Origin of the sequence: Mariniflexile soesokkakense (genome assembly GCF_039650365.1) — a bacterium.
Taxonomy (GTDB): Bacteria; Bacteroidota; Bacteroidia; order Flavobacteriales; family Flavobacteriaceae; genus Mariniflexile; species Mariniflexile soesokkakense.
This window is the reverse complement of sequence record NZ_JAZHYP010000003.1, coordinates 173,014-230,684: the sequence shown is the minus strand read 5'-3', so window position 1 is coordinate 230,684 and position 57,671 is coordinate 173,014. Positions and strand designations below refer to the sequence as shown.

Sequence of the window (57,671 nt, the reverse complement as noted above, 5' to 3'; positions counted from 1 at the left end):
TTTTGGCAGTTAATTGTCCCATTTGTGGTTTGACCAATTACCCAGTTAATAGTAACATTACTTCCTTGAGCCCAAGACACAGGGTTAGAAACTGTAAATGGCGTCACATTTTCAACCGTAATTTTCATGGTATCAAAACTACTTTGTCCACCGCTGGCACTAGCCGTAGCTCTATCCCTAACGGTTAATGCCCAATTTAAGTTTCTTCCAACTGTTGAGACTGTTTCCCAATCACTTCCTAACGTTGGGTTGGATTGAGTAGTGTTTCCTGCTAATACGCTACTTAATTTTGGTATGTATCTGTTAGAAACACTTGAAGGTGGTAATGAGCGATTAGTTGAACCGGAAGCTAACTCAGGACCAAAATTCAAATAATTAACATTGCCACTATCTATTTGTTCCCAACAGTAAGTTAGGTTGTCTCCACCATCGGCATCAGTAGCAGCGCCTTTTAAAACATAGGCTGTTCCTGCAGGGATGCTAAAATCTGCACCTGCATTGGCAATGGGTGGGTTATTGGTAATTACTTCTGTAGTTTGGCAACTTTTAGCTGATAAAGTATTTAGTATTTGTTTAATGCTTTGATAATGAAAATAAGGGTCGCTATTTAAAGTAACATTATTAGAGCCCGTAATACCTGCATAAGCCATAATGGTTGTGCCGCTACCTGGTTCTGAGTTTACACCAGAGCCTTCATTTTCATAAGCAAACGTATGACTGGCTCCCATTTGATGTCCTATTTCATGTGCAACAAAATCAATATCAAACGTATCTCCATTAGGAACACCGTTTGACGGTGACGTAAACCCACTTCCTTTTTTATGGTCTGTACTACTTGGTGTATCGTTGTCGCACACACACCCAATACAACCTGCAATGCCACCGCCTCCAGTAGCACCAAACAAGTGCCCAATATCGTAAGCGCCATTTCCAATAGTATTGGTTAAATTGTTTTGAAGCTGCAGGCTCCAGCCGTTTGTGTTGTCAAAATTATCTTCGTCAGCACCTACATTGGCATCAGAATAGGGGTCAGTTCCAGCATCGGTATAAATTAATTGGGGAGCATTAATAAGTTCAAAAGTAACCGCCATATCGGTTTCAAATACTTCATTTACTCTATTCAAAGTGTTGTTTATGGCTGCTAGGGCATCGGCAACAGCATCACCATTTCCAGGAATACCATCATCATGGTATGCGGTATATTCAGCGGTTGTAGAAATGGCTATTCTAAATTTTTGTAGTGTTTGGTTATTGGCACCTCCCTCATTCACCATGATTTTTGAAGTGATACTATTCTTGTTGAATGTTTTATTTATGTCATCAATGGTTTTACATTCAAATCGGCTATTTGAATTGTCTTTTGAGCTTTTACTATATAATACATATTCGTTAGACCCTTTTGAAGTTGATTGCATAAAAACTGTAGATTTGTCAACATAAGAAATCATAGTTTGAACGCCTTGAGGCGAAACACTCATACGTAATCGAGTTCCAAAATTATTGGTGCTTACGCCCACATACGATTTTATATTGGGATATTTTGCTGCTAAATCTGGGGCAAAAACAGAAGCTTCGTAAATTTTAAAAGTTTCTAATTTGCCTGCTTCAGCAGGAATAGAAATTATAGTTGCCTTTTGCTTTGTTATAGAGCTTCGTGCAATAGTGCCCAAAAGCGATTCTTTTAACGAAACGATATTAAGTTCAAATACATGAATCTTATTTTTATCTAAATTTAAATTTGAAATTATTTTAGAATCTTTAATGGTCTCCATTTTTTTCCAAGAAGAATTTTGAGAAGACACCGAAAAGATAGCTAAAAACATTGCTATTGAAAAAACATAATGTAGTTTTGCTTTCATAAGTAGATATTATTGTTTTTCATCCCGATAGCTATAGGGAGTCATATGCTGTCGCCTTTTATTTAATAGTGTTTTTTTCAAAAAACGTTTTGTTAATGGCGATTTCATAAAAAATATTTGGGGCTGTTTTTATTAAACACAATAAACAAATCTACTTTTTTTTAATCAAATTAGCAATTAACTGCTTGTTATGAGCAAAATAAAAAATATCAACGCATATAAATCTATTGAGCCAACCATAGTTACTATAGGTACTTTTGATGGGGTTCATGTTGGGCATCAAAAAATAGTTAAGCGTTTAATTAATATTGGAAAGCAAACCAATTTAAAGTCTGTAATTCTTACTTTTTTTCCGCACCCACGTATGGTGTTGCAAAAAGATTCTGGTATTAAGTTAATAAACACGATTAAAGAGCGCGGTGCTATTTTAGACGCCTTAGGTCTAGATTACTTACTTATTAAAAAATTTACCAAAGTATTTTCTAGACTTTCGGCGGAAGATTTTGTAAAGAAAGTTTTGGTAGATAAATTAAATGCTAAAAAAATAATTATTGGTTATGACCATAGATTTGGAAGAAACCGAAACGCCGATATTAACGATTTAAAAAAATTTGGTGCTATTTATGGTTTTGAAGTAGAAGAAATTTCAGCACAAGACATTAACGATGTATCGGTAAGTTCTACAAAAATTAGAAAAGCTTTGGAAGAAGGCGATATTGATAAAGCCAATGCTTTTTTGGGCTACCCTTTTATGTTAACGGGTAAAGTGGTTGAAGGCAAAGCTTTAGGTAGGCAGATAGATTTCCCAACAGCAAATATTGAAGTTGCTGAAGATTATAAATTAATTCCGAAGCATGGTGCTTACGTAGTGAGTTCAATTATCAATAAGAAAGTTGTTTACGGCATGATGAATATAGGCTTTAACCCAACTGTTGAAGGGCAGGAAGAGACCATAGAAGTTCATTTTTTCAACTTCAATAAAAACATTTATAATAAAACCATCCAAATAGATTTATTGCATCGTCTTCGCAACGAGCAAAAATTTGAATCGGTCGAGGCTTTAAAAGACCAATTATTAAAAGACAAAGAGGCGTCACTTAGCTATATAAAAACGCATTTTAATTAGGTTTTTCACGTTATGCTGAACTTGTTTCAGCATCCCATAATCATTCAAAATTAAAAATAGATTTTACTTTCAAAAGAAGTCCAATTATATGCGCAATTCATTAAATTTGTCGCTTAAATTTTCAAGACATGTTACAAGTCCCTTTTATTAGAGAAAACAAAGATTTGGTAATAACCCGATTAGCAAAACGAAATATAGATGCTACTCAAATGATAAATGATGTTATTTCCTTTGATGAAGAAAGAAGACGTATTCAAACCGAATTGGATAATACCTTGGCAGAATCGAACGCAATTTCAAAAGAAATAGGCCACTTATACAAATCGGGTGAAGCACAAAAAGCGAATCTTTTAAAAGAGAAAACAAGTCAGTTAAAAGAAGCATCAAAAGAATTAAACGACGCACTTAACAATAAAACAGAGGAATTAAACCAATTGCTTTATAAAATTCCGAATGTACCAAACGAGATTGTACCAAATGGGAAATTAGATACTGATAATGTAGAAGTTTATAAAGAAGGTGATATTCCTGTATTGCACAAAGGTGCTTTACCGCATTGGGAGTTGGCAAAAAAATATGACATTATCGATTTTGAATTAGGTAACAAAATTACTGGTGCAGGTTTTCCTGTTTATAAAGGCAAAGGTGCCAGATTACAACGTGCATTAATTGCTTACTTTTTAGATAAAAATACTGCTGCAGGTTATACTGAATACCAATTACCACATTTAGTAAACGAAGCGTCTGGTTTTGGTACAGGGCAATTGCCAGATAAAGAAGGGCAAATGTATCATGTAACCGAAGATAATTTATATTTAATACCAACGGCAGAAGTTCCAGGAACCAACATTTTTAGAGATGTAGTGTTGAATGAAAGTGAATTACCAATAGGTATTACAGGCTACACACCATGTTTCCGTCGTGAAGCAGGAAGCTATGGTGCTCATGTTCGGGGCTTAAATAGATTACACCAATTTGATAAAGTAGAAATTTTACGTGTTGAGCATCCAACTAAATCACACGAAGCGTTAGATGGCATGGTAGCACATGTAAAAACTATTTTGCAAGAATTAAAATTACCGTACAGAATATTAAGACTTTGTGGTGGCGATTTGGGCTTTACTTCGGCATTAACTTACGATTTTGAAGTGTTTTCAACAGCACAAGATAGGTGGTTGGAAATATCATCAGTTTCAAATTTTGAAACTTTCCAAGCAAACCGTTTAAAATTACGTTTTAAAAACAGCGATGGTAAAAACGAATTAGCCCACACCTTAAACGGAAGCTCTTTAGCGTTACCACGTGTTTTGGCAGGTATTTTAGAAAACTATCAAACAGCAGAAGGTATTGTAATTCCTAAAGTTTTGCAAGCTTATACAGGTTTTAAAATTATTGATTAGAACAAAATACCGTACGCTTTAAAAAGAAATAAAAACCTACAAAAACACATATTTTTATTCTTTATAATCGACAAAGTGTAAATTATTAACGTTTTTTAACGATTTTATTCGCATTTCTTTTGCGTATTTAAAAATATTTTAGAAGTTAGAGGTACCAAATCTATTAAACCTACTAACCATGAAAAATATTAAACGCTTAGTAATTTTAATTACATTAATTTTTTTCGCAGGCAAAGTATTGTTTTCAGATTTTGAAATCTCAAAATCCGAAAGCAGAGTTACTGCTATTGTAAGTAAATAGGGATTCAATTCTTTAAAAAAAGACTGTCCCCAATCAGTATTACATCGTTTTTTAAATTAACGGTAGTTAATGGAACTTTTATTTTGGTTGGTTAGTGCCCGAATTTTTATTCGGGCATTTTTTTATAATTATATTAGCAGAAGCTACTCAGCCTATTCGTTATCTTTACAACATGAGAATCTTATTTATTTTATGTTTTATATTTAGTGCGCATGTGTACTCGCAAGACGATGCATTGGCTATAGATTACTATAAAAACGGGCATTTTGAAAAGGCGTTATTTGAGTATAATAAGTTGTATGAGCAATCCCCTTCAAACATTGATTACATTTCTAAAATAATTAGTTCTCATCAAGAATTAGAGCAATATGATAAAGCAGAATCATTTTTGTTAAAACTCATGGGACGTGTTAACTACCCAGCATTTATGGTTGAGTTAGGTTATAATTACCAACTTAAAGATGATTTAGAAAATGCTAGCACTTATTATAATAAAGCTTTGGCGAGTATTGACGAAAACCCTAGCAGTGTGTATTCCATTGTTAGAAGTTTTCAAAGCCATTCACTTATAAACGAATCGGTTGTTGCTTATGAAAAAGCCATGATACTAAAGCCAGATTACAATTTTAATCTGCAATTGGCACAGTTATATGGCGAACAAGGAAATATTGAAAAAATGTTTACAAGTTATGTTGATTTTGCACAATCAAACCCCATTGCATTAGGGAATATTAAACGCGCTATAAGTGATTTCATAAGTGAAAATAGCGAGAATGAAAACAACATGATATTCCGAAAAATTTTACTTAGAAAAGCACAACAAGAACCAAACATTCTTTGGAACGAGTTGTTGAGTTGGTTGTTTATTCAACAAAACGATTTTAAAAAAGCTTTTGCCCAAGAGAAAGCTATTTTTAGTAGGCAACCCGAAAGTTTGTATCGAATAGAAGAATTAGCAGATATTTCATTTAGTAAAAACGAACCAGAAACCGCTAAAGAAATTTACACATTTTTAACAACTACTGCCCAAGATTTAGATATTTTATTAGTGGCACATTATAATTTACTTCAGTTAGAAACCAAACAAAGCTCAAAAGAAAATTACAATACCATAGATGCTAAATATCAAGAGTTGTTTAATAAATTCGGAAGTTTTTCACAAACTTTAAAACTTCAAATAGCATACGCCCATTTTTTAGCCTTCAATAAAAATGAGACTAAAAAAGCAACCGCATTTTTAGAGAAAACATTGCAGTTACCACTTTCAGAAGTACAGCAAGCAGAAGTAAAATTAGAGTTAGGAGACATTTTAGTGTTACAAGAAAAATTTAACGATGCCTTAATTTACTACACACAAATACAACGGAATTTGAAAAACAGCATCATTTCGCAAGAGGCTCGTTATAAAGTTGCCAAAGCAAGTTATTATAAAGGTGATTTTAAATGGGCAGAATCGCAACTTAAGGTATTAAAAGCATCTACATCGCAACTTATAGCCAATGATGCTTTGGATTTAAAACTGCTTATTTCAGATAACAAGTATGAAGATTCTTTACAAATTGCTTTAAAACAATATGCTAAAGCAGATTTATTATCTTTTCAAAATAGAAATGACGAAGCTGTAACGCTTTTAGATAAAATTTTAAGTGAACATAAAACAGAACCCATTATACCGCAAGCATTATTTAAGCAAGCACAATTATTTGAAGATAAAGCACAATTTGATAAAGCAGAAGCAAATTACAATGCTATTATCACAAATTATGGTGAAGGTGTTTTAATTGATGATGCATATTTTAAGTTAGCAGAAATTTACCAAAATCAGTTAAATCAACCTGAAAAGGCAAAAGCACTATACGAGAAAATCATTTTCAATCATGCCGATAGCATTTATTTTGTAGAAGCCAGAAAACTATACCGCGCTTTACGTGGAGACGCTATTAATTAGATTGTTAGACAAGCTAGATTTAAACAAACATCAAAAACACAATACCCAAAACCAATGATAATATACAACGTAACTTCAAACATAGATGAATCCATTCACAACCAATGGTTAACATGGATGAAACAAGAGCACATTCCACAAGTATTGGCTACCGGTAAGTTTGAAAAAGCAACCTTAGTTAGGGTTTTAGTAGAAGAAGACATGGGTGGTGTTACCTATTCTGTGCAATACAAAACTCCATCACGTGAAGCTTTAGAGGCATATTACAAGGAAGATGCTCCAAAATTACGAGAGGAAGGACTTAAAAAATTTGCCGACAAAGTATTAGCCTTTAGAACCGAACTTGAAATTATAGACGAATATTCTGTTTCTTTTAATTAAAAAAACAAAAGAAAATAGAGAATAGAAAAAAGATAAACAATCTATCTTTGCACTTTCGCAAGAAAATCTTTTTATATTGGTGCATTAGTGGCAACAGCCAACACCTAAAACCCAAAACCCAATGACCGTTAAAGCAAAAAAGCATTTAGGACAACACTTTTTAAACGATGAGCTTATTGCACGAAAAATTGCCGATACGCTTACTTTAAAAGGTTATAAAACGGTTCTGGAAATTGGTCCAGGTATGGGTGTTCTTACCAAATATTTGTTACAAAAGGATGTTGCCACGCATGTTATTGAAATTGACTCCGAATCGGTAGCTTATTTACAGGCCAATTACCTAAATCTAGCATCCAGAATTATTGAAAAAGATTTTTTAAAATACGATTTAAACCAGGTGTTCAACGGTGAGCCTTTCGCTATTATTGGCAATTTCCCTTATAATATTTCAACACAAATTGTATTTAAAACTTTGGAAATGCGCGACCAAATTCCAGAGTTTTCAGGGATGTTTCAAAAAGAAGTTGCCGAACGTATTTGCTCTAGAGAAGGCAGTAAAGTATATGGCATTTTATCGGTATTGGCACAGGCGTATTACGATGCCGAATATTTATTTACCGTACCGCCATCGGTGTTCAATCCGCCACCAAAAGTAGAGTCGGGTGTGTTGCGCCTTACCCGAAAACCAGATTATTCGTTACCATGTGATGATACTTTATTCTTCAAAGTAGTAAAAACAGCCTTTCAGCAACGCAGAAAAACACTTCGTAACAGTTTAAAAACATTCAATTTAAGCGATAATTTAAGAGAAGATAGTATATTTGACAAACGTCCGGAGCAATTAAACGTGCAGCAGTTTGTAGAACTTACGCAGTTAATTGAAAAAGACATGTAAACATCGCATTTTGTCTGAAGAAATAGAAAACATACAATTTGAATTAACCGATGATTTAATCAATCAGGTAGAACGTCTCATTGAACAAAACAATGATAAAGCACTTCAAAAGCTTTTAAAAGACTTTCACTACGCCGATATTGCCGAAATTTTAGACGAGTTAGATTTAGATGAAGCCATCTATATCATCAAGCTTCTAGATTCGGAAACCACTGCCGATATCTTAATGGAGCTCGATGAAGACAATCGAGAAAAAGTATTAAGAAACCTGTCTTCAAAAGAAATAGCCGACGAAATTGGCGAATTAGATACCGATGATGCTGCCGATATCATTTCAGAACTTCCCGAAGAACGTAAGCGCGAAGTAATCTCCCATATTGAAGACGAAGAACATAAAGCAGAAATTGAAGAATTACTGGCTTATGATGAAGACACAGCGGGTGGACTTATGGCAAAAGAGCTGGTTAAAGTTTACGAAACCTGGACCGTTGCCGGTTGTTTACGTCGTATACGTGGGCAAGCTAAAGAAGTAACCCGTGTGCATTCCATATATGTGGTAGATAAAAAGAACAAGCTAGTTGGGCGTCTATCATTAAAAGACCTTATTGTTGCTAAAAGCGACCAAAAAATTGCTGAACTATCCAACTCAAGTGTCGATTATGTAAATGTACACGATGATGCTGAAGACGTTGCCAAAGTCATGCAAAAATATGATTTGGAAGCCATTCCAGTGGTAGATGATAATCACATACTTTTAGGAAGAATCACCATTGACGATATTGTTGACGTCATGAAAGAAGAAGCCGAAAAAGACTATCAGTTAGCCGCAGGTATTACCGCCGATGTTGAGGCAGATGATAGTATTTGGGAACTCACCAAAGCCCGTTTGCCTTGGCTACTTATAGGTATGTTTGGCGGCATTGGGGCGGCAAGCATCATCAATGGGTTTAGCGATGCCATGTTAAAATTCCCAGCATTATTAATGTTCATTCCGCTCATACAAGCAACCGCAGGAAACGTAGGTGTACAATCATCGGCAATCGTCGTGCAAGGTTTGGCAAACGATTCCATAGACGGCAGTATTTTAAACCGGCTCCTTAAAGAATTTTTATTAGGATTGGTAAATGGGCTCGCCATTGCCTGCATCGTATTGCTCATCAGTCATTTTGCCTTCAAAACTACCTATTTAGAGTCGTTAACCATCTGTATAGCCCTGATTTCTGTCATCATTATGGCAGCATTAATAGGCACCTTCATCCCCATATTTTTAGACAAACGCGGTATCGATGCCGCCGTAGCCACAGGGCCATTCATCACCACCAGCAACGATGTATTTGGTATTTTAATGTACTTTTTAATAGCCAAACTTATACTAGGCTTTTAAATAATTTGGGCGTTACCCTATCGGGTCGGGCTATCCATTCCAATCTTTTTAACAGTCATAGCGAGGAGTGAGCGACTTGGCTATCTGCCAATTATTTGCATAAAAGTTAATTTAATGTCAGCCAGTTTTAAAAAGGATTTCCATTTCTATCCCTAACGCAATCAATCAGTAAAATTAAGTTCAACTTTAATTTTCAGTATTGTTTATTTAAAACTTCATAAATTTACAGCCTAATATTTACAAATGAAAATCCTTCACCTAGATACCAATCACGAGCTACTCATCAATCAACTAAACAGTTTAGGATTCACCAATCACGAAGATTACACATCTTCAAAACAAGACCTAGAAGCCAAAATCAAAAATTACGATGGTATCATTTTAAGAAGTCGTTTTTCCATCGACAAACAATTTTTAGACGCTGCAACCAGCTTAAAATTTATCGGTCGTGTAGGTGCAGGTTTAGAAAATATAGATTGTGAGTATGCTACATCAAAAGGCATCGAACTTATTGCAGCACCCGAAGGCAATAGAAATGCTGTTGGCGAGCACGCTTTGGGTATGTTACTTTCACTATTCAACAAACTAAACAAAGCCGACCACGAAGTGAGGAATGGCAAATGGCAACGCGAGGCCAACCGAGGTATAGAACTAGATGGTAGAACTGTTGGTATTATTGGTTACGGGAACATGGGGAAGGCCTTTGCTAAAAAACTCCGCGGGTTTGATGTTGAGGTGCTGTGTTACGATATTAAAGATAATGTGGGCGATACCAATGCAAAACAAGTATCACTAAAAGAATTTCAAGAAAAGGTTGAGGTAGTTAGTTTACATACACCACAAACAGCTTTAACACTAAATATGATGAATACTCATTTTATCAATCAAATTAAAAAACCGTTTTGGTTTATCAATACAGCACGTGGTAAAAGTGTGGTGACTCAAGACTTAGTTTCAGCTTTAAAATCTGGTAAAATACTCGGTGCGGGTTTAGATGTATTGGAATACGAAAAAACTTCGTTTGAAGACATGTTCACTACAACCATGCCCGAGCCATTTCAATATTTAATTTCTGCCCAAAATGTACTTTTAACGCCACACGTTGCTGGTTGGACTGTTGAAAGCAAAGAAAAACTAGCACAAACCATTGTAGATAAAATTGAAGCAAAATTTTGTTAACTTTAGAAGTCTAAAAGTTAGCATTATGCAATACCATGCAAATTCACCTGAGGATTATATAAGTCAGCTTCCTGTAGAGCGGAAAGAGCCTGTTAAAAAATTACGCCAAATCATCAATAAAAATTTACCTAAAGGTTTTCAAGAAACCATAAGCTATGGTATGATTGGTTATGTAGTACCACATTCTATATATCCTGGCGGGTATCATTGTACACCAGAATTACCATTGCCATTTATGAATATTGCATCGCAAAAAAACTCAATAAATGTGTATCATTCTGGTGTATATGCTAAAGAAGAATTACACGATTGGTTTGTTGCCGAATATCCAAAACATTGCAAACGTAAGCTCGATATGGGAAAAAGCTGTATTCGGTTTAAATATATAGATGATATTCCCTACGAACTTATTGGTGAATTAGCATCAAAAATGACGGTTGATGACTGGATTTCTATTTATGAAAAGAATATTAAAAAGTAATTTATAAAAAAACAGATGAAATTAGGAGCCTTTTCAATAAGCCTTAGTGTTAAAGACATTAAAGCATCAAAACAATTTTACGAAACTTTAGGTTTTACGGTATTTGCAGGGGATATAGATAAAAACTATCTCATCTTGAAAAATGGGAATGCATTAATAGGGCTATTTCAAGGAATGTTTGAAAATAACATTCTAACATTTAATCCTGGATGGGACGAAAATGCGAGCAAGCTAGAATCTTTTGATGATGTAAGAACCATTCAAAAACATTTGAAAGCATCAGGAATTAAACTAGAAAATGAAGCAGATGAAAACACATCAGGACCTGCTAGTTTTGTAGTTTTAGACCCAGATGGAAATACGGTGCTTATTGATCAACATGTTTAATTTTTCAGAATTAATAAATTATAAAATGAAAAATAGAGTTACAGGTATTGGCGGTTTGTTTTTTAAAACGAAAGACCCGAAAGCAACTAAAGATTGGTACAAAAATCATTTAGGGTTTAATACTGATGATTATGGATGCACTTTTTGGTGGAAAGATAAAGCAGGGAACAAGTGCTCAACCCAATGGAGCCCTTTTGCTAAAGACACCAAATATTACGAGCCTTCAAAAAAAGACTTTATGTTCAATTATAGGGTTGAAAATTTGGTTGAGTTAATAACCGTTTTAAAAAAAGAAGGTGTTACAGTTGTTGGTAACATTGAAGAATACGAGTACGGAAAATTTGGCTGGATTTTAGATAACGATGGCAATAAAATTGAACTTTGGGAACCTATAGATAGTGCTTTTTTGTAATTTTTAAAACACCAAACACCAATTTGACTTATCTAGAAATTCTACAATCATTTCATTTAACTATATTTCAATGGGCAGCTATTTGTTTTGCCGTTTTTTTATTGGGTTTATCAAAATCAGGGATAAAGGGTATTGGGATTATTATTGTTGTGATACTGGCTTTTGTTTTTGGTGAAAAAACATCTACGGGTATATTACTTCCTATGTTGATTTTTGCTGACATATTCGCAGTTGTTTATTACAACAAACATGCGCAGTGGCAGTATATTAAAAAACTCTTGCCAGCTATGGTTATTGGAGTTTTAGTGGGTGTTTGGGTGGGTAATGATATTTCTGAAGTTATTTTTAAGCGCATCATGGCAGTTATCATTATTGGTTCTGTGCTTATTATGTTTTATATGGAGAACAGAAAATCCAACACCATACCAACCAATAAATGGTTTTCTAATTCAACAGGGTTTATGGCAGGTTTTACCACCATGGTTGGTAATTTAGCAGGCCCTATTTCCGATATTTATTTTCTTGCCATGCGTATGCCTAAAAACGAATTTATAGGTACAGCCGCTTGGTTGTTTTTTATAATTAACGTGTTTAAATTACCATTTCATATATTCGTTTGGAATACCGTAAGTGTTGAAACCTTGGTTTTAAATTCAGTTTTAATACCCATGGTTATTTTGGGGTTTTTCTTGGGAGCTTATATTGTGAAACTTATTTCGAATGTTAATTACAGACGTTTTGTACTTATAGTCACAGCTTTGGGCGGTATCATTATGTTGTTTAGGTAGTGTTTTATAGGGGTTTACAGACAGAACTGTGCATATACTGTTTTAAGAGATGTTTGTTAAAATATCGTAATTTAATCCTCGTTGTTCTCCATTAATTTACGCTCCAATTCTGCTTGAAACTCTTCCATAACGGGGCGCACAGTACTTTCGGGTAAGTCGGCAATTTTAATATACATCAACCCATCAACCGAGTTGTTAAATAAAGGGTCTACATTAAAGGCCAGTAATTTGGCGTTTTGTTTTATGTATTTTTTAAGGAGTACGGGTAGGCGTAAAGCACCTGGTTCAATCTCATCGATAATTTTATCAAATTTGTTTAAATCGGCTTCTGTTTCATCAAAAACAAAGTCTTTATCGGCATCTTTTAGTTTTACTTTAAATTCCTTTTTAGGGCTTACATACTGTGCTAAATAAGGGTCGTAATAATGCGACTTCATAAACTCAATCATCAACGATTTTGAGAAATTTGAAAACTGATTGCTAATACTTACGCCTCCAATTAAAAATTTATGTTCAGGGTAACGCAAAGTAATATGTACAATGCCTTTCCATAGTAAAAATAACGGCATTGGTTTTTGTTGATATTCTTTAATAATGAAAGCGCGCCCCATTTCGATAGACTCACTCATCATTTTATATAACTCAGGCTCAAACCTAAAGAGGTCTTGTAAATAAAAACCATCAATACCGTACCGTTCAAAAATTCTAGAGCCTAAACCCATTCTATAAGCTCCTGCAAGTATTTTACTTTCGTTATCCCATAGAAACATGTGGTGGTAGTAGTTATCAAAAGCATCTAAATCTATGGCTTCATTAGTGCCTTCACCAACTTCTCTAAAAGTAATTTCGCGTAAACGTCCAATTTCACGTAGTATATTAGGAATTTTAGAAGCTTCAGCTAAAAAAACTTCGTAATTTTTACTTTGTAATAACCTAGAATCATCTTTACGTAGCGCTTCTACCTCATTAATCATTAACGCATTATCAACAGGTGTTACAATAATTTTTGGCGCTTTAGGTGTTTTTAAAGTAGATTGAATGTTATCTAATATTTTTGATTTATTTTCAAAAGCATTGGATAGCATATAGGTTTTTCGTCTTAAAAATTCTGAAAAATCTTCAAGAGAGGTATGTTCTTTTTGGTCTTCAACCGAAATAGGTTTTCCTATCCGAACTTTAATAGTACGTCGTTTTTGGGTTAATACTTCCGAAGGTAATTTGGCAGTTCTAAACGTATCGCTAATTTTAGAAAGTTTATAGAATAATCTGCTATTTTTAGCATGAAAATAGATAGGCACAACAGGAACTTCGGCTTTTTTAACCAATTTCATTGCCGATGCTTCCCAAGGTTTATCAACCACCAATTTTCCATCTCTATAAGTTGATACTTCGCCTGCGGGAAAAATCCCTAATGGTTTTCCTTCTCTTAAATGAAGAATGGAATTTTTAAAACCTACAAGACTTGACCTTACATCCTTTCGTTCTTCAAAAGGATTTACAGGCATAATATAAGGCTTCATGGGCTCGATTCGGTGCAACAAAAAGTTAGCAATTATTTTAAAATCGTTACGCTGTTCAAGCATTAGTTTTAAAAGCAAAATCCCATCAATACCTCCAAGTGGGTGGTTTGAAACCGTAATGTAAGCGCCATCTTTTGGTAGCCGTTTCAAATCTTCTTCAGGAATTTCAAATTTTATTTGAAATTCATCTAAAATTTTATCTAAAAAATCGACCCCTTGAAGGTGTTTGTTACGCGTGTAAAATTTATTAAGAGTTGAAATTTTAAGCACTTTCATAAGTAGCCACCCAATAAACGTACCTATAAAGCCATAGTTGTCTACGTTTATTACTTTAGCCACTTCTTTAGCTGTAACTAATCCTGAATCTTGTTGTTTGGTCATGACTGTAAATGTACTAAATTGTTTATTTACTTACTACTTGAACAGTTTCTTGTGTTAATTGTTTTAATAACACGGTTTTACCTTCTTCAATTTGATCAATCGAGTTTTGTGTGTAATGCCTAATGGTGTAAAGTGATACGTTTTCGTGACAAGTTACTTTAAATTTCGCTTTTAAATGATGTAATAGTTTGTCAAGATTGTCGTAAATATTATCGACACAAACCGAAAAACTAATGGCTGAATTTTGAATAACATCCACTTTCATTTTATATAAGTGCAATAAATTAAAAATTTCGCTAATATTTTCTTCAACAATGTATGAAAAATCTAAGGATGATAATGAGATTAAAACTTGATTTTTCTTTACGATAAAACAAGGCACCATGGGGTCTAAAGTAATATTTCTACCTATACGTGTACCAGGAGCTTCTGCGTTAAAAAACGACTTTACATACAAAGGAATTTCTTTGCCCTGTAGCGGTTGTAAGGTTTTTGGGTGAATAACCGATGCCCCGTAAAAAGCTAATTCGATAGCTTCCCTGTAGCTTATTTTGTTAAGCAATTGGGCATTTTCAAAATAACGAGGGTCGGCATTTAAAACCCCAGGCACATCTTTCCAAATAGTTACATTGTTGGCATTTAAACAATAGGCGAAAATAGCAGCGGTATAATCGCTGCCTTCTCTACCTAAAGTGGTTGTGAAATTATTGGGGTCGCTGCCTAAAAACCCTTGGGTAATGTTTAAAACCGTTTTATTGAAATTTGATGAGATACGCTGTTGGGTTTCTTCCCAATTGACGTTTGCACTTCTATAATAATTATCGGTTTTAATGAACTCGCGAACATCTATCCAGTTGTTTTTTAGGCCGATAAAGTTTAAATATTCACTAATAATAGCTGTTGAAACCAATTCGCCATAGCCTATAATTTGGTCGTAAACAAAATTATAGTCGGGTGATTTATTAGAAGCTAAAAATAGATTGAGTTCGTTAAAAAACCCAGTTACTTTTTTAAATACTTGATGATTTTCGTTTTCAAATAAATCTAATAGAATTTCATTATGGTATTTTTTAACCTCTTGCAAAGCACTTTGTAATTCGGCATTATTGTCAAAATAATTTTTAATAACTAGCTCTAGTGCATTGGTTGTTTTACCCATAGCAGAAACAACAATTAAAGTGTTTTTATAGCCTACTTTTTGTAATAAAGCGGCAACATTTTTAACACCATTAGCATTTTTAACCGATGCACCACCAAATTTGAATACCTGCATATTATAAGTTTTCTATATAGTCTTTTATACCTTGTTCGCTTAAATGAACCACATTCCAATCATGCAAAACACGAGCGCCTTTTTTCTCATAAAGAGAAATGGCAGGTTTGTTCCAATTTAATACTTCCCAATTAATACGTTTAACACCTAACTGATGCCCATATTTAATAACTTCGTCTAATAGCGCTGTGCCTAAGCCAGAACCACGCATAGATTCGTTAACAATTAAATCTTCTAAGTGTAAAATCTTGCCTTTCCATGTGGAGTAGCGATGAAAAACTATGGCAGTGCCTTCTACTTTATTGTTTACTTCAGCAACAAAACATCTGAAGGCAGGGTGTTTGCCAAAGCCATCATTTTCTAGGTCACTTAAGGTAATTTCGACGGCATCTGGCTCGTTTTCAAAAATAGCTAGCTGTTTAATTAATGATAACACTTGTATCATATCCTCTTTTTTAGCTTTTCTAATTGTGAAACCCATAAATTTTTTTTAGTTATTTCAAAGATAACTTAAAGTTGACTATTTCAAAGGCTAAACTTGGGCGAAAACGTTGTAGTTCATTAAAAAATAGTAGATATTTGTAGTACTTAAAAAACCAATTTATGTCTCATAAAAAGCAAACCTTAGGAGAATTTATTATTGAAAACCAATCATCTTTTAAATATTCTTCGGGCGAATTATCTAGTCTCATTAATTCTATTAGACTAGCTGCCAAAGTTGTAAATCATGAAGTTAATAAAGCAGGGTTAGTAGATATTATTGGAGCTGCTGGTGATACGAACATACAGGGAGAAGACCAACAAAAGTTAGATGTTTATGCCAATGAAAAATTTATTCAAACACTTACAAATAGAAATATAGTTTGTGGAATTGCCAGTGAAGAGGAAGACGATTTTATTGCTATTAATAGTCAAGATGAAAACCATCAAAACAAGTATGTTGTGTTAATAGATCCGTTGGATGGGTCATCAAATATTGATGTTAATGTGTCTGTAGGAACTATTTTTTCAATTTACAGACGCGTTACACCCGTAGGAAGTCCAGTAACCATTGAAGATTTTTTGCAGAAAGGAAGTCAACAAGTAGCAGCTGGTTATGTGGTTTATGGAACCTCTACGATGCTGGTTTATACAACAGGTGCTGGAGTTAATGGATTTACATTAAATCCTGCTATTGGGTCGTTTTATTTATCGCATCCTAATATGCAGTATCCTGAAGACGGGCATATTTACTCTGTTAACGAAGGAAATTATATTCACTTTCCGCAAGGTGTTAAAAATTATATTAAGTATTGCCAAAAAGAAGAGGGAGATAGACCGTATACCTCTAGGTATATAGGTTCCTTGGTGTCCGATTTTCATAGAAACATGATAAAAGGCGGTATATATTTGTATCCAAAATGTTCTTTAAATTCTAATGGTAAATTACGTTTGTTATATGAATGTAACCCGATGGCCTTTTTAGCAGAACAGGCCAATGGAAAAGCCAGTGACGGTTTTACAAGAATTATGGATATTAAACCAACCGAATTACACGAACGTGTGCCTTTTATTTGTGGTAGTAAAAACATGGTGGAGAAGTGCGAGGAATTTATGCGAGATGCTCAATAAAAAAGATATACTTAAAAAAATGCGAACTTACTTAGTTCGCATTTTTTTTGTTATATGAATTATTATTCTGAACTATTATCCATTTAATACAATCATCAAAAGTTTCAAAGATACGCTCTCTTGGCATTAAATCAGGAATAATGTCAATCCGTTCCATCATATATTTTGGTTGATCGAGTAAATCAACAAATAATGCAGTTATATTGTTTTTGTTAAGTTCTTGTAACACATCTTCCATGGCATATAAGCCAGATTGATCCATATACTGCATGCGGTCTAAACGAATAATTGCCATAGAGGCTGTTTTTGGGATTTGAGCTGCTAAGCTTTGAAATTCATTTGTTGATCCAAAGAACAAAGGGCCTTTAATATGTTTAATAAAAACTTTTTCTTTTAACTGTTCAGGGAAACCAAGTTCATCTTTCCAAACTTCTTCTTTTAAAGATTTAACATCCGAACGTTCAGCAGTTAAATCGCCAATTTTTTTCATAAACATTAAAGATGCAATTACAAGTCCTATCCCTACGGCATACACTAAATTCCAAAAGGAGGAAAGTAGTAATACAACAATCATTATAATAACTTCTGAACTTACTTTAAATGGACCAATTTTAGCGTCTCTTGGTAAACTAGGAATCGCTTTAAGCCCTTTATAGTCCATTACGCCAATACCTACGGTAATTAATATACCTGCAAGTACAGCTGCAGGGATTTTTGATGCAATAGGGCCAAGACCCAATAAAATGATAAGTAGCATGATTCCTGCTATCATACCAGAAAGTTTTGTTTTCCCTCCAGAATTGATGTTTACCACTGTTCTTATGGTTGCACCAGCTCCAGGAATACCACCAAAAAGGGCACCAATACTGTTACCAATACCTTGACCTACGAGTTCTTTATTAGGCCTGTGTTTTGTTTTAGTCATATTATCGGCTACAACACTTGTTAATAATGAATCGATAGCACCTAATAGAGCTAAAGTTAATGCCGTAAATATAAAAGGAGTTAAACCCGCGATGGTAAAATTTGTGAAAATTTCTAGATTAGGGACTGGAATACCACTTGGGATTTTTTCAATTGGCCTGTAATTTAAACCAAAAGCAATGGCACTACCTGATACAACTACCAAGGCAACCAGTGTGCTAGGTATTTTGGTTGTAATGCGTTTAAATCCATAAATAATGAATATGGTTGAAAGTGCTAAAACTAATTCTAACCAGTTAATACTTTTTATGGCACGTGGCAATACTTTTAAGGTGCCTAAAACACCGGAAGCTTCATTTTTTGCTAGGGTTTTAGATTCTTTTAAAATATCGCTAGCGGTTATATTTTCAGCGCGATTTACTGTTTCTTTAAAATTTTCTAAAACTAAAATACCCTCGCCTGCTTCTTCTTTTAAAATGTTTTCCAGAATTAATTCTTCTGCTTGGGGCTTAAATTCTGTTACAAACTCTGTGTCTTCGTTTGGGTAGTATCCTATTGAAGGTAAAATTTGAGTAACTAGAATAATAACACCAATGGCTGTCATGAAACCGGAAACCACTGGATAGGGAATGTATTTTATGTATTTACCAAGCCCTAAAATGCCCAATCCAACTTGCATAAGACCAGCCAATAAAAAAACAGTAAGTATGGTTGGCAGTGCTTTTTCAACATCGCCATCGTTTACAGCAATAATGCTTGCAATAACAACCATACTAACGGCCGTCATGGGAGCTGTTGGTCCTGAAATTTGCGTATTAGTGCCTCCAAAAAGTGCTGCAAAGAAACTTAGAAAAATGGCACCATAAAGTCCTGCACTAGGGCCAAGGCCTGATGAAACCCCGAATGCCAGAGCTAATGGTAATGCAACAATACCAGCGGTAATACCGCCAAAGGCATCTCCTTTTAAATTTGAAAACAGGTTTTTCATATATAGTTTAGTATTAAGATTTCTAAGTTAATTATTTAAAATCAAGAAAGAAACTAATATATATAAAAGTATTGATGTCTTTTTAAAGTTGCTTACTTTTAGAAATTTATAAATGCAATTACATTAAATTGATCTCTGCTAGAGTTTTCGAAAAACTGATTCATATAACCAGTTTCTAGTTTTATGTTTTTATTTAAGTTGTAACCTAAACCGCCAAAAACCCTATTTCTATCAAAAATAGCACTTTTAGTGTTAATAAATAATTCGTTATATGCTGAAAAATAGCATTTACTGGTTTCGGAAAAAGGAATGTTTAAACCTAAAAAATAACGAAAGCGCATTTTAAAATCATCTTCAACAAAGCGTTGTTCAAAACGATATCTATGGTTTAAGCTTACACTGCCTATAGATTGTTTTGATGTAAACTGTTGAAATATTCTATGCTCGTTAATGCTTACCTTGTTATCAGTACCTCCTATATAGTTTTCAGATAGGATATAGCCATATCCTAACAAAATGTTATTTTTACCTTCATTAAAGGTATAACCTAAACCAGTTCTTATAAGTAATTGCTCTAAATCGCCAATAGCATCATAATTTCGGTATTGAATTTCGTTATGGATGTTCCATTTGGAATTTATTTTTTTATTTCCAATGTATATAAGCCAATTTCCAAAATTACTGTCTTGCGCATCAATAAAGTTAGGTAGCACTAACGCGATTGTTAGTGCTAACATACTTATTCTTTTCTTCATAATTTGTTTAATAATGTTGTGTGTTTTTTATTCGAAGAATGTTACTGCACCTGTAGTGATGTCGTACATAGCTCCAACAATATCAATTTCATTTTTATCTTCCATTTCCTTTAAAATAGGACTTTGTTTTCTTATATTCTCAATAGCTATGTAAACATTTTTTTCTGCTACATTGTTTACAAAATCCGAATTTTTAGAATTTCTTAAACTATTGTCTGTAGGTTCTTCAACAGCTTCAACTGCAGGTTTTATTTTGCTTAGCATGGTGGTTAAGTTGCCAAGTTTAGCATCGTCGCAAGCACCTTTAATAGCGCCACAACTGGTGTGCCCTAGTACAACAATTAGTTTCGTGCCAGCTAATTTACTTGCAAACTCCATACTCCCTAAAATATCTTCGTTCACAAAATTTCCAGCTATACGAACGCTAAAAATATCGCCTAGACCTTGGTCGAAAACCAATTCGGCAGAAACTCTAGAATCAATACAGCTTAAAATAGTAGCAAAAGGGAATTGCCCTTCTCTGGTGTCATTAACCTGTTCTAGTAAGTTACGGTTTGCTTTTAAATTGTTTTGAAATCTTTGATTTCCTTCTTTTAAATATTGTAATGACTTTTGAGGCGTCATGGTTGCCTGCGTTTCTTTTGTGTGTGCTTTCATAATGTTTTATTATTTTAATTTTTTCTATTTAACCAATAATATCATTTTTGTAATGAATAATTTTTTTTACCTGTTAACAGGAGTGAGACATTAAGTTTGTCTATAATATACCTAATATCTTTTTGAGCTGATTTTGATTTCTTTTTTGAGCCAGTTTCTGATCTCTCTAGACATAATAGGTTGATATTGTTTTTTGATACATAATTAGAAAGAGTATCAATTGAATTATCATTATGTTCAAAAACATAATCTATGGTGTCGATAGTAGATGAATTAGTTGCTTCATGCAAATTGCTCGTTTTTTTAACTATTTTAAAGGATTTTATTGGTTTATCGGTATGAGCCATTAAACTTTCAGTAATAGTAGTGTTAAGCATGGTATCATTAGCATCTAATACCCCTAATGATAATTTTTCATGGGGTTCTAATACATTATTGGTATCTGCAATTAATATCGTACCGTCAAACTGTTTTAAAATAAACTGCGTAATATTATCGCCAACTAAATTTAATGGGCTGGATTTTTTCTTTCCTAATACAATTATATCAGGTTTTATTTCCTTTATTTGGTTGCTTATTTCGTGCTTTACATTACCAATGGTACACGAATAATTTATGTTTATTTGATGATTTTCAGAAGCGGTTTTTATTAATTTTTTTATTTTATTATCGGTAGCAGTATAATCGTGATTTATGCTACGAATTGCCGATAATTGATTGTCCCTTTCAACAACATCTATAGCCTTTTTTACATAAAAAAAGTCTATTTCACCATGAATCATTTGAGCAAAACTTACAGTGCTTTTAAGCATACTGCTTGTAGATTTTTTTAAATCTGCAAGCAGTAATATCTTATATGGTTTCTTTTTCATAATGTTTTAGCTTAAACTTAAATTGGATTTAGGTCTTTCGTTAAAGAATTTGATAAAACTTGATGGATTTTCAACAATACCACGCTTTGATACAAGTTTAATATCGATATTTCTTTCTTGAGCTTTAAATAGAAAATCCTCTAGAATTTCTATAATATCATAATCTAAATATCTAGTTTTAATAAGATCTAGTTCTAAATAAGTGTCTCTTGGTAAACTATCTAGCTCTTTAAGAATGGCTCCTTTATTGAAAAAGGTAACTTCTTCAGCTAGGGTCATTTTTATTTTGTGTTTGCCGTTGCTCTTATCTTCAATATGAAGGAAATGCGAGTTTTGGTAGCTTTTAAGCAATATAACTACAATTCCTACCATAAGTCCTAAACTTATACCAACTAGTAAATCTGTAAATACAATTCCTACTACTGTTGATATGAATGGCACCCATTGTTTCCAGCCCAATGCATACATTTTTTTGAAGAGGGATGGTTTTGCAAGTTTGTAACCCACAACTAATAGAATAGCAGCTAAAACCGATAAAGGGATTAGGTTAAGCAATCGTGGTATTAATATAACCGAAATTAGAAGAAAAAATCCATGTAGTATGGTTGATAGTTTGGTTTTTCCGCCAGATTGAACATTGGCAGAACTTCTTACAATTACCTGAGTAATTGGAAGGCCTCCAATTAAACCAGAAACAATATTACCAGCACCTTGTGCCAGTAATTCTTTATTGGTTGGCGTAACGTTTTTATCAGGATCAAGATTATCAGAAGCTTCAACACATAGCAAAGTTTCTAAGCTTGCAACCAAAGCAATAGTAAATGCTATCACCCAAACTTCGGTATTAGTAATTGCAGAAAAGTTAGGGAAACTAAATTGACTAAAAAAAGATGTTGCATCTTCTGGAACTGGCACACTAACTAAATGCTTGTTCAAAATAGATAGAGTGTCGTGGTTTCCTGTGATGGTCACATAAATAATACCAACTACAACTGCAACTAAAGGCCCTTGTATAACTTGGAAAAACTTAGCTTTTTTAGAAAGCACTTTATCCCAAAAAATAATAAGAGCTAAGCCTATAATTCCAATAACCATAGAGCCTAGGGTGATATTGCTAAAAACGTTAAAAATGGCGGAAAATGTATTTTCTCCTGAGGCTTCCACGAAACTATCTGCACCTTGCGGTTCTACATCGTAACCAAAGAAGTGTGGTATTTGTTTTAAAATGATGATGATGCCAATACCAGTTAACATGCCTTTAATAACAGATGAAGGAAAATAATAGCCTATAACCCCTGCTTTTAATATCCCAAACACTATTTGGATAATACCAGCAATAACAACGGCTACTAAAAAGTTTTGATAGCCCCCTAGTGTGCCAATAGCTGTTAAAACAATAGCAGCTAAACCCGCCGCAGGACCACTTACACCCACTTTTGAACCACTTAATCCACCAACAACAATCCCTCCAATAATACCTGCGATTACTCCAGAAAATAGAGGTGCACCACTGGCCAAGGCTATACCTAAACATAAAGGTAAAGCAACAAAAAATACAACGATACTTGCAGGCAAGTCGTTTTTAATAGTTTTAAACATATTATAAATTAATTTTTACTTTTGGTTGAATACCAAAAGTAATTAAACATTATTAATTGACTTTTTATAAAGTCTGAACAAAAAAAAATGAAATTAGAATATAACTTGCTCTGGAGGAGGTGAAATTAAATTGAGATGTGGTTTTGGATAATTTTTGAATCGATAACTAAAAAACTGATGCGTTTTTAATTTGAAACTAGCCAAAAAATCATTGTTTTGTAATGAAAACGGAGATATCAAATTTTTAGATTTGCAATTTTCTTCTTCTTCAGTTATTGAATAAAAGATAGAGGTGTCAATAGAATCGTCTAAAGCTACAATTACTGTAGGCGCTACTATGAGTGCCATAAATAATATTGTAAAGAATAAAGCTATTGTTTTTTTGTACATCTAAAAAATTTACTAATCGCAAATATATGATTTAACACTTTTTATTATGTTAAATAAATTTTAAAATGAATAAGAATGGTATGGTTTTGAGTTTTTGTTGATTTTTAAGCGAAATGTTTGAGTATATAATAAAAAAATTCCCTCTATAAGTTTATATAAAGGGAATTTTATAATATAGTTAAGCTTTTATAAAGCTACCAAATCTCCAGCTTCATTTTTAGTAGGTAAATCAGACTTGCCCATTAAGTAAATATCAACTTGACGTGCCGCTTCACGACCTTCAGAAATAGCCCAAACAATTAATGATTGACCACGACGCATATCGCCAGCAGCAAATATGTTAGGAATATTGGTTTGGTATTTGCCATATTCTGCTTTGTAGTTAGATCGGGCATCTCTTTCAATACCTAATTTATCTGCAATAGTGCTTTCTGGACCTGTAAAACCAAGAGCCAATAAGGCTAAATCGCATGGCCATGTTTTTTCAGTTCCTTCAACTTCTATTAATTGAGGGCGCTCACCTGGAACCATTTTCCACTCTACATTTACCGTTTTTAAAGCGATTAATTTACCGTTAGCATCTTTAATAAACTCTTTCGTGTTTATTAACCAGTTCCGTTCTACACCTTCTTCATGTGAAGACGATGTTTTTAATTGTAATGGCCAAAACGGCCAAGGCGTTGTAGGTGAACGGTGACCAGGAGGTTTTGGCATAATTTCAAAATTTACTACCGATTTTGCACCATGACGGTTAGAAGTTCCAACACAATCGGAACCTGTATCTCCACCACCAATTACTATCACATGTTTATCGGTTGCTAAAACTTGGTCTTTAACTTCTTGACCAAATAAAACTTTGGTTTGTTGGGTTAGAAAATCCATAGCTTGTACGACACCGTCGGCATCGGCACCAGGAGTTGGTAAACTTCTTCTTTCGGTGGCTCCGCCACAAAGTACTACAGCATCAAACTTTTTAAGTTCTTCAACATCGTAATTTACTCCAACATTTACGTTGGTTTTAAACGTTATGCCTTCAGCTTCTAAAATGGCAATTCTACGGTCTATAATCTCTTTTTCCATTTTGAAATTAGGAATTCCGTAACGTAGTAAGCCTCCAACTTCATCATCTCTTTCAAAAACTGTTACCGTATGGCCAGCTCTATTTAATTGCTGAGCAGCTGCTAAACCAGCAGGGCCAGAACCCACTACCGCAGTGGTTTTACCCGTTCTTGTTTTTGGTGGCTGTGGTTTTATCCAACCTTCTTTAAAAGCACGCTCTACTATTTGTTTCTCAATGTTTTCAATAGAAACCGGGTCTTCAATAATACCTAATACACATGATTTTTCGCATGGTGCAGGACACAAACGACCTGTAAATTCAGGGAAGTTATTGGTAGAATGTAGTAACCATGAGGCTTTTTGCCATTCACCTTGGTGAACCATGTGGTTAAAATCTGGTATTAAATTACCCAGTGGGCAACCACTGTGGCAAAAAGGAATTCCACAATCCATACAACGCGACCCTTGTTTGGTAATTTCCTCATTACTTAAAGGAATGGTAAATTCTTTATAGTGTTTTACACGCTCTTGTACGGGCGTATTACTTTCATCTTGTCTTTCAAATTCTTTAAATCCTGTTACTTTTCCCATGACATTATGCTATTGTTAGTTCTTCTACCATTTGTTCTTCAGTCTCTAAACGTTTTAGTGCACGTTTGTATTCGGTAGGCATTACTTTTACAAAGTTTTTTAAACTAGTTTCCCAGTTTGCTAATAATTCTTTACCTCGGTTACTATTTGTATATAGAACATGATTTTGAATTAATGCTTTTAAATCTTGCTCATCTTCATTTAAAACTTCTTCAAATTCTATAGTTTCGGTATTACATAAACCGTTTGTGAATTTATTTTCTGGGTCGTAAACATAAGCTATACCACCACTCATACCTGCAGCAAAGTTTCTTCCTGTTGTACCAAGAACTACTACTTTTCCACCAGTCATATATTCACATCCGTGATCTCCAACACCTTCTACAACAGTAATAGCACCAGAGTTTCTAACGGCGAAACGTTCGCCAGCAATTCCGTTGATATAAGCTTCACCTTGAATAGCGCCGAATAAACAAACGTTACCAACAATGATGTTATTTTCAGCTATAAAATCAGCCTTAGCAGGTTTTTTCACAATTAATTTAGCGCCAGATAATCCTTTTCCTAAATAATCGTTTGTGTTTCCTTCTAAGGTAAATGTTAAACCATTGGCGCCAAAAGCTCCAAAACTTTGTCCAGCAGAACCTGTAAAGTTTACATTAAGTGTATCTTCTGGTAAACCTAAATGGCCATAGATTTTAGAGATTTCATTACTAACTATAGCTCCAACAGTACGATCTGTATTATGTATAGGATAAGAAAAAGTCATTTTTTCTTTTCTATATAACGCTCTGTGAGAATCTTTTAATATTTTAAAATCAAGAACCTCATCTAAATTATGATCTTGTTTTTCAGTATTCTTAACGGTCATTAATTTATAAGCTTCCGGACGGTGTAAAATAGCCGATAAGTCTAAGCCTTTCGCTTTGTAGTGCGAAATAGCTTTGTTGGCGTTTATTTTATGGGTTTGGCCAACCATTTCTCCCAGTGTTCTAAAGCCTAATTGCGCCATAATACCTCTTAATTCTTCAGCAATGTAGAAGAAGAAGTTAATAACGTGCTCTGGTGTGCCTTTAAAGTTTTTACGTAACTCTTTATCTTGAGTTGCGATACCTACTGGACATGTATTTAAGTGACACTTACGCATCATTATACAGCCTGAAGCAACAAGAGGAGCGGTTGCAAAACCAAATTCTTCAGCACCTAATAAGGCTGCGATAGCAACATCACGTCCTGTTTTTAATTGTCCATCGCACTCTACAACAATTCTACTTCTTAAGTTGTTTAAAACCAAGGTTTGTTGTGCTTCGGCTAAACCAAGTTCCCAAGGTAAACCTGCGTGTTTTAAAGAGGTTAAAGGAGAAGCTCCTGTACCACCATCGTAACCAGCAATTAATACCACATCGGCTTTGGCTTTGGCTACACCGGCAGCAATGGTACCAACACCAACTTCAGATACTAATTTTACATTGATTCTTGCTTCGCGATTGGCATTTTTTAAGTCGAAAATTAATTGTGCTAAATCTTCAATAGAGTAAATATCGTGATGCGGAGGTGGTGAAATCAAACCAACAAATGGGGTTGAGTTACGTGCCGCAGCAATCCATGGTAATACTTTTTCACCAGGTAACTGTCCACCTTCACCAGGTTTAGCACCTTGAGCCATTTTAATTTGAATTTCCTTCGCATTGGTTAAATAATGAGAAGTTACACCAAAACGACCCGAAGCAACTTGCTTAATAGCAGAGTTACGACTATCGCCATTTAAATCTGGATGGAAACGTTTTCTATCTTCACCACCTTCACCAGAATTGGATTTACCACCAATACGGTTCATGGCAATGGCTAAGTTTTCGTGTGCTTCTCTTGAAATAGAGCCGTAAGACATCGCACCTGTCTTGAAACGTTTTACGATTTCTGTCCAAGGTTCTACTTCTTCTAATGGAATGGGGTCTAATTTATCAAATTCGAATAAACCACGAATCGTCATTAAATTTTCAGACTGTTCGTTGATGGCTTTTGCGTACACATCATAACTCGCTTGGTCGCTTAATCGAACCGCTTGTTGTAATTTTGAAACAGTGGTTGGGTTGAACATATGGCGTTCGCCGTTACGTCTCCATCTGTAATCGCCACCAATATTCAATCCCAAACGCTTGTCTATTAAATTGTTTGGATATGCATATTTGTAACGTTCGGTAATTTCTTTTTCAATTTCATATAAGCCAATACCTTCGATTCTTGATGCGGTATATGGAAAATATTTTTCTACAAAAGCAGAATTGAAACCTACTATTTCGAAAATTTGAGAACCTCTGTACGAATGAAGCGTAGAGATTCCAATTTTATTCATAATTTTTAGGATACCAGACCCGATAGCTTTGTTAAAGTTGTTAACCGCTTTTTCTTCGTCCATACCAGTAATGAAACCTTCTTTTACTTGAGAACGAATGATTTCGTTTACCATATAAGGGTTAATAGCACTAGCACCATAACCAAATAAGGTAGCAAAATGATGCGGTTCACGAGGTTCTGCAGATTCGATAATGATATCGAAATAAGAACGCTTGCGCAAACGGTTCATTTGGTGGTTTACATAAGAACAAGCTAAAAGCGCAGGAATTGGTGCGAAATCTTTATTTACACCTCTATCAGAAAGTATGATAATGTTTACGCCTCTATCAATTGCTTTAGAAACTTGAGTAATCATATCTTCTAAAGCATCTTCTAAACCGTTAAGTCCTTGTGATTTTGGGTATAAAATATGAATTGTTTCGGCTTTGAAACTTTCAATTTTTATAGTTCTTATTTTTTCTAAATCGGCATTGGAAATAACAGGATTTTGAATTCTTAGTTTTCTACACTGTCTTTCGGTAATGCTGAAAATATTTCGGTCTTTTCCAAGATTTAAACTAATATCGGTTACAATCTCTTCGCGAATACCATCTAAAGGTGGGTTGGTAACTTGTGCAAACAATTGTTTGAAATAGTTTGAAATAAGTTGTGGTCTGTCTGACAATACAGCCAAAGGTGTATCGATACCCATGGAGCCTAAAGCTTCTTTACCTGAAACCGCCATTGGGGTGATAACTTCCTGAATATCTTCAAACGTATAGTTGAATAAACGTTGGCGTGTTTTGATATCGATGGTTTCAATAGGGCAAGTTTCGTTGGTATATGGTACATCTTTTAAATGTAAACGTGTTTGGTCCAACCATTTTTTATATGGTCTTTCAGAAACAATTTTACTTTTAATTTCTTCATCTTCAATAATGCGACCTTTGTTCATGTCTACCAAGAACATTTTTCCTGGTTCCAACCTACCGTGTCTTTCTACATCCTCTGGGGCAATATCAACCACACCAATTTCCGAAGCCATAATTAATTTACCGCTTTTGGTAATGGTATATCTAGATGGTCTTAATCCGTTTCTATCTAATAACGCACCAATATAATCGCCATCTGTAAAAGGTACAGAAGCAGGACCATCCCAAGCTTCCATAATACAGGCGTTGTATTCGTAAAAAGCTTTACGCTCTTCAGACATGGTTTTGTGTTTTTCCCAAGCTTCAGGAATCATCATCATCATAATTTCAGGTAATGATCTGTCGGTATGTGTTAACAGTTCAACCACCATATCCATAGAAGCAGAATCTGATTTTCCTGGTAATATAATTGGGAATAATTTTTCTATTTGCGGACCAAAAACCTCACTTTTCATAATCTCTTCGCGCACTCGCATTCTGCTTACGTTTCCACGAAGGGTGTTAATCTCACCATTTTGACACATAAAACGGAACGGTTGTGCCAGTTCCCAAGTAGGCATCGTGTTGGTAGAGAAACGTTGGTGAACCAGTGCTAAACGGGTTACCAAATCTATTTGCTGTAAATCGGTATAGTATGGTCCAATATCTTCAGGCATGATGATGCCTTTATAGATAAGGGTTGTCGTAGATAAGCTAGGTAAGTAAAAATAACCGCTTTCAGAGATTTTAGATTCTCTAATAGTATGTTCGGTAATTTTACGGGCAGCAAATAATTTTGCTTTAAAAACAGCTTCGGTAATCTCTTCTGTTTTGCCAATAAAAATTTGTTCTATGTTAGGTTCAGAAGCCAGTGCAATTTCTCCTAAATTTGAAGAATCTACAGGCACTTGTCTCCATCCTAATATAGAAAGTCCTTGTGCTTTTATTTCTTTTTCAAAAGTATTTTTACAGTATTGATATTGGTTAGGTACTTTAGGTAAAAATACCATACCTACGGCGTATTCTCTTTGTGCAGGGATACTAAAACTACATACGCGTTTAAAATAATCGTGAGGAATATCAATTAACAAACCAGCACCATCTCCGGTTTTTCCATCAGCACTTACACCGCCTCGGTGTTCTAACTTCACTAGAATTTCTAACGCATCGTGAATAATTTGATTTGTTTTCTCTCCTTTTAGATTACAAATAAAACCTGCACCACAATTTTCGTGTTCAAATTCAGGCAAATACATTCCTTGTTTCTTCAGCATAATCAACAAATATTGGTTTAAAACTTGAGTTGAAATGCTAAGATATGACCTTGTTCTTGAATAACAATAGAGGGCAATTCATTATTTCGATTTTAGAAGCGAAGTTTGGCTAAAAATAATTATATATCAATAATAAAGACATTTTTTATTAAATATTCAACACCTATTATTATAGAATAAATAAGGATTACTGAAATTATGTTAATAATTGTTTGCATTAATAATAATAAAATCACTAAAAATTAGAAAATACTGACAATAATTCAATTGAACTGTTTAGCAAAAAACCAAAAAATCAAAAAAATCACAAGACACCCTATAAAAAATAGGGTAAAAAATGAAATATTCGTAAAAATAAATCAAACACCCCTAATTTTTATAGGGATTAATGTTTTTTAGTATAGTTTTACGTCATTCTTAAGGAACATAACCAAGATTAATAACTTAAAATTTAAACATTATGAAAAAATTAATTACCCTTTCAATGCTTTTTATGGCTACGGTACTATTTGCTCAAGAAGAAGCGCCAGCGCCAACATTTTCTTTTAGTGGTAGTGTTGATGCATATTACAGAGCGAATTTTAATGCTCCAAACGATGCGAGTTTAACGGCTCCAGGTTCATCATTTGCTAATTTGCCAGGTTTTGCTTTAGGTATGGCTAACGTAATTGCGTCTTATGAAGGTGAGAAAGTTGGTTTCGTTGCCGATTTAGTATTTGGTCCAAGAGGTACTGATGCTATTTTTGCTTCTCCAATGTATTCTGCAACTGGAAATATAGTTAATCAATTATATGCTTACTGGAATGTTAGTGAAAGTGTTAAATTAACAATGGGTAACTTTAATACCTTTTTAGGTTATGAGGTTATTTCTCCAACTGCAAATTTTAACTACAGTACATCTTATTTATTCTCTTACGGCCCATTTAGTCACACTGGAGTAAAAGCAGATTTCACTTTATCTGAAGATTTTAGTTTAATGTTAGGTGTTTTCAATGATACTGATTTAACTGAATTCAACCCAACTGGTGATTATGCATTTGGTGCACAATTGGGATACAAAGGTCAATTCTTAAATGTTTTAGTAGACCCATCTTTTACTGAGATTGATTATACAGGTGGTTTTGATTTATCTGACTCTTTCTTTTTAGGAATTAACGGAGCTTATTTAAGTCTTGAAGATAATGGTGGCGGTTTCTATGGCGGTGCTTTATATCCTCAATATGCAGTGTCTGATGCCTTTACTCTAGGTTTGAGAGCTGAGTATTTTGTTGAAGATAAAGATGTTGAATTTGGTGCAATTGGTACTGGCTTGCCAGATTCTAGTGTATTTGCTACTACATTAACAGGAAGTTTTTCTATAGATAATTTAACTATCAAACCTGAGTTAAGATTAGATAGTGCTTCAGATGATTTCTTCTTAGACAATGACGGCACTCCTGCAAAAAGCTTAAGTTCTTTTGTACTAGCTGCTATTTATTCTTTCTAAGAACGTATCATACAATTTACATAAGGGGGCAATTGAATATAGATTGTTCAATTGCTCCCTTTTTTTACTAACCAATAAAATTAATTATTATGTCTTTATTAAACATATCTCTATTAATTCAAGATACCGCCGCCATAGAAGGTGACATGGGAATGCTTTGGATGCTTATTTCAGGTATTTTAGTATTCTTTATGCAAGCAGGATTTTTCTTGGTAGAGTCTGGAATGACAGATTCAAAAAATGCGGTAAACATTGCCATGAAAAATTTCCTGGACATTGCGGTTGGCTCATTAGCTTTCTGGTTTGTTGGATATTCATTAATGTACGGAACCGATGTGTCTGGAGGAGTCTTCCATTGGGGAGGTTTTACCTTCTCTCAAGGAGCTGCCGATTTATTCTTCCAAACGGTATTTGCTGCAACAGCTGCAACAATTGTGTCTGGAGCTATCGCTGGAAGAACTAAATATACAACATATGCTATTTTCAGTATTGTCATGACCGCTTTAATCTACCCAATAGCTGGTGGCTGGGAATGGAACGGTGGCTGGTTAAATAATACAGATGGTATTATGCCTGCTGAATTTATTGATTTTGCTGGATCTTCAATCGTTCACTCTGTAGGTGGATGGGCAGCATTAGTTGCTGCTTGGATGGTTGGCCCTAGAATTGGTAAATTCTTAAACGGTAAACCAATTGAAATGCACGGACATAACCAGATGTATGCTACTTTAGGGGTATTTATTCTTTGGTTAGGGTGGTTTGGTTTTAATGGAGGTTCTCAATTAGCTTGGGGTGGCGATGATGCTACTGCTGCTTCACAAGTTGTTCTAGTAACTAATTTAGCGGCTTCGGCAGGTGCTTTAGGTGCTTTGTTCTTTACTTGGTTTAAAAACGGAAAACCAAATTTAGGAATGACTTTAAATGGTGCGCTTGCTGGTCTTGTAAGTATTACGGCTGGTTGTGGTAACATGTCTGAAGGTGGAGCTGTATTAGCTGGTTTGCTTGGTGGTTTACTTGTTGTATTCTCAATTGGTTTTGTTGAGAAAACTTTAAAGGTTGATGATGCTGTAGGTGCCATATCTGTACACGGTGTAGCCGGTGCTTGGGGTACTTTAGTTATTGGGCTTTGGGGTGTAGATGGTGATGCTGGCATAGGTCTTTTTAATGGTGGTGGCGCTGCTCAATTAGGCGCTCAAGCTATAGGTGTTTTAGCATATGCTGCATGGTCTATAGGACTGTCTTATATTTTCTTATTAATTTTGAAGAAAACTATAGGTTTAAGAGTATCTGAATCTGAGGAAATTGCAGGTCTTGATATTTCGGAACATGGTTCTTTAGCTTACCCAGGTAAGAGACAAAGAGAAATAGAATAATTTATTTAAAACTTAAATAATAAAAGATGCCTTATTAAATAAGGCATCTTTTAAATGTAAAAAAATTATTTAAATGTAATTTTTTTATAAACAAATGTTTATTTTTTACAACTAAACAATAATGATATTATGAAAAAAATCGAAGCAATTATTAGAAAATCCAAATATCGCGTAGTAAAAGAAACGTTACACGAAGTTGGAGTAAATTTTTTCTCTTACTGGGATGTGACTGGTATAGGAAACGAAAAGGAAGGGCATGTATATCGTGGCGTATCATATAGTACAAGTGATATTCAACGTAGATATTTGTCTATTGTAGTAAATGATGATTTTGAAGAAGCAACTATACAAGCAATTCTTCGTTCTGCTGGTACCGGTGAAGTGGGAGATGGTAAAATATTTGTGTCTGACGTCAAAGAATGTTACAGAATAAGAACAGGAGAAAAAGGTGGAGACACTTTAAAATAATAATCATCTAAACAAAAATAATATTATGGAATTACTTACAACAAATAATGTATGGATGATGATCTGTACAGCACTTGTATTTTTTATGCACTTAGGGTTTTCGCTTTTGGAAATAGGGTTGACCAGACAAAAGAACACCATTAACATTTTATTTAAAAACATTTTTATAATAACCATTGGGTTGCTTCTTTACTGTGTAGTAGGATTTAATTTAATGTATCCAGGATTTGCAGAAGATTCGTTAGGGGTTTTTGGTTTTGCTGGGTTTGGTTTAGATTCACCATTAACAGCTGAAGGTGTTCTAGATTTAACATATAACGAAGGCTATACATACTGGACGGATTTCTTATTCCAAGGTATGTTTGCTGCTACCGCTGCTACCATTGTTTCTGGAGCAGTTGCAGAGCGTGTTAAAATTGTTCCTTTCATGATTTTTACAGTAATATATGTAGGGTTGGTTTACCCAATTGCTGGATCTTGGAAATGGGGCGGAGGTTTTTTACAAACTTTAGAAACACCATTTTACGATTTTGCAGGTTCTACCTTAGTACACTCTGTGGGTGGATGGGCAGCTGTAGTTGCGGTTTGCTTATTAGGTCCACGTATTGGCAAGTTTAAGGAAGGAAAACCACAGGCAATTCCAGGACATAACATTCCATTGGCAACTGCAGGTGTTTTAATTTTATGGTTAGGATGGTTCGGGTTTAATGGAGGTTCTGTGCTTTCTGCAGATCCAGGATTAACATCATTAACTTTAGTAACAACTTGTTTAGCAGCTGCGGCTGGTGGTGTGGTAGCTATGTTAGTATCTACAGCCATGTATAAAAACTTAGATTTAACCATGTTTTTAAATGGTATATTAGGTGGTTTAGTTGGTATTACTGCAGGTGCAGACCAAATGAGTCCAACCGATGCTATTTTAATAGGCTCTATTGCGGGTGCTTTAATAGTGTTTGGAGTAGCTTTTATTGACAGATTAAAATTAGATGATCCAGTTGGTGCTATTGCAGTTCACTTAATATGTGGTATTTGGGGAACCTTGGCAGTAGGTATTTTTGGAGATTTAGCAGGTGTAGATCAGTTTATTAGTCAATTAATAGGTGTTGGTGCTTATGCTGCTTTCTGTTTGGTAACTGCGTTTGTTATTATTTTCACACTTAAGAAAACTATGGGAATACGCGTTTCTGAAAAAGAAGAATTAGAAGGATTAGATGCCCATGAGCATGGTATGGATGCATATCCAGACTTTAGGTTGAATGAGCATTAATCTATAAGTATTTAACATACAGTATTGAAAAAGAGATGTTTTGCCGTTTGGTAAGGCATCTTTTTTTATGATATAAAAATAGAACAGTCTAAAAATACTGCCGAAATTTTCTTTAATTTTGATATAAACTATTAAATGGAGTTATTATGAAGAAAATTGAAGCAATCATTAGGAAATCTAAATATCGCGTAGTAAAAGAAGCTTTACACGAAGTTGGAGTAAATTTTTTCTCTTATTGGGATGTTACAGGCATAGGAAATGAAAAGAAAGGGCATGTTTATAGAGGGGTATCTTATAGTACAAGTGATATTCAACGCAGATATTTGTCTGTTGTTGTAAACGATGATTTTGAAGAAATTACCATACAAGCCATTCTTAAGTCGGCTGCAACGGGAGATGTAGGCGATGGAAAAATATTTGTATCGGATATAAAAGAAGCCTATAGGATACGAACCTCAGAAAGAGGGGGTGATACTTTAAGATAATTCGCGGTTTATATTTAAAGGCTTGGGAAGAAAATACAAAAAGGCTGTCTTGATTTTAAGACAGCCTTTTTCTTTTGTAAACGATTCTATTATAATTTACGCAGAGTTTCTACTTGCGTTGATATTTCCGAATAAAGAACGCATTACAATTTTTTCAAATATTTTTATTTGCTCTTCGTCTTTAACATCTTCCTTTTCTAATTCTTGAATTTTTTTCAGTGCGTATTGCTGTATAGTAAGTAATGGTAAAACAATTGATTCCCTAACGGCAATAGAGGCTTTTCCAGAGGGTTCGTTTTCCATTAGTTCTTTATACCCAGTAAGCTTAAGCAATAAGGTTTTAGTTGTAATATATTCATCATAAATGATATTCCAAAAAGCTCCAAATTCTTCGTCTTTAGACATGTATTTAGTTAAATCGAAAAACGATTTAGATAAAGCCATCATGCTGTTTTCCAACAAGGTTTTAAAGAATTTAGAGTTTTTATAAAGTTGTTCTACTTTATTAAATTCACCTTTTTCTTCATACTTTTTTAATGCTGTACCAACACCAAAAAATCCGGGAACGTTTTGTTTTAATTGGCTCCAAGATCCAACAAAAGGAATGGCTCTTAAGTCTGAAAACACTAACTTATCTGAATTACCTCTTTTTGATGGTCTACTACCAATATTGGTCTTTGCGTAGTATTTTAAAGTACTCATTCTTTCTAAATATGGAATGAACATTGGATGATTTTTAAAATCTTTATACGTTACGTAGCTGGTCTCAGCCAAATCTGTCATTACAACTCTATCGTCTTCAGACATTTCTAACTTGTCTTTCCCTATTCTGTTAAACATACCAGAACTAATTAATTGCTCTAGGTTGTATTGAGAAGAATCTAAAGTTCCGAAATTAGAACTAATGGTTTGCCCTTGAATAGTAAGCTGTACTTCTTTATCCTCAATATTTGGCCCTAATGATGCGTAAAACTGATGTGTTTTTCCACCACCTCTAGCAGGTGGTCCACCACGTCCATCAAAAAATATAGCAGTTATATCATATTTTCTAGACATTTCAGTAAGCAATTCTTTAGCTTTATAAATACCCCAGTTCGCCATTAAATAACCACCGTCTTTTGTGCCGTCAGAAAAGCCCAGCATAATAGTTTGTTTCTTGCCACGACTTTTTAAATGTGCCATGTATGCAGGGTTTGTATATAATTGCTCCATTACTGCAGGAGCATTTTCTAAATCGGTAATAGTTTCAAAAAGCGGTACAACATCAACCGGTAATTGATCTTTAAACGCTACTATTTTAAGCATAGCAAAAAGTTGCATCATATTTAAAGCCGTTTGGTTGTTGCTAATAATATATCTATTAGCTCCACGCTCTCCATTGCTTTCTTGTATCTCTTTAATGGCTTCAATGGTTTTTAAAGTATTATAAACCATTTCGTCTTCAAATACATTAATATCAATAGACTCATCTGTTACATTAGATAAAATTTTGATTTGTTCAGCTTCAGATAAATCGTGGTAATTTTTTGGAAAGGACGTATTCCCTTTACTAATTAAATGGTCGATTACTGTTGTGAAAACCGAATGGTGAATACGGCTATCTTGCCTAATATCTAAGGTTGCAAAGTTATATCCAAATAAATGAATTCTATTTATTAAACTATTTATTTCGGTAACGTACAGTGATTGAAATTCTTCAACAATAACGTTTCTTATACTCAATAATTCGGTAAGAAGTTCTTTTGCCGTTATAGCTTCAGGGTAATTTAAGTTGATACTATAATTGTAAGTAATGGTTTCTAAGCGAATAATGCGTTCTTCAATACCTCTAAAGGTGAGCTTGCGTCTTAAGTTTTTTAAATCTGCGTAATATTTTTTTAATATGGCTTGTTTAAGCTTTTTTGCTACGCGAATGGTGGTGTCTGGTTTTACAAATGGGTTTCCATCTCGGTCGCCACCAGGCCAAAAACCAATATTAATTATTTCGTTATGTTTTTTGCCATCATCATAAATGTTCTGTTGGATGTAATTATAAATTTCTCCAAAAGACTGATAGAAAACATTTTCCAAATACCATATCAAACTTTTTGCTTCGTCGTAAGGTGTTGGTTTTTCATGTTTAAAGAAAGGTGTTTTTCCTAATTGAGCAAACAGATTATTAATTTCCGACAGGTTGTTTTTCTTAATAGCTTCTGTTAAGTCTGTAATAATTCCAAGTACCGAACCCGGGTAAAATTGGGTTGGATGCGCCGTTAAAACTATGCGTACTTTAAATTCTTCAAGATAGCTTTGTAGTTCTTCTAGGTTATTGTTGGAAACAGCAGATTCTTTCAAGTTTCTTAAAGTACCAATACCTTCCATGTTGTTTACAATAGGGAAAGCGGCATCTTCAACCGCATCAAATAAAACTACTTGACGTTCTATGTATTGTATAAATCTAAAAAGCAGATTTATTTGGCTTTCTTTAGTGCGTCTTCCTTGGTATTTTTTAAAGAAAGTATCAACTATAGTGGTTGGGTCGTCTCCATTTTTAAATCCTTTTTGGCAGGTTTCATGAAATAAAGGAAGTAACGCTCCTGTTTTTGTAATAGCATCAAAAGGTAAGGTCATAAATATACTATTGTATATTTGGTATTTAGACAGTACGTTTTGCTTGAATCGTGTTAATTTTGGTTCTACAGACATATTAGGTAGTTCTATTGAAAATTAACCATAAAAGTAAGGAAGCTAAATTAAAGATTGCAGACTTTCTAAAATTTTATTGATTTTTGTTATTTACCGTTTTCTAATTGAGAATAATTAAAAAAAATAGCAACTTAACCCGAATCTTTATAGCATCTGTTCCTTTTAATACTTTTCAGAACCAATGTAAAGGTTTCCGTTTTTTAAATAGTGTTATTTAGAAGTATGATAATTATCATGTTTTTTTATACTATTTTGTTGGTACTTCGCATTTTTTAACCCGCTTATAAAGGTGTTCAAAAAAAGGAAATTACAATGCCGTTTTTAAACACTAATTTTTATTAATGTGAATACTTTTAAAGTATTTGATAAACAAGAAGCAAATGAATAAAAACCATACATTTCATATTCCTGTAATGGGAATTGGATTTACAGTAGACTCACCGTTAAAGGTTGCTCAATACGGAATCGATTCTGTAATTTCATTGGTTGATGATATTTTACTAGAGAAATTAAGAAAAATGTATAGTGAGAAATTCGAAATTCCTTATACTGAAATAACCGACAAAATTGATGACTTTAGAGCTAAACGAATCACATCTTATTTAGATATGATGAGCGATTTGGTTGACAGAAAATTTGAAGCTTTAAAAAATGGCGCTACCGATAAAGGAGAAGAACTTAAAGCTTATGTAAGCATGCTGCCATCAAGCTCTACAGTAAAGCAAGAATTTAAGAAGCTAACAGAAAAAGGGTTTTGCCTTTCTGAATTAAAAAAATGGGCGTCACAAAACCTAATAAAAGGAAGTATTGATGTTAATATTATGACGAAAGTTGATAAAGACAACTATATTAAAAATGAAAAGCTGCCTATTGAATATAATGATGCTCACGCTGCTTTGCGGGGTTTTGCCAATAGTAAACTGCAATCATCGGTGGTATTATCGGCAGGTATGAATCCCAGGTTGTATGCGTACATGAGCCAGTTTAACGATTTTTATCCGGCAGAAGATGGAACTTTTAAAAAGAAAATTATACTAAAGGTGAGTGATTATAGATCAGCACTAATACAAGGTAAGTTTTTAGCAAAAAAAGGCTTGTGGGTATCAGAATATAGAATAGAATCGGGACTTAATTGCGGTGGGCATGCTTTTGCAACCGATGGTTATTTATTAGGCCCAGTTTTAGCAGAATTTAAAGAAAAAAGAGAAGAATTGCGAGATTCTATTGAGGTGATGGTTAATCAGGAATTAATCAACCAAGGCCGTGCCATATCAAAAGCACCATTAAAGTTGAAAATTTCGGCACAAGGTGGTGTTGGTACTAAAGAAGAGCATGAGTTTCTGCTTAACCAATATCAATTAGATGCTGTTGGTTGGGGAACGCCCTTTTTATTGGTGCCAGAAGCAACAACAGTTGATGAAAAAACCATGAACCAATTGATGCTTGCTAAAGAAGAAGACATGTATTTAAGCGATATTTCACCATTAGGAGTGCCATTTAACAACCTTAAATCAAACACCAAAGATTTAGAAAAAGAAATCCTAATTAATAAAGGCAGACCCGGGAGTTCGTGCCCTAAGAAATTTGTGGCCTTAAATAAAGAATTTAAAGAAACTGGCATTTGTACAGCATCTAGAGAATATCAATATTTAAAAATAAAAGAGTTAGATAAGGTTGGCTTGCCTTTAAAAGACTATCAAAAAGAATTTAATAAAATTACCGATAAATCTTGTACCTGTGTAGGTTTAGGCACATCTGCTTTGTTGGCTTATAATTTAGATACTAAGGTGGAAGGTAATGGTGTTTCTATTTGTCCCGGACCTAACATGGCGTATTACTCAAAAATTGTGAGCTTAAAGAATATGACCGACCATATTTATGGACGCGATAACATGATTTCTAGAACCGATCGTCCAAATCTGTTTATTAAAGAACTCTCAATTTACATCAGCTATTTGAAAAATAAATTAGATGCTGTAAAAACAGCAATGACTACTAAGGAAGAAAAATACTTATTAACCTTCGCCAATAATTTAAATGAGGGCATTTCTTATTATAAAACTTTGTTCAGCGAATTGAAAAACCCCTTTCAAGAGATAAAAGAAGATATTTTTCAGTCGTTAGATAACGGTGAAAACACCCTAAGTTTAATTTTATTAGAAATTCAAAATTTATCAACTCAAAATCAAGAAAAACAGGCAGCTCTATAGGGTTTTATATTTCATGCGTTTAAATCTCCTTTCTTTTTTATTAAATAAATAAGCTTTTGTTTATAAAGAATTTAAAGAATTGAGAAAAATATAACGTGTCTTTAATTTTGGTTCATTTTTTTAGGCAATCTCAGTTCAATACAATTATAATTAAGATATTTGTAAAATAATTGAATTGCATAAGAAGCATTTCTTATGTAAAATGTTGAAGATTAATAGAATTCATGGACTTAGTAAAAGAAATTAAGCGTTTAAAAGAGGAGAAAAATGCTGTAATACTTGCGCATTATTATCAAGTAGCCGAAATACAAGATATTGCTGACTATGTTGGTGATAGTTTACAGTTGTCGCAAAAGGCTGCAGAAACTGATGCCGACATCATTGTATTTGCAGGCGTCCATTTTATGGCTGAAACTGCTAAAATTCTAAACCCAACCAAAATGGTGGTGCTGCCCGATTTAAAAGCAGGTTGTTCTTTGGCCGATTCTTGTCCGCCAGAAGACTTTGAAAAATTCACAAAAGCGCATCCAGACCATGTGGTAATTACTTATGTGAATTGTTCGGCTGAAATTAAAGCATTAAGTGATATTGTTTGCACATCATCAAACGCCATAAAAATTGTAGAATCGGTACCAAAAGACACACCTATCATTTTTGCTCCAGATAAAAATTTAGGGCATTATGTTGCTAAGCAAACAGGTAGAGACTTGCTGCTGTGGGACGGAAGTTGTATTGTACACGAAGCATTTTCAATAGATAAATTAATCGAGTTGCATAAAAAGCATCCAGAGTATAAAATAATAGCGCATCCAGAATCTGAAGAACATATACTAAACACGGCGACTTATATTGGGTCAACTTCTGGCATGATAAATTTTGTAAAAACGCATCCTAAAGAAAAATTTATTGTAGCTACCGAAGCTGGAATTTTACATAAAATGCAGTTGGAAATGCCTAACACAGAATTAATTCCTGCACCAGCGGTTGAAGATAATACCTGTGCCTGTAGCGAATGTCATTTTATGAAAATGAACACGCTACAAAAATTATACGATTGCTTACTAAACGAATCACCTCAAATAGAGGTGCCAGAAGATATAAGAGTGCGTGCGTTATTGCCTATAGAACGCATGTTAGAATTATCTAAATAAAAATGATTGAAGCAAATTATTTAGTAATTGGTTCAGGGATTGCTGGGTTAACTTTTTCGGTTAAAATAGCTGAAAAATTTCCTAACAGAAGTGTTGTTATTGTAACCAAAGCTAATGAAGACGAATCGAACACCAAGTATGCACAAGGTGGTGTCGCGGTTGTTTTAGATGCTGAAAAAGATTCTTTTAATAAACATATTGAAGACACACTTATTGCCGGCGATGGCTTATGTGATGCAGAGGTGGTTAAAATGGTTATTGAAGAAGGACCCAAGCGATTGGAAGAACTTATGCTTTGGGGGGCTAATTTTGATTTGGATGCTAGTGGTGAATTCGATTTAGGAAAAGAAGGAGGTCATTCAGAATATAGAATAATACACCATAAAGATATAACGGGTTACGAGATAGAGCGTGCTTTACTTAAGCGGGCACACCAATTACCTAATATTAGTATTTTGCCACATCATTTTGCAATCGATTTGGTTACCAATCATCATATAGCTAACAATGCATCTGAAAAATTATCATGTTACGGCGCCTATGTTTTCGACCAAAAAACAGATAAAATTTTTACTATTAAAGCCAATAGCACACTTTTAGCCTCTGGGGGTATTGGTTGTGTTTATGGACATACTACCAACCCTGTAATTGCAACAGGTGATGGTATTGCTATGGCTTACAGAGCTAAGGCACAAATTAAAGATATGGAGTTTGTGCAATTTCATCCAACAGCTTTATATGAAGCTAAAGGAGAATCGTCTTTTTTAATTTCTGAAGCAGTAAGAGGTTTTGGGGCATATTTACGAAACAATTCTGGACATCGGTTTATGTTAGATTATGATAATCGTGCTGAACTAGCTTCCAGAGATATTGTATCGCAAAGTATTGATAGCGAACTTAAAAAATCGGGAGATCCGCATGTGTATTTAGATTGTACCCATTTAGATATGGATGCTTTTAAAAATCATTTTCCGAACATATATAATAAATGTTTAGAGCACCACATTAAAATTGATACGGATTGGATCCCGGTGGTACCTGCGTCTCATTATTTATGCGGTGGAATAGATGTTGACAAAAAAGGAAGTACAAGTATTGCCAATTTGTTTGCCTGTGGCGAATGTTCACGAACTGGCTTACATGGGGCCAACAGGCTTGCTTCCAATTCGTTATTAGAGGCTCTGGTGTATGCGCATAATGTTTTTAAATACCATAGTGAAAACGACTACAAACCAATTGAGGTTTTAATCCCAGATTGGAACGATGAGGGTACAATCATCCCCAAAGAACATATTTTAGTACAGCATAATTTGAAACAAATGCAGGCTTTAATGCGCGATTATGTTGGTATTGTAAGAAGTAATAAGCGCTTAAAGCGTGCTATAAAACATTTAGATTTAATTCATAATGAAGTTGAAGAGCTTTATAAGGAATCTAAAATATCTACATCGCTTTGTGAGTTGCGAAATATGATTAACGTATCGCATTTAATTGTAAAACAATCGTTAAAAAGAACCGAAAATAAAGGGGGGTATTATAATATTGATAATGTGAAAAATAACGAGGCCTTTTAAAAGACCTCGTTATTTAAAACTATTTGAATTAAGTTTTATTTTCCTAATAGTAATAATTCGCTACAAACTACCTCAGTTACATAACGTTTGTTTCCATCTTTATCATCATAACTACGGGATGTTAACTTACCTTCAATGGCTACTTCTTTTCCTTTGGTTACATATTTTTCAATTATTTGGGCTGTTTTCCCCCAGGCAACCACATTGTGCCATTGTGTATCTGTAATTTTTTCGCCTTTGGTATTAGTGTAGCTTTCGTTTGTTGCAATAGCAAATTTTGCCAATGTTTTGCCAGATTCTAAATTAATGATTTCTGGATCGTTCCCTAAGTTGCCAATCAACTGTACTTTGTTTCTAAGTGTGTTCATAATTTTATTTTTTAATCGTTAAACAGTTAATACTATCGAGTTCTTATGTTTCGACAAGGCAAAGATGCGAGGGTTAAAAAATTATAATCGGTTAGTAAACATTTGTGTTCGTTTGTAATTATTTGTAGTCGTTTAAATCGTTTTAAGTCTTTTATATATTAGGATAGTGCCATATTTATATTTTTTTAATATTAATGATAAATTTGTATATTTAGTGGCATCTATATACAATTTACCACAACGAGAAATAAAAAAATGAATAGGTTTTTTAATTTTATTACTGAAAATGGATTGGCTATTGGAGGTTTTTTTATGATTTTAATCAGCTGCATAGTTTTAAGAAATGGCTATTTAGATGAAAAGATTACTGAAAAAAATAATTATGTTAAAGTAAGAGTTGTTGACTGTTATGAATATGGAAAGAGAAATTACTTTTTAAAATTTGAGTATGATGAAAAAACATATGTAAAAAGAACAAAAGCTTTATACTGCGAAAAAGTTTCAGGGAAGAATGAAATAGAAATATTAATTAATGATAATAAAGATGGATTTATTTTACTGGATGAATATGAAAATGATTTTACTTTTGGTATTATATTATTCTCAATTTCATTAGTTATTATTTATAAGGGTGTAAAGAAATAATGGAATTTTAGTTGAAAAAAAATATTTACAGATTTTACTGAAATTTTAATTCATAAAAGGTAGAAAATATAAACATTTAAACCAATTCAAATAAGCGTATGTCAAAAACCTGTTTAGAATGTAGTGAAAAAATAATTGGAAGAAGCGATAAGAAATTTTGTAGCGATTATTGCCGAAACGCTTATAACAATACCATTAATAAAGATTCTAAAAACCTGATTAGAAATATAAATAATAGGCTTAGAAAAAACTGGCGAATTTTAGAAACCTTAAACCCAGAGCAAAAAACAAAAACCACGCGAACAAAGCTTATTCAACATGGTTTTGATTTTAATTTTTTTACAAGCACTTACACTACTAAAGCAGGAACAATATATTATTTTGTTTACGACCAGGGGTATTTGCCCTTAGAAGATGAATATTATGCCTTGGTAAAAAGAGAAAGCTAAAAAATATTACCAAGTCTGTCCTTTTAAAGCAATAGCAGCTTTCAATATGTCTTTCTGACTTATTTGACCCACCAATTTTCCGTTTTCAACAATGGGAAAACGTCTGCGTTTTGATTCCAAAAACTTATTAGCAGCATCGAAAATATTCATGTTTCCATCAATGGTTTCAACATTTATAACCATACATTTTTCAACGGTATTATTTTCCATAGGCAAATTGTGGTATCTGCTTTCACTTATTTGTTTAATACAATCACCTTCAGATATAATACCAACTAATTCATGCTCGTCGTTTACAACAGGGCCACCAGAAATTCTGTTCTTAATTAAGGAATCAATAACATTTTCCATAAGTTCCTCAGGTTTGAAGGTTATCAGGTTTGTAGACATATAATCACTAACCTTAATAGGCAAATCTGCGCTGCTCTTTTGCTGATTTTTTCTAGAGGCTAAAAAACTTTTAATTCCCATAATTTTTATTTTTAATAAACCTAAAGTACTTATTTTTTTTAAACTTTCCTAATAATGCCTTTTTCATCTGGCATTAAATTAAGATTGGCATCTTAAGAATATTAATTATTAATTGTAAACGGAAATAATTAATATACTTTTAAGAGTTTAAATGTTAATTTTTTATAGTTTTAGCCCTTTAAAATATTATAAACAATGAAAAGATTATTTGTATTAGGATTATTGGTGAGTAGTTTTATAATGAGTGCACAAAGCAACTATGATTTATTGAAGCATTATGAAGCTTATTATAAGCAAATGAAAAAACAAGGAGATGTTCAAGGTATCATAAACGCTATGACGCACTTAAATGTGCTATCGCCTTCTCCAGCAAGAATGGATACACTAGCTTATATTTATATGAGTGAAGATAAATACATACAGGCCTTAAACACTATAGGTTATGAAAGAATGGTTGATGATTCAGACATTGCTATAGAGGTAAAAGCTGTGTCTTTAAAGGCTGTTAAACAACCAGAATTAGCCATTGGGCAATTTGAAGAAATGTTTAAAAGAAACCCAAATGCTTTAATCGCGTATGAATTAGCAGAACTTTGTTTACAAACACAGAAGCTAACCGAAGCAGATAAGCACATTACTTATGGGTTAACAAATGCTAAAGACGATATGAAAAAGGCATTTTACGAAACACAAACACCTTATGAAGTATCATTAAAATCGGCTTTTATGTACTTGAATGCGTTGTCTACTTATAACAAAGACAAAAAAGTAAATATTGATAAAGCTGTAGATATTTTAGACGCTACCCTAAAGCTGTCTCCAAACTTTAATTTAATACAGTTAACAAAAAACGAATTGTTAAGACAAAAACAAGTGTTACAAGCACAAGCAGCACAACCTAAAAATTAAGGAAACTAAACGATAAAAAAGCGGCAAACATTCTATCATGTTTGCCGCTTTTTTATTGATACTAACAAGATTTAAGGTTTTTCAATAATAATATTATCGTTTTCTGTCTTTTTATTCATTTGTAAATTTAAATTAGAAAACGCTATTAAAAATTCTTTTATATTGGTAAGAAGCTCATCTTTTGTTGTAGTTGATAAATTTGATAAACTTTCTAGTTTTAAAATCTTGGTTTCTAAAGCCGAAATTCTAGCTAAAATAGAGGGACTATTTACATTGCTAGGGATGGTTTGTTTTAAGTTGTTTATTAACTCTTTAATTTCTTTTGTGTTATTGTGAAAGAAACTTAAATCGGCTTTTTTTATATTTTTTATAACATCCTGTAATTGCTTGTATGCATTCCAATTTATGGTAACATCTTCTGTTCGGCTGTCTAAAATATAATCGGTGTACTTAATTTTCGAAATGTCCTTTGTTTTAATTTCCAAACTGTCGTTGGGCTTATCAAACGTTACATCACTTTGCTCTTCGTTTTTTTTACAAGAAAATGCCACAACCAAAAAACACAAAACACTTAAATATTTAAAATTCATAGTTAAAATATATCATATAAAAAGCAAAGATATAAGATTCGTTTCTTTTTTTTGTTAGATAGTTCGCGATAGTATTCGCAATATTTCATTTTTATAATACGATATTATCAATAAAAACTTATTATTTTTGATAAAAATATACAAATATTGCATTAAATGAAGTCTAAAATATTAATAATTGGTGCTTGTGGGCAAATTGGGTCAGAGTTAACATTTAAGCTCAGGGAATTATATGGTGCTGAAAATGTAATTGCCAGTGATATTAGTTACAGTAATTTAGATATTGTTAATTCTGGTATTTTCGAAATTGTAGATGCGCAAAACTACGCAAGCGTTAAAGTATGTGTTGAAAAATATAAGATTGATACAGTTTATTTAATGGCAGCTATTTTAAGTGCTACAGGCGAAAAATACCCCATGAAAGCTTGGGACTTAAACATGGAATCGCTGTTTCATGTGCTGAATTTAGCTCGGGCAAAATTTATAAAAAAAGTATTTTGGCCATCAAGCATTGCTGTATTTGGCACCACCACGCCTAAAGAATATACCCCGCAATATACTATTATGGAGCCATCTACCGTTTACGGTATTACCAAACAAGTTGGTGAACGCTGGTGTGAATATTATCATAAAAAATATGGAGTAGATGTGCGCAGTTTGCGCTACCCAGGGATTATTAGTTGGAAAACATTACCTGGAGGTGGCACAACCGATTATGCAGTAGAAATTTATCATAAAGCCATAACCGATGGGTTTTATGATTGCTTTTTAACTAAAGACACCGAATTACCAATGATGTTTATGGACGATGCCATAAAAGCAACCGTGGATATTATGACAGCCAATAAAGATGCTGTAAAAATAAGGTCATCATACAATTTGGCAGCCATTAGTTTTACGCCAAAAGAGCTTGCCGAATCTATAAAAAGGAAAATACCAGATTTTAGAATTACCTATAACCCAGATTACAGGCAAGACATAGCTAATAGTTGGCCAAAAAGTATCAACGATTCGTATGCAAGACAAGATTGGAAATGGAAACATCAATTCAACCTTGAAGATATCACCAAAGAGATGCTTACTCAACTCAATAAAAAATATAGCACATCGTTAAACAATTCTAAATAATTGTATATTTGGTTTTCCCTAAATCCTAAATAGTATTATGTTCGATAATTTTTGGTTTAACGTTCAATATGGCATCAACCACGTACTAGATGTAAAAGCCTACGACCACGTGTTGTTTCTTATTGTTTTAACTGTTCCGTATTTATTCAAAGATTGGAAACGCGTTTTGTTATTAGTGACCATGTTCACATTAGGGCACACACTATCTCTTGTTTTGGCAGTGTACGATATTATTAGTGTTCAAGCAGGTATGGTGGAATTTCTTATACCTATAACCATACTAATTGTAGCGCTCTTTAATGTGTTTACCTCTGGCAAAGGCGCCCAAAAAGAAAAAGTAGGGGTCTTATTTTTGTCAACACTCTTCTTTGGTTTAATACATGGTTTAGGCTTTGCTCGTGAGTTTAAAATGCTATTAAGTGATTCCGATAATAAAATAGTGCTATTACTAGAATTTGCTTTAGGTATCGAGTTGGCTCAAATAATCATTGTGTTTGCAGTTTTGCTATTAGGCTACATTATGCAAACCATATTCAGGTTCAACAAACGCGATTGGATTATGGTAATTTCTGCCATTGTAGTTGGTTTGGTAATCCCCATGATACTTAATAGTGATTTTTTAGCATAGTTTAAAATTTGGGCGTTACCACAAGGGTCGGGCTATTCACTACAAGTCCTCGCTCGTACCTCGCTGTGGGCTTTCCGTTGCTGTCCCTAACGCAAACAGCGTTTCTTATTAAAACTTACCGTTATTTTGCAAACTTTCTAAAAACTTTAACGAACTTGCGTTGTAATTAAAATACGAACCAAGTATATTCGTTATAGTATTTCGCGTTAGGGATAGAAGTGAAAATACTTTTGCTTTTTTGCAAAAGATTGCAACGTATAGCCCGACCCGATAGGGAAACGCCCAAATTTTAAATAGAATTAATGCCAGAAAAAAAACAGCTTAAATACGATAAAGCTTATTTAAGAATTGCACAAGAATGGGGTAAGCTATCCTATTGCAAACGCAGACAAGTAGGTGCCCTTATTGTAAAAGATAGAATGATTATATCAGACGGCTATAACGGTACGCCATCAGGGTTTGAAAATTTTTGTGAAGACGATGATGGTTACACCAAATGGTACGTACTGCACGCCGAAGCAAATGCAATTTTAAAAGTGGCAGCATCAACCCAATCGTGTAAAGGTGCCACACTTTATATTACTATGTCGCCATGTAAAGAATGTAGCAAACTCATTCATCAAGCAGGTATTGTAAAAGTGGTATTTCATGAAGCCTATAAAGACGATTCTGGATTAAAATTCTTAAAAAAAGCAGGAATTGAGTTAAAACAAATTGAAGAGTTACAAGCCTAATGCCATATAAAAAGAAATATTTACCATTAATAATAGGCGTAGCTATTGCTGCGGGTATTTTTATTGGGGGCAAGTTAAATTTTAGCGATGTACCCGATAAATTATTCTCGAAAAACAGCAAAAAAGATAAGCTTAACAGACTTATAGATTATATTGATTACGATTATGTAGACGATGTTAATACCGATAGTATTGTAGATGTTACGGTAAACGGTATTTTAGAAAATCTAGATCCGCATTCGGTATATATTCCCAAAGAAGACATGGAAAGTGTTGCCGAAAGCATGAAAGGCGATTTTGTTGGTATTGGTGTTAGTTTTTACCCGTATCGAGACTCCATAGCCGTTATTAGGGCGATAGAAGGCGGGCCAAGTGCCAAAGCTGGAATAAGGGGTGGAGACCGTATTGTTATGGCCGATGGCGATACCCTTTTTGGCAATAAGTTGAACGATGGTGAATTGGTAAAAAAACTTAAAGGACCACTAAACAGTAAAGTCAACTTAAAGGTATTTAGAAAAGGCGAACCAAAACTGCTCGATTTTACAGTAAAACGTTCTCACGTTCCAATAAAAAGTGTCGATGCAGCCTACATGCTAAGCAATAAATTGGGTTATATAAAAATTAACCGTTTTGCAGAAAGTACTTATAAAGAATTTAAAAAAGGTTTAGATAAACTGTTGGATTTAGGTGCAAAAGAGTTAGTGCTTGATTTACGTGATAACCCAGGTGGGTTTTTAGGTATTGCAGAACAAATTGCAGATGAGTTTTTAGAGGATGATAAGTTAATTCTGTTTACAAAAAACAAACGTGGTAGTATAGAAAAAAGCTTCGCTACTGAAAAAGGTGATTTTGAGAACGGGAAACTGTACGTGCTCATAAACGAAAACTCAGCATCGGCAAGTGAAATTGTTGCGGGCGCATTGCAAGATAATGATAAGGGTACTATTGTAGGGCGTCGTTCATACGGTAAAGGCTTGGTGCAACGCGAAATGGATTTGGGAGATGGCAGTGCGGTGCGTTTAACCGTGTCAAGATATTATACCCCAACAGGTCGTTCTATTCAACGGCCATATAGTAAAGGAAATAAAGATTATTACGATGAGTATTTTGAAAGATTAGATAGTGGCGAACTTTTAGATCCAGAGAAAATCCAGATAGCCGATTCTTTAAAATATAAAACCCCAAAAGGGAAAACAGTGTATGGTGGAGGTGGTATCATTCCAGATGTGTTTGTACCAATAGACAGTGGTATGCAAAATGAAACGCTAACTTTTTTACTACGCCGTGGGTTTATTGGGTACTTTATATTTGAAACCTTAGAAAAAAATCGAAAAAAATATAAAGGTATTTCAAGACAGGATTTTATTGAAACGTTTCAAATTAGCGAGGATATGGTTTATGCGTTTCAAGAGTATTTGAATAAAAGAACCGAATCTCAATTAACCTTTGTAGCGTATCACGATGAGGTAAAGCAATATTTAAAAGCTACATTGGCAGACCAGCTTTATGGTTTGGGTGCTTTTGAAGAGGTTTTCAATCAGCATGATATTATGATTGAAGAGGTTATTGAGTTGAGTAAGGGGAAGAGGTAATCTCTCTCTATTTTTTAGCCAACTTTATCATGTACCTTCACATGCTTTCCACCGTTCCAAAGCGTTAAAATATCGGTAGCTACATGGGCGCCACTACCAGCACAAATGGCAAATTGGCTGCGCCATCCCGCTAACGAGCCTGCAACATATAGGTTGTCCTCAACTAAATGGTCAATATTTTTTAACCAAATACGGTCTTTTTCAATGGCTGCTCTAGGGTGCGGGTCTATATGTTTTTCTAAACCTTTTATGGTCATTAAATTGGTGTAACCCACAGCAATTACAACTGTTTTGCTTTTGTAAGCATGTTTGTTAGTTTTTACATTAAAAACACCTTCAGTTTTTGAAATTTCTAAAACTTTTTCGTTTTCAATTTGTTCAACGTGTGGGTATAAGGTTTTTAATTGCGTTTTGCCTTCATTTAAAATAGATTCACCAGTAGTTCCCGGCGCTAAACCAAGCACATTGTTAAATAAAGCTGTTTGTAAGTGGGATGTTTTTTGGTGAACAATAATGCCAATGTGTTTGTTTTCTGCAAAAGGTTTGTCTTTTGCAGACCCTAATATTAAAGCGCATTGTAAACCTGCCGCACCACCACCAATTATTAAAGCATCAAACATTAGCGGCGACCTTTTACTTTTTCTTCTATTCGTTTAGAAATTCTTAAAATAAGCATCATAACAATGGCACAAAGTGCTGCTAAAATGGTAATTAAAGCAATCATGCTTTCGCCTTCAAAAGGAGATTCGAAATTCACTTGAGTGAAGTTAAAAGCAATAAGGGCCAAGGCAAGTATACTAATTATAATGGTTAAAATTTTCATCTTTTTTTAGGTTATATGATTTCGAACAACGCTTTAATATTATGGGCAAACAGTTTAACAGCAATGGCTAGTAATACCACACCAAAAACTTTTCTAACAATACTAATGCCGTTTTGCCCTAAAAAGCGTTCGATGGTTTTAGATGTTTTTAAGACAATAAAAATAACAATAACGTTTAATATAATAGCAACTATAATGTTTTCGGTTTTAAATTCTGCTCGTAACGATAGTAGTGTTGTTAAACTACCCGGGCCCGCAATAAGTGGAAATGCTAATGGGAATACCGAAGCGGTATCTGCTGTATGTTCTTCATGTTTATAAAGTGTGATGCCCAAAATCATTTCCAAAGCAATAAAAAATAAAATAAATGAACCTGCAACAGCAAAAGAATTTACGTCAATACCAATTAGGTTTAAAATACTTTTCCCAAGAAATAAAAACGACACCATGATAATGCCTGAAATAATTGCCGCTTTTCTACTATTAATATGACCTACCTTTTTTCGTAAATCTATTATTATAGGAATATTGCCAACAATATCTACTACGGCAAACAATACCATAAAAGCAGTAAATATTTCTTTAAAATTAAGTTGCATGCTTGCGCTTTTTATATTTTGTTGCAAAAGTATAGGATTGTATACAATATCTATAGTATTAAACGCTAAAGTTTAGTTATTTTTGCCCACTACAATATAATTAAAGGATATGTTTCAAATAGGGAAAACCATCGTTTCAGAAGATATTATTGAAAAGGATTTTATATGCAATTTATCTGCATGTAAAGGCGCTTGCTGTATTGATGGCGATGCTGGCGCACCCTTAGAAAAAGAGGAAGCCAATATATTAAAAGAAATATACCCTAAAGTGAAACCTTTTTTAAGAAAAGAAGGAATTAAAGCCATAGAATCTCAGGGCATATATATTACCTCTGAAGAGGGCGATTTGGAAACGCCTTTAATTAATGGTGCCGATTGTGCTTACGTAATTTTTGATGAAAAAAAAGTAGCATTGTGTGCTATTGAAGAGGCCTATAATCAAGGCGAAATTTCTTGGAAAAAGCCAGTGTCGTGCCATTTGTATCCTGTACGCGTACAAGAGTATAGCGAATTTTCAGCAGTCAATTATCATAAATGGGAAATTTGCGACGATGCCTGTACGCTTGGAAAAGAATTGCAAATTCCCATTTATAAATTTGTAAAAGAAGCCTTAATTAGAAAATTTGGAGCCGACTGGTATTCGGAATTAGAAAAGGTTGCTAACAAGTTCTAATAACTAAAAATAAACCTCCAAAACACCTTTAAAATAAGGGGTTTAAAATTAAAAAACTTATTTTTTCCTGTAAACTTTTTGAAAATTCAAAAATTATAAAATATTGAAAAACAGATTTTTAACACTTTTTTTTTGTAAACTTCATTTTGTTTGGTAATTCTTTAATTGTTAAAAACTTGTTGACAATGTTTATAACTAAACCTTTCATTTTAAATTGCATTTTTCAATCTTTGTTACTCCCTAAATCGGTGCAGATTTTCGTTTAACTTTAAAAAAAACCAAAAAAAATGTCTCAGTCAATAGAACCCATTCTACAAGAAAACAAGAATCGTTTTGTTATTTTTCCTATCGAACATCATGATATTTGGGAATGGTATAAAAAATCGGAGGCAAGTTTTTGGACTGCAGAAGAAATTGATTTACATCAAGACCTTACAGACTGGAAAAATAAATTGAACGATGACGAGCGTTATTTTATAAAACACATTTTAGCCTTTTTTGCAGCTAGTGATGGTATTGTAAATGAAAACTTAGCAGAAAATTTTGTAAGCGAAGTGCAATATAGTGAGGCGAAATTCTTTTATGGATTTCAAATCATGATGGAAAACATCCATAGTGAAACCTATTCGCTTTTAATTGATACGTATGTTAAGGACGAAAAAGAAAAGGACTTATTGTTTAATGCTTTAGAGAACTTTCCAGCTATTAAGAAAAAAGCAGATTGGGCATTAAAATGGATTGAATCTCCAAGTTTTGCAGAACGTTTAATTGCATTTGCTGCCGTAGAAGGCATTTTCTTTTCTGGAGCATTTTGTTCTATTTTCTGGTTAAAGAAAAGAGGTTTAATGCCTGGCTTAACATTCTCAAACGAGTTGATCTCTCGTGATGAAGGTGTGCATTGCGACTTTGCGGTGCACTTGCATAACAAGCATTTGGTAAATAAAGTGCCAAAAGACCGTATTAGAGAAATTTTGGTTGAAGCTTTGGATATTGAGCGTGAGTTTATAACAGAGTCATTACCAGCTAGTTTAATTGGTATGAATGCGAATCTAATGTCGCAATATTTAGAGTTTGTAACCGACAGATTATTATTTGAGTTAGGTTGTGATAAAGAATATAATACAGCAAATCCATTCGATTTTATGGACATGATTTCATTGCAAGGAAAAACTAATTTCTTCGAGAAACGTGTGTCTGAATACCAAAAAGCAGGTGTTCTTAATAAAGAAGAAGAAAAAGACAAATTTACTTTTGATGCCGATTTTTAATCATTAAAATCAATCATAAGAAAAGCTTTCTATAATTTATAAAAGTGTTATTCTCATACACTTTCGCTGAAGAATTTCAGTTAAAATGAGAATTTGAATAAATTTTATTAATCCAACTAAACCACTAAGTACTAAGCTAGTTATTAATTAGATAGTATTTGGAATAATCAACTAACCGTTTTTCTGAAGGTGTGTCAGAAAAACTTAAAAACAGTGTAAAATTATGTATGTAGTAAAAAGAGACGGCAGAAAAGAACAAATTATGTTCGACAAAATCACCGCAAGGGTGCGTAAATTATGTTACGGTTTAAACGAATTAGTTGACCCATTAAAAGTAACTATGCGTGTGATTGAAGGTTTATACGATGGTGTTACCACTAGCGAACTTGATAATTTAGCTGCTGAAATTGCTGCAACCATGACAACTGCACACCCAGATTACGCACGTTTAGCTGCTCGTATCTCGGTTTCTAACCTGCATAAAAACACCAAAAAAACATTTAGTGAGGTTATGCACGACCTTTATACTTATGTAAATCCAAGAACCGGTAAAGACGCACCGCTTTTAGCCGATGATGTTTACGAGGTTATTATGAAAAACAAAGATGTTTTAGATTCTAATATTATTTATAACCGTGATTTTGGTTACGATTATTTTGGGTTTAAAACACTAGAACGTTCTTACCTGTTAAAACTTAATGGTGCAATAGCCGAACGTCCACAACATATGTTGATGCGTGTAGCTGTAGGAATTCATTTAAACGATTTAGAGTCGGTAATTGAAACCTATGAGCTCATGTCTAAAAAATATTTTACACACGCTACACCAACCTTATTCAATGCAGGTACACCTAAACCGCAAATGTCGTCTTGTTTCTTATTAACAATGAAGGATGACAGTATTGATGGTATTTACGATACACTAAAACAAACTGCTAAAATATCGCAATCTGCTGGAGGTATTGGTTTAGCTATACATAATATTCGTGCTACTGGAAGCTACATTGCTGGTACAAACGGAACAAGTAATGGTATTGTGCCCATGCTACAGGTGTTTAACGATACAGCACGTTATGTAGATCAAGGAGGTGGAAAAAGAAAAGGAAGTTTTGCTATTTATATTGAAACATGGCATGCCGATATTTTCGACTTCCTAGATTTAAAGAAAAACCACGGAAAAGAAGAAATGCGTGCACGTGATTTATTTTATGCGATGTGGATTTCAGATTTGTTTATGAAACGTGTTCAAGAAGATGGTCCTTGGACGTTAATGTGCCCTAACGAATGCCCAGGAATGGATGAGGTGCATAGCGATGCTTTTGAAGCTTTATACTTAAAATATGAAGCAGAAGGAAAGGGAAGAAAAACTATTAAAGCACGCGAACTTTGGGAGAAAATATTAGAATCTCAAATTGAAACCGGAACACCATATATGTTGTATAAAGATGCGGCAAACCGTAAATCGAATCAACAAAATTTAGGAACCATTCGTTCATCTAACTTATGTACAGAAATTATGGAGTACACCTCTCCAGATGAAGTAGCTGTATGTAATTTAGCTTCTATTGCGTTACCAATGTTTGTTAAAAATGGCGAGTTCGACCATAAAGAACTATTCCGTATTACCAAACGAGTAACAAAAAACTTAAACCGCGTTATAGATAGAAATTACTATCCGGTACCAGAGGCTGAAAACTCTAATATGCGTCATCGCCCTATTGGTCTTGGCGTACAAGGGTTGGCAGATACGTTTATACAATTGCGTATGCCTTTTACAAGTGATGAAGCTAAAAAATTAAACCAAGATATTTTTGAAACGCTTTATTTCGCTGCGGTAACAGCTAGTATGGAAGAGGCTAAAGCAGATGGTCCTTATCAAACTTTTAAAGGGTCTCCAATTAGTAAAGGCGATTTTCAACATAATTTATGGGGCTTAAAGAATGATGAATTAAGTGGTATGTGGGATTGGGATAAATTACGCAAACAGGTTATTAAACATGGGGTTCGTAATTCGCTTTTGGTAGCACCAATGCCAACAGCGTCAACTTCTCAAATTTTAGGAAATAATGAGTGTTTTGAGCCTTACACTTCTAATATTTATACACGTCGTGTGTTATCTGGTGAGTTTATTGTAGTAAACAAGCATTTACTGGAAGATTTAGTGGAATTAGGCTTATGGAATGATGGTTTGAAACAAGAAATCATGAGAGCCAATGGTTCGGTACAAGGCATTGATATTATCCCTCAAGATATTAAGGACTTGTACAAAACCGTTTGGGAATTGAGTATGAAAGATATTATTGACATGTCACGTCAACGCGGATATTTTATTGATCAATCACAATCATTAAACTTATTTTTAGAAGGCGCTACCATGGCAAAATTAACTTCTATGCATTTTTACGCATGGAAAAGTGGTTTAAAAACAGGTATGTACTATTTGCGTACTAAGAGCGCCGTAGATGCTATTAAATTTACATTAGCAACAACTAAAAAAGAAGAGCCAGCGGCCGAGGAAGTAGAAGTAGTAAACCAAGGAGTTGCTCAAGATCAGAAAAAGCATGTGGCAGAACAGAACGCTGTTAAATTTGCAAAGCAACAACCAGCTCCAGAAATTGAGCCTATGAGTGCTGAAGAAATGAAAGCGCTTATCGCACAATCTAAAGCTGGACAAGGCGATGATTGTTTAATGTGCGGATCTTAATAAATTTGTCCCAATTCTAATTTAAGGATATTTGAAAGGAATTTCAAGTTAAGTGTTGTGAAAAAGCACCTCTATTGAGGTGCTTTTTTTATGGAATTTTCAATACTGTTATTTATATTGACATAAATAGGATGTTTGTGTAGATACTTTAACTTGAAATTTTTTGTTAGCATCTATTTCATAAGCTTCACCAGCTTTATAAGTAACCCATTCAGTGCTTCCGGGTAACTTAACAGTCATTTCTCCTTCAATAACACGCATAGTTTCGTGCTTAGAAGTTCCAAATTCATACTCTCCAGGATTCATAACCCCTAAAGTAGAATTTCCGGTAGCTGTTGTGTAGCCTAAAGATTTTACATTACTATCAAAATACTCGTTTGCTGAAATCATTGTATATTATTTATAATTTCGAACAAAGGTAAATAAATTAAATAAACAACAAAAGCCATCTTAACTAAGATGGCTTTTGTAATGATTGTAAACTTATCAGTTATTTATTTTTTAGAGTCTGTTTGTGGAGCCTCAACGGTTGCTGGTTTTACAGAACCATCATGCGCATTATAATACTCCTCTAAAAGATTCATGGTCGCATTTAATAAATCTTTAGTTTCTAATAATAAACTAAAATATAAGGTTGTGTTTTTAGGGCTCGATTCATCAGTGCGCGTACGCTCTACTTGTTTTTGAATTTTAGAAGTTACCAATCCTAAAATCTCTTGTTTTCTTCCCAAAATAACACCTATTTGTTCAAACGATCTGGAATCGAAGGCATTTTGAGTGTTATTGAAAAAGATTTCAAATCGTTCATCAACCTCTTTTAATTCTTTAATTTGATTGAATTTTAATTTTTTATGATTGTTGTTAACGTGTTTATAGCTTACTTTAGTAATGTACTCTAAAGATTGGGTCATATCTTGAAGATAGCCTAAAATGTGAATATAAAAATTACTTGCAGCAAGACTGGATTCATCTAAGTTTTTAATAAAATAAAAAATATTATCTCTTAGTTCATCAACTTCATCTGATAACTTAACAATTTGCTTTTTATTCTTTTTTAATAATGCCAAATCTTGCTTCGCTAATCCATTTATGGCATTAGTATAAATTCTGTTACCACGTTTAACAACGTTTGTGATGTTTTTTGCACTTTCATGGATAACACCTTGAATTGAGCTACTTTCAGCCTTCGTTAAACTATCCTCGGCTTTTCCTTCTTTTGATTTTTTGTTAAATGCAATCGAGCTTTTTATTATTAAAGCAAAAGCTGTTACCAATAAAATTGGGAACATGATGTTTACGTTCAGATTTAATAAGTAAGCTACTAAAGCTGCAGCAAAAAAGGCACTTATTGCAGTAAAAAACCATCCTCCTATTACATTTAAAACACCTGCAACTCTATATACCGCACTTTCTGCGCCCCAAGCTCTATCTGCCAATGATGTACCCATAGCAACCATAAACGTTACGTAAGTTGTAGATAATGGTAGTTTCATTGAAGTAGCTACAGATATTAAAGCAGCTGCAACCATTAAATTTACAGCAGCTCTTACCATATCGAAAGCAGGCAATTCATAATTTTTATCTTTATTTAAAGCTATAACTGGAATTTCAAATTGCTTATCAATTTTTTCTTGCCAAGATTTTGGCAATATATAAGATGTCATTTGTGATGACAACATGGCGAACCTTACAAAACCACGAGATAAAAAGT

General features: G+C 33.8%; 51 protein-coding genes (2 of these 51 only partly in view). 30 read left to right on the top strand and 21 right to left on the bottom strand.

Translation table 11 applies throughout. From position 1 onward, the window contains the following. Positions 1-1,859, bottom strand: the 5' portion of a protein-coding gene (locus VP395_RS07740) for a zinc-dependent metalloprotease (protein ID WP_346241222.1). It extends 1,207 nt beyond the left edge of the window; the window shows 1,859 of its 3,066 coding nt (coding positions 1-1,859); the start codon lies at positions 1,857-1,859; its stop codon lies beyond the left edge, outside the window. 190 nt (positions 1,860-2,049) lie between these two features. Between VP395_RS07740 and VP395_RS07735 the strand changes: the two genes are divergently transcribed. The 11 genes from VP395_RS07735 to VP395_RS07685 all read left to right on the top strand — a co-directional run bounded on the left by VP395_RS07735 (position 2,050) and on the right by VP395_RS07685 (position 12,541). Beyond that, on the top strand, positions 2,050-2,985 hold the full coding sequence (locus VP395_RS07735; protein WP_346241220.1) for a bifunctional riboflavin kinase/FAD synthetase: 936 nt from the start codon (positions 2,050-2,052) through the stop codon (positions 2,983-2,985). Between the two features lie 128 nt (positions 2,986-3,113). Next, the gene (gene serS, locus VP395_RS07730) at positions 3,114-4,385 is read left to right on the top strand and encodes a serine--tRNA ligase (RefSeq protein WP_346241219.1); all 1,272 of its coding nucleotides are present in this window, start codon (positions 3,114-3,116) and stop codon (positions 4,383-4,385) included. Positions 4,386-4,858: 473 nt separating this feature from the next. Then, positions 4,859-6,634: a tetratricopeptide repeat protein gene (locus VP395_RS07725; protein WP_346241218.1), complete on the top strand. Its 1,776-nt coding sequence runs from the start codon at positions 4,859-4,861 to the stop codon at positions 6,632-6,634. Positions 6,635-6,688: 54 nt separating this feature from the next. Then, positions 6,689-7,015, top strand: coding sequence for a DUF4286 family protein (locus VP395_RS07720; RefSeq protein WP_346241217.1), 327 nt, complete (start codon positions 6,689-6,691; stop codon positions 7,013-7,015). A 121-nt stretch (positions 7,016-7,136) separates the two neighbouring features. Further along, complete coding sequence (gene rsmA, locus VP395_RS07715) at positions 7,137-7,910, top strand: 16S rRNA (adenine(1518)-N(6)/adenine(1519)-N(6))-dimethyltransferase RsmA (protein ID WP_346241216.1); 774 nt, start codon at positions 7,137-7,139, stop codon at positions 7,908-7,910. A gap of 10 nt (positions 7,911-7,920) precedes the next feature. Then, positions 7,921-9,294 carry a magnesium transporter gene (gene mgtE, locus VP395_RS07710; RefSeq protein ID WP_346241215.1) on the top strand — a complete coding sequence of 458 codons (1,374 nt, stop codon included), beginning with the start codon at positions 7,921-7,923 and terminating at the stop codon, positions 9,292-9,294. 243 nt (positions 9,295-9,537) lie between these two features. Beyond that, positions 9,538-10,473 (top strand): 2-hydroxyacid dehydrogenase, encoded by a 936-nt coding sequence (locus VP395_RS07705; protein WP_346241214.1) that lies wholly within the window; start codon positions 9,538-9,540, stop codon positions 10,471-10,473. A 25-nt stretch (positions 10,474-10,498) separates the two neighbouring features. Then, positions 10,499-10,954, top strand: a complete 456-nt coding sequence (locus VP395_RS07700; protein ID WP_346241213.1) for a DUF1801 domain-containing protein — start codon at positions 10,499-10,501, stop codon at positions 10,952-10,954. Between the two features lie 15 nt (positions 10,955-10,969). After that, positions 10,970-11,341, top strand: coding sequence for a VOC family protein (locus VP395_RS07695; RefSeq protein ID WP_346241211.1), 372 nt, complete (start codon positions 10,970-10,972; stop codon positions 11,339-11,341). Between the two features lie 25 nt (positions 11,342-11,366). Continuing rightward, positions 11,367-11,753, top strand: a complete 387-nt coding sequence (locus VP395_RS07690) for a VOC family protein (RefSeq protein ID WP_346241210.1) — start codon at positions 11,367-11,369, stop codon at positions 11,751-11,753. 23 nt (positions 11,754-11,776) lie between these two features. Continuing rightward, positions 11,777-12,541 (top strand): sulfite exporter TauE/SafE family protein, encoded by a 765-nt coding sequence (locus VP395_RS07685; RefSeq protein WP_346241209.1) that lies wholly within the window; start codon positions 11,777-11,779, stop codon positions 12,539-12,541. A gap of 71 nt (positions 12,542-12,612) precedes the next feature. Here VP395_RS07685 and VP395_RS07680 read toward each other — a convergent pair whose 3' ends face one another. The 3 genes from VP395_RS07680 to VP395_RS07670 are packed head-to-tail and all read right to left on the bottom strand — an operon-like array spanning position 12,613 to position 16,196. Beyond that, positions 12,613-14,442, bottom strand: a complete 1,830-nt coding sequence (locus tag VP395_RS07680) for a GNAT family N-acyltransferase (protein ID WP_346241208.1) — start codon at positions 14,440-14,442, stop codon at positions 12,613-12,615. 22 nt (positions 14,443-14,464) lie between these two features. Continuing rightward, positions 14,465-15,715, bottom strand: a complete 1,251-nt coding sequence (locus VP395_RS07675) for an aspartate kinase (RefSeq protein WP_346241206.1) — start codon at positions 15,713-15,715, stop codon at positions 14,465-14,467. Between the two features lies 1 nt (position 15,716). Continuing rightward, positions 15,717-16,196 (bottom strand): GNAT family N-acetyltransferase, encoded by a 480-nt coding sequence (locus VP395_RS07670; protein WP_346241205.1) that lies wholly within the window; start codon positions 16,194-16,196, stop codon positions 15,717-15,719. Between the two features lie 122 nt (positions 16,197-16,318). Here VP395_RS07670 and fbp point away from each other — a divergent pair, with 122 nt between their 5' ends. Then, positions 16,319-17,326, top strand: coding sequence for a class 1 fructose-bisphosphatase (fbp, locus tag VP395_RS07665; RefSeq protein WP_346241203.1), 1,008 nt, complete (start codon positions 16,319-16,321; stop codon positions 17,324-17,326). Between the two features lie 31 nt (positions 17,327-17,357). Here the strand turns inward: fbp and VP395_RS07660 are convergent, their stop codons facing one another. The 8 genes from VP395_RS07660 to gltB all read right to left on the bottom strand — a co-directional run bounded on the left by VP395_RS07660 (position 17,358) and on the right by gltB (position 29,680). Next, the gene (locus VP395_RS07660; protein WP_346241201.1) at positions 17,358-19,238 is read right to left on the bottom strand and encodes a SulP family inorganic anion transporter; all 1,881 of its coding nucleotides are present in this window, start codon (positions 19,236-19,238) and stop codon (positions 17,358-17,360) included. Between the two features lie 98 nt (positions 19,239-19,336). Further along, positions 19,337-19,993 carry a DUF2490 domain-containing protein gene (locus tag VP395_RS07655; RefSeq protein WP_346241199.1) on the bottom strand — a complete coding sequence of 219 codons (657 nt, stop codon included), beginning with the start codon at positions 19,991-19,993 and terminating at the stop codon, positions 19,337-19,339. A 27-nt stretch (positions 19,994-20,020) separates the two neighbouring features. Continuing rightward, positions 20,021-20,650, bottom strand: a complete 630-nt coding sequence (locus tag VP395_RS07650) for a carbonic anhydrase family protein (RefSeq protein ID WP_346241198.1) — start codon at positions 20,648-20,650, stop codon at positions 20,021-20,023. A 41-nt stretch (positions 20,651-20,691) separates the two neighbouring features. Continuing rightward, positions 20,692-21,522 (bottom strand): universal stress protein, encoded by an 831-nt coding sequence (locus VP395_RS07645; RefSeq protein ID WP_346241197.1) that lies wholly within the window; start codon positions 21,520-21,522, stop codon positions 20,692-20,694. Positions 21,523-21,528: 6 nt separating this feature from the next. Continuing rightward, on the bottom strand, positions 21,529-23,121 hold the full coding sequence (locus VP395_RS07640) for a SulP family inorganic anion transporter (RefSeq protein ID WP_346241196.1): 1,593 nt from the start codon (positions 23,119-23,121) through the stop codon (positions 21,529-21,531). A gap of 93 nt (positions 23,122-23,214) precedes the next feature. After that, positions 23,215-23,469, bottom strand: coding sequence for a hypothetical protein (locus VP395_RS07635; RefSeq protein WP_346241195.1), 255 nt, complete (start codon positions 23,467-23,469; stop codon positions 23,215-23,217). A 228-nt stretch (positions 23,470-23,697) separates the two neighbouring features. Beyond that, entirely contained in the window at positions 23,698-25,161 is a 1,464-nt protein-coding gene (locus VP395_RS07630) for a glutamate synthase subunit beta (RefSeq protein WP_346241194.1), read from the bottom strand. Positions 25,162-25,165: 4 nt separating this feature from the next. Next, positions 25,166-29,680, bottom strand: coding sequence for a glutamate synthase large subunit (gltB, locus tag VP395_RS07625; protein ID WP_346241192.1), 4,515 nt, complete (start codon positions 29,678-29,680; stop codon positions 25,166-25,168). A 460-nt stretch (positions 29,681-30,140) separates the two neighbouring features. Between gltB and VP395_RS07620 the strand changes: the two genes are divergently transcribed. The 5 genes from VP395_RS07620 (at position 30,141) to VP395_RS07600 (ending at position 34,759) form a co-directional block, all read left to right on the top strand. Further along, positions 30,141-31,166: a porin gene (locus VP395_RS07620; protein ID WP_346241190.1), complete on the top strand. Its 1,026-nt coding sequence runs from the start codon at positions 30,141-30,143 to the stop codon at positions 31,164-31,166. Between the two features lie 89 nt (positions 31,167-31,255). After that, positions 31,256-32,539, top strand: coding sequence for an ammonium transporter (locus tag VP395_RS07615; protein WP_346241189.1), 1,284 nt, complete (start codon positions 31,256-31,258; stop codon positions 32,537-32,539). A gap of 129 nt (positions 32,540-32,668) precedes the next feature. Next, a complete protein-coding gene (locus tag VP395_RS07610) occupies positions 32,669-33,007 on the top strand; it encodes a P-II family nitrogen regulator (RefSeq protein WP_346241188.1) in 339 nt (112 codons plus the stop codon). Positions 33,008-33,032: 25 nt separating this feature from the next. Then, positions 33,033-34,274, top strand: coding sequence for an ammonium transporter (locus tag VP395_RS07605; protein WP_346241187.1), 1,242 nt, complete (start codon positions 33,033-33,035; stop codon positions 34,272-34,274). 146 nt (positions 34,275-34,420) lie between these two features. Next, positions 34,421-34,759, top strand: coding sequence for a P-II family nitrogen regulator (locus VP395_RS07600; RefSeq protein WP_346241185.1), 339 nt, complete (start codon positions 34,421-34,423; stop codon positions 34,757-34,759). A gap of 96 nt (positions 34,760-34,855) precedes the next feature. On the opposite strand, the gene VP395_RS07595 is transcribed toward VP395_RS07600, so the two are convergent. Beyond that, positions 34,856-37,444, bottom strand: a complete 2,589-nt coding sequence (locus tag VP395_RS07595) for a phosphoenolpyruvate carboxylase (RefSeq protein WP_346241183.1) — start codon at positions 37,442-37,444, stop codon at positions 34,856-34,858. 380 nt (positions 37,445-37,824) lie between these two features. Between VP395_RS07595 and VP395_RS07590 the strand changes: the two genes are divergently transcribed. The 3 genes from VP395_RS07590 to nadB all read left to right on the top strand — a co-directional run bounded on the left by VP395_RS07590 (position 37,825) and on the right by nadB (position 42,379). Continuing rightward, a complete protein-coding gene (locus VP395_RS07590) occupies positions 37,825-39,654 on the top strand; it encodes a hypothetical protein (protein WP_346241181.1) in 1,830 nt (609 codons plus the stop codon). Between the two features lie 224 nt (positions 39,655-39,878). After that, a complete protein-coding gene (nadA, locus tag VP395_RS07585; RefSeq protein WP_346241179.1) occupies positions 39,879-40,805 on the top strand; it encodes a quinolinate synthase NadA in 927 nt (308 codons plus the stop codon). 2 nt (positions 40,806-40,807) lie between these two features. Next, positions 40,808-42,379, top strand: a complete 1,572-nt coding sequence (nadB, locus tag VP395_RS07580; RefSeq protein ID WP_346241178.1) for an L-aspartate oxidase — start codon at positions 40,808-40,810, stop codon at positions 42,377-42,379. A 35-nt stretch (positions 42,380-42,414) separates the two neighbouring features. Here nadB and VP395_RS07575 read toward each other — a convergent pair whose 3' ends face one another. After that, positions 42,415-42,747, bottom strand: a complete 333-nt coding sequence (locus VP395_RS07575) for a single-stranded DNA-binding protein (RefSeq protein ID WP_346241177.1) — start codon at positions 42,745-42,747, stop codon at positions 42,415-42,417. A gap of 255 nt (positions 42,748-43,002) precedes the next feature. Between VP395_RS07575 and VP395_RS07570 the strand changes: the two genes are divergently transcribed. Both VP395_RS07570 and VP395_RS07565 read left to right on the top strand, forming a co-directional pair. Next, positions 43,003-43,392, top strand: coding sequence for a hypothetical protein (locus VP395_RS07570; RefSeq protein WP_346241176.1), 390 nt, complete (start codon positions 43,003-43,005; stop codon positions 43,390-43,392). Positions 43,393-43,490: 98 nt separating this feature from the next. Then, complete coding sequence (locus VP395_RS07565; protein WP_346241175.1) at positions 43,491-43,841, top strand: hypothetical protein; 351 nt, start codon at positions 43,491-43,493, stop codon at positions 43,839-43,841. A 6-nt stretch (positions 43,842-43,847) separates the two neighbouring features. On the opposite strand, the gene VP395_RS07560 is transcribed toward VP395_RS07565, so the two are convergent. Continuing rightward, on the bottom strand, positions 43,848-44,312 hold the full coding sequence (locus VP395_RS07560) for a CBS domain-containing protein (protein WP_346241174.1): 465 nt from the start codon (positions 44,310-44,312) through the stop codon (positions 43,848-43,850). A 195-nt stretch (positions 44,313-44,507) separates the two neighbouring features. Here VP395_RS07560 and VP395_RS07555 point away from each other — a divergent pair, with 195 nt between their 5' ends. Further along, positions 44,508-45,221, top strand: coding sequence for a hypothetical protein (locus VP395_RS07555; protein WP_346241173.1), 714 nt, complete (start codon positions 44,508-44,510; stop codon positions 45,219-45,221). A 71-nt stretch (positions 45,222-45,292) separates the two neighbouring features. Here the strand turns inward: VP395_RS07555 and VP395_RS07550 are convergent, their stop codons facing one another. Next, entirely contained in the window at positions 45,293-45,811 is a 519-nt protein-coding gene (locus VP395_RS07550) for a hypothetical protein (RefSeq protein ID WP_346241172.1), read from the bottom strand. Positions 45,812-45,967: 156 nt separating this feature from the next. Here VP395_RS07550 and VP395_RS07545 point away from each other — a divergent pair, with 156 nt between their 5' ends. The 4 genes from VP395_RS07545 to VP395_RS07530 all read left to right on the top strand — a co-directional run bounded on the left by VP395_RS07545 (position 45,968) and on the right by VP395_RS07530 (position 49,893). Then, entirely contained in the window at positions 45,968-46,939 is a 972-nt protein-coding gene (locus VP395_RS07545; protein ID WP_346241170.1) for an NAD-dependent epimerase/dehydratase family protein, read from the top strand. A gap of 37 nt (positions 46,940-46,976) precedes the next feature. Next, complete coding sequence (locus VP395_RS07540) at positions 46,977-47,567, top strand: HupE/UreJ family protein (protein WP_346241168.1); 591 nt, start codon at positions 46,977-46,979, stop codon at positions 47,565-47,567. A 302-nt stretch (positions 47,568-47,869) separates the two neighbouring features. Beyond that, complete coding sequence (locus VP395_RS07535; protein ID WP_346241166.1) at positions 47,870-48,301, top strand: deoxycytidylate deaminase; 432 nt, start codon at positions 47,870-47,872, stop codon at positions 48,299-48,301. After that, positions 48,301-49,893, top strand: coding sequence for a S41 family peptidase (locus VP395_RS07530; protein WP_346241164.1), 1,593 nt, complete (start codon positions 48,301-48,303; stop codon positions 49,891-49,893). Before VP395_RS07535 ends, VP395_RS07530 begins: the two co-directional genes overlap by 1 nt. A gap of 14 nt (positions 49,894-49,907) precedes the next feature. On the opposite strand, the gene VP395_RS07525 is transcribed toward VP395_RS07530, so the two are convergent. The 3 genes from VP395_RS07525 to VP395_RS07515 are packed head-to-tail and all read right to left on the bottom strand — an operon-like array spanning position 49,908 to position 51,315. Continuing rightward, the gene (locus VP395_RS07525; protein ID WP_346241163.1) at positions 49,908-50,513 is read right to left on the bottom strand and encodes an NAD(P)-binding domain-containing protein; all 606 of its coding nucleotides are present in this window, start codon (positions 50,511-50,513) and stop codon (positions 49,908-49,910) included. Next, complete coding sequence (locus VP395_RS07520; protein ID WP_346241162.1) at positions 50,513-50,716, bottom strand: hypothetical protein; 204 nt, start codon at positions 50,714-50,716, stop codon at positions 50,513-50,515. Before VP395_RS07520 ends, VP395_RS07525 begins: the two co-directional genes overlap by 1 nt. A gap of 11 nt (positions 50,717-50,727) precedes the next feature. Next, complete coding sequence (locus tag VP395_RS07515) at positions 50,728-51,315, bottom strand: MarC family protein (protein WP_346241161.1); 588 nt, start codon at positions 51,313-51,315, stop codon at positions 50,728-50,730. Between the two features lie 109 nt (positions 51,316-51,424). Between VP395_RS07515 and VP395_RS07510 the strand changes: the two genes are divergently transcribed. From VP395_RS07510 to VP395_RS07500, 3 genes are all read left to right on the top strand, one after another. Beyond that, on the top strand, positions 51,425-51,988 hold the full coding sequence (locus tag VP395_RS07510) for a DUF3109 family protein (protein ID WP_346241160.1): 564 nt from the start codon (positions 51,425-51,427) through the stop codon (positions 51,986-51,988). 287 nt (positions 51,989-52,275) lie between these two features. Next, a complete protein-coding gene (locus VP395_RS07505) occupies positions 52,276-53,256 on the top strand; it encodes a ribonucleotide-diphosphate reductase subunit beta (RefSeq protein ID WP_346241159.1) in 981 nt (326 codons plus the stop codon). Between the two features lie 223 nt (positions 53,257-53,479). Next, complete coding sequence (locus tag VP395_RS07500; protein ID WP_346241158.1) at positions 53,480-55,960, top strand: ribonucleoside-diphosphate reductase subunit alpha; 2,481 nt, start codon at positions 53,480-53,482, stop codon at positions 55,958-55,960. 108 nt (positions 55,961-56,068) lie between these two features. Here the strand turns inward: VP395_RS07500 and ppnP are convergent, their stop codons facing one another. After that, the gene (gene ppnP, locus VP395_RS07495; RefSeq protein WP_346241157.1) at positions 56,069-56,350 is read right to left on the bottom strand and encodes a pyrimidine/purine nucleoside phosphorylase; all 282 of its coding nucleotides are present in this window, start codon (positions 56,348-56,350) and stop codon (positions 56,069-56,071) included. Positions 56,351-56,454: 104 nt separating this feature from the next. Beyond that, positions 56,455-57,671: the 3' portion of an inorganic phosphate transporter gene (locus VP395_RS07490; protein WP_346241156.1), read on the bottom strand. 1,111 nt of this gene lie beyond the right edge of the window; 1,217 of the gene's 2,328 nt are visible here — the last part of the coding sequence; its start codon lies beyond the right edge, outside the window — the gene reads right to left on this strand; the stop codon is at positions 56,455-56,457.

Coding starts and splice junctions, on each gene's coding strand:
- VP395_RS07680 (WP_346241208.1), bottom strand. CDS start 14,442: ATGACCAAACAACAAGATTCAGGATTAGTTACAGCTAAAGAAGTGGCT.
- VP395_RS07690 (WP_346241210.1), top strand. CDS start 11,367: ATGAAAAATAGAGTTACAGGTATTGGCGGTTTGTTTTTTAAAACGAAA.
- rsmA (WP_346241216.1), top strand. CDS start 7,137: ATGACCGTTAAAGCAAAAAAGCATTTAGGACAACACTTTTTAAACGAT.
- VP395_RS07510 (WP_346241160.1), top strand. CDS start 51,425: ATGTTTCAAATAGGGAAAACCATCGTTTCAGAAGATATTATTGAAAAG.
- VP395_RS07600 (WP_346241185.1), top strand. CDS start 34,421: ATGAAGAAAATTGAAGCAATCATTAGGAAATCTAAATATCGCGTAGTA.
- ppnP (WP_346241157.1), bottom strand. CDS start 56,350: ATGATTTCAGCAAACGAGTATTTTGATAGTAATGTAAAATCTTTAGGC.
- VP395_RS07595 (WP_346241183.1), bottom strand. CDS start 37,444: ATGTCTGTAGAACCAAAATTAACACGATTCAAGCAAAACGTACTGTCT.
- VP395_RS07720 (WP_346241217.1), top strand. CDS start 6,689: ATGATAATATACAACGTAACTTCAAACATAGATGAATCCATTCACAAC.
- VP395_RS07615 (WP_346241189.1), top strand. CDS start 31,256: ATGTCTTTATTAAACATATCTCTATTAATTCAAGATACCGCCGCCATA.
- VP395_RS07670 (WP_346241205.1), bottom strand. CDS start 16,196: ATGGGTTTCACAATTAGAAAAGCTAAAAAAGAGGATATGATACAAGTG.
- VP395_RS07500 (WP_346241158.1), top strand. CDS start 53,480: ATGTATGTAGTAAAAAGAGACGGCAGAAAAGAACAAATTATGTTCGAC.
- VP395_RS07565 (WP_346241175.1), top strand. CDS start 43,491: ATGTCAAAAACCTGTTTAGAATGTAGTGAAAAAATAATTGGAAGAAGC.
- VP395_RS07705 (WP_346241214.1), top strand. CDS start 9,538: ATGAAAATCCTTCACCTAGATACCAATCACGAGCTACTCATCAATCAA.
- VP395_RS07645 (WP_346241197.1), bottom strand. CDS start 21,522: ATGAAAAAGAAACCATATAAGATATTACTGCTTGCAGATTTAAAAAAA.
- nadA (WP_346241179.1), top strand. CDS start 39,879: ATGGACTTAGTAAAAGAAATTAAGCGTTTAAAAGAGGAGAAAAATGCT.
- VP395_RS07605 (WP_346241187.1), top strand. CDS start 33,033: ATGGAATTACTTACAACAAATAATGTATGGATGATGATCTGTACAGCA.
- VP395_RS07675 (WP_346241206.1), bottom strand. CDS start 15,715: ATGCAGGTATTCAAATTTGGTGGTGCATCGGTTAAAAATGCTAATGGT.
- VP395_RS07560 (WP_346241174.1), bottom strand. CDS start 44,312: ATGGGAATTAAAAGTTTTTTAGCCTCTAGAAAAAATCAGCAAAAGAGC.
- VP395_RS07570 (WP_346241176.1), top strand. CDS start 43,003: ATGAATAGGTTTTTTAATTTTATTACTGAAAATGGATTGGCTATTGGA.
- VP395_RS07620 (WP_346241190.1), top strand. CDS start 30,141: ATGAAAAAATTAATTACCCTTTCAATGCTTTTTATGGCTACGGTACTA.
- VP395_RS07530 (WP_346241164.1), top strand. CDS start 48,301: ATGCCATATAAAAAGAAATATTTACCATTAATAATAGGCGTAGCTATT.
- VP395_RS07640 (WP_346241196.1), bottom strand. CDS start 23,121: ATGTTTAAAACTATTAAAAACGACTTGCCTGCAAGTATCGTTGTATTT.
- VP395_RS07610 (WP_346241188.1), top strand. CDS start 32,669: ATGAAAAAAATCGAAGCAATTATTAGAAAATCCAAATATCGCGTAGTA.
- VP395_RS07655 (WP_346241199.1), bottom strand. CDS start 19,993: ATGAAGAAAAGAATAAGTATGTTAGCACTAACAATCGCGTTAGTGCTA.
- fbp (WP_346241203.1), top strand. CDS start 16,319: ATGTCTCATAAAAAGCAAACCTTAGGAGAATTTATTATTGAAAACCAA.
- VP395_RS07700 (WP_346241213.1), top strand. CDS start 10,499: ATGCAATACCATGCAAATTCACCTGAGGATTATATAAGTCAGCTTCCT.
- VP395_RS07555 (WP_346241173.1), top strand. CDS start 44,508: ATGAAAAGATTATTTGTATTAGGATTATTGGTGAGTAGTTTTATAATG.
- VP395_RS07575 (WP_346241177.1), bottom strand. CDS start 42,747: ATGAACACACTTAGAAACAAAGTACAGTTGATTGGCAACTTAGGGAAC.
- VP395_RS07525 (WP_346241163.1), bottom strand. CDS start 50,513: ATGTTTGATGCTTTAATAATTGGTGGTGGTGCGGCAGGTTTACAATGC.
- VP395_RS07725 (WP_346241218.1), top strand. CDS start 4,859: ATGAGAATCTTATTTATTTTATGTTTTATATTTAGTGCGCATGTGTAC.
- VP395_RS07515 (WP_346241161.1), bottom strand. CDS start 51,315: ATGCAACTTAATTTTAAAGAAATATTTACTGCTTTTATGGTATTGTTT.
- VP395_RS07535 (WP_346241166.1), top strand. CDS start 47,870: ATGCCAGAAAAAAAACAGCTTAAATACGATAAAGCTTATTTAAGAATT.
- VP395_RS07505 (WP_346241159.1), top strand. CDS start 52,276: ATGTCTCAGTCAATAGAACCCATTCTACAAGAAAACAAGAATCGTTTT.
- VP395_RS07630 (WP_346241194.1), bottom strand. CDS start 25,161: ATGGGAAAAGTAACAGGATTTAAAGAATTTGAAAGACAAGATGAAAGT.
- VP395_RS07650 (WP_346241198.1), bottom strand. CDS start 20,650: ATGAAAGCACACACAAAAGAAACGCAGGCAACCATGACGCCTCAAAAG.
- VP395_RS07660 (WP_346241201.1), bottom strand. CDS start 19,238: ATGAAAAACCTGTTTTCAAATTTAAAAGGAGATGCCTTTGGCGGTATT.
- VP395_RS07735 (WP_346241220.1), top strand. CDS start 2,050: ATGAGCAAAATAAAAAATATCAACGCATATAAATCTATTGAGCCAACC.
- serS (WP_346241219.1), top strand. CDS start 3,114: ATGTTACAAGTCCCTTTTATTAGAGAAAACAAAGATTTGGTAATAACC.
- VP395_RS07520 (WP_346241162.1), bottom strand. CDS start 50,716: ATGAAAATTTTAACCATTATAATTAGTATACTTGCCTTGGCCCTTATT.
- VP395_RS07635 (WP_346241195.1), bottom strand. CDS start 23,469: ATGGCACTCATAGTAGCGCCTACAGTAATTGTAGCTTTAGACGATTCT.
- nadB (WP_346241178.1), top strand. CDS start 40,808: ATGATTGAAGCAAATTATTTAGTAATTGGTTCAGGGATTGCTGGGTTA.
- VP395_RS07695 (WP_346241211.1), top strand. CDS start 10,970: ATGAAATTAGGAGCCTTTTCAATAAGCCTTAGTGTTAAAGACATTAAA.
- VP395_RS07540 (WP_346241168.1), top strand. CDS start 46,977: ATGTTCGATAATTTTTGGTTTAACGTTCAATATGGCATCAACCACGTA.
- VP395_RS07590 (WP_346241181.1), top strand. CDS start 37,825: ATGAATAAAAACCATACATTTCATATTCCTGTAATGGGAATTGGATTT.
- VP395_RS07550 (WP_346241172.1), bottom strand. CDS start 45,811: ATGAATTTTAAATATTTAAGTGTTTTGTGTTTTTTGGTTGTGGCATTT.
- VP395_RS07545 (WP_346241170.1), top strand. CDS start 45,968: ATGAAGTCTAAAATATTAATAATTGGTGCTTGTGGGCAAATTGGGTCA.
- gltB (WP_346241192.1), bottom strand. CDS start 29,680: ATGCTGAAGAAACAAGGAATGTATTTGCCTGAATTTGAACACGAAAAT.